This is a genomic window from Variovorax sp. CCNWLW186 (assembly GCF_037203865.1).
Classification (GTDB): Bacteria; Pseudomonadota; Gammaproteobacteria; order Burkholderiales; family Burkholderiaceae_C; genus Variovorax.
Window position 1 is genome coordinate 1 of sequence record NZ_JBBCBO010000018.1, and the last position, 55,570, is coordinate 55,570.

Annotated in this window: 53 protein-coding genes (1 of these 53 cut by a window edge); 31 read left to right on the forward strand and 22 right to left on the reverse strand. The window is 66.2% G+C overall.

From position 1 onward, the window contains the following. From V9K97_RS19685 to V9K97_RS19760, 16 genes are all read left to right on the forward strand, one after another. On the forward strand, positions 1-199 hold a 199-nt coding region (locus tag V9K97_RS19685; RefSeq protein ID WP_337320112.1), incomplete at its 5' end, for a hypothetical protein. Positions 200-212: 13 nt separating this feature from the next. After that, positions 213-992, forward strand: coding sequence for a type IV pili methyl-accepting chemotaxis transducer N-terminal domain-containing protein (locus tag V9K97_RS19690; RefSeq protein ID WP_337320113.1), 780 nt, complete (start codon positions 213-215; stop codon positions 990-992). A gap of 10 nt (positions 993-1,002) precedes the next feature. Next, a complete protein-coding gene (gene nirD / locus V9K97_RS19695) occupies positions 1,003-1,428 on the forward strand; it encodes a nitrite reductase small subunit NirD (protein ID WP_258508007.1) in 426 nt (141 codons plus the stop codon). 22 nt (positions 1,429-1,450) lie between these two features. Next, positions 1,451-4,246: a nitrate reductase gene (locus V9K97_RS19700; RefSeq protein WP_337320115.1), complete on the forward strand. Its 2,796-nt coding sequence runs from the start codon at positions 1,451-1,453 to the stop codon at positions 4,244-4,246. 67 nt (positions 4,247-4,313) lie between these two features. Next, positions 4,314-5,219, forward strand: a complete 906-nt coding sequence (gene ybiB / locus V9K97_RS19705) for a DNA-binding protein YbiB (RefSeq protein WP_337320117.1) — start codon at positions 4,314-4,316, stop codon at positions 5,217-5,219. Continuing rightward, positions 5,216-6,028 (forward strand): uroporphyrinogen-III C-methyltransferase, encoded by an 813-nt coding sequence (gene cobA, locus V9K97_RS19710; RefSeq protein WP_337320119.1) that lies wholly within the window; start codon positions 5,216-5,218, stop codon positions 6,026-6,028. The genes ybiB and cobA overlap by 4 nt, the downstream gene beginning before the upstream one ends. A 168-nt stretch (positions 6,029-6,196) precedes the next feature. Beyond that, entirely contained in the window at positions 6,197-7,222 is a 1,026-nt protein-coding gene (locus V9K97_RS19715) for an ABC transporter ATP-binding protein (protein WP_337320120.1), read from the forward strand. A 53-nt stretch (positions 7,223-7,275) separates the two neighbouring features. After that, positions 7,276-8,544, forward strand: a complete 1,269-nt coding sequence (locus V9K97_RS19720; RefSeq protein ID WP_337320122.1) for an ABC transporter substrate-binding protein — start codon at positions 7,276-7,278, stop codon at positions 8,542-8,544. Between the two features lie 124 nt (positions 8,545-8,668). Continuing rightward, complete coding sequence (locus V9K97_RS19725; RefSeq protein WP_337320123.1) at positions 8,669-9,586, forward strand: ABC transporter permease; 918 nt, start codon at positions 8,669-8,671, stop codon at positions 9,584-9,586. 1 nt (position 9,587) lies between these two features. Further along, on the forward strand, positions 9,588-10,460 hold the full coding sequence (locus V9K97_RS19730) for an ABC transporter permease (RefSeq protein WP_337320125.1): 873 nt from the start codon (positions 9,588-9,590) through the stop codon (positions 10,458-10,460). A 107-nt stretch (positions 10,461-10,567) separates the two neighbouring features. After that, positions 10,568-11,698, forward strand: coding sequence for a sterol desaturase family protein (locus V9K97_RS19735; RefSeq protein ID WP_157614771.1), 1,131 nt, complete (start codon positions 10,568-10,570; stop codon positions 11,696-11,698). Beyond that, positions 11,695-12,474, forward strand: coding sequence for a YaeF family permuted papain-like enzyme (locus tag V9K97_RS19740; RefSeq protein ID WP_258508026.1), 780 nt, complete (start codon positions 11,695-11,697; stop codon positions 12,472-12,474). The genes V9K97_RS19735 and V9K97_RS19740 overlap by 4 nt, the downstream gene beginning before the upstream one ends. A 17-nt stretch (positions 12,475-12,491) precedes the next feature. Further along, positions 12,492-13,724 (forward strand): NAD(P)/FAD-dependent oxidoreductase, encoded by a 1,233-nt coding sequence (locus V9K97_RS19745; protein ID WP_337320128.1) that lies wholly within the window; start codon positions 12,492-12,494, stop codon positions 13,722-13,724. A gap of 109 nt (positions 13,725-13,833) precedes the next feature. Further along, complete coding sequence (gene rpsU, locus V9K97_RS19750; protein WP_007833691.1) at positions 13,834-14,046, forward strand: 30S ribosomal protein S21; 213 nt, start codon at positions 13,834-13,836, stop codon at positions 14,044-14,046. 123 nt (positions 14,047-14,169) lie between these two features. After that, positions 14,170-14,619 (forward strand): GatB/YqeY domain-containing protein, encoded by a 450-nt coding sequence (locus V9K97_RS19755; protein ID WP_157614774.1) that lies wholly within the window; start codon positions 14,170-14,172, stop codon positions 14,617-14,619. Next, positions 14,619-15,086 carry an NUDIX domain-containing protein gene (locus tag V9K97_RS19760; RefSeq protein WP_337320129.1) on the forward strand — a complete coding sequence of 156 codons (468 nt, stop codon included), beginning with the start codon at positions 14,619-14,621 and terminating at the stop codon, positions 15,084-15,086. Before V9K97_RS19755 ends, V9K97_RS19760 begins: the two co-directional genes overlap by 1 nt. A gap of 35 nt (positions 15,087-15,121) precedes the next feature. On the opposite strand, the gene V9K97_RS19765 is transcribed toward V9K97_RS19760, so the two are convergent. Next, complete coding sequence (locus V9K97_RS19765) at positions 15,122-15,877, reverse strand: sulfite exporter TauE/SafE family protein (protein WP_337320131.1); 756 nt, start codon at positions 15,875-15,877, stop codon at positions 15,122-15,124. Between the two features lie 102 nt (positions 15,878-15,979). On the opposite strand from V9K97_RS19765, the gene V9K97_RS19770 reads away from it, so the two are divergent. Next, complete coding sequence (locus tag V9K97_RS19770) at positions 15,980-16,885, forward strand: LysR family transcriptional regulator (protein WP_258508043.1); 906 nt, start codon at positions 15,980-15,982, stop codon at positions 16,883-16,885. 45 nt (positions 16,886-16,930) lie between these two features. On the opposite strand, the gene V9K97_RS19775 is transcribed toward V9K97_RS19770, so the two are convergent. From V9K97_RS19775 to V9K97_RS19810, 8 genes are all read right to left on the reverse strand, one after another. After that, the gene (locus tag V9K97_RS19775; RefSeq protein ID WP_258508045.1) at positions 16,931-17,980 is read right to left on the reverse strand and encodes an NAD(P)-dependent alcohol dehydrogenase; all 1,050 of its coding nucleotides are present in this window, start codon (positions 17,978-17,980) and stop codon (positions 16,931-16,933) included. 33 nt (positions 17,981-18,013) lie between these two features. Continuing rightward, positions 18,014-19,117, reverse strand: coding sequence for an ABC transporter ATP-binding protein (locus V9K97_RS19780; protein WP_337320132.1), 1,104 nt, complete (start codon positions 19,115-19,117; stop codon positions 18,014-18,016). Positions 19,118-19,149: 32 nt separating this feature from the next. Then, complete coding sequence (locus V9K97_RS19785) at positions 19,150-20,001, reverse strand: carbohydrate ABC transporter permease (RefSeq protein WP_337320134.1); 852 nt, start codon at positions 19,999-20,001, stop codon at positions 19,150-19,152. Continuing rightward, entirely contained in the window at positions 19,983-20,861 is an 879-nt protein-coding gene (locus V9K97_RS19790) for a carbohydrate ABC transporter permease (protein ID WP_337320135.1), read from the reverse strand. Before V9K97_RS19790 ends, V9K97_RS19785 begins: the two co-directional genes overlap by 19 nt. After that, the gene (locus V9K97_RS19795) at positions 20,858-22,135 is read right to left on the reverse strand and encodes an ABC transporter substrate-binding protein (RefSeq protein WP_258501341.1); all 1,278 of its coding nucleotides are present in this window, start codon (positions 22,133-22,135) and stop codon (positions 20,858-20,860) included. Before V9K97_RS19795 ends, V9K97_RS19790 begins: the two co-directional genes overlap by 4 nt. A gap of 175 nt (positions 22,136-22,310) precedes the next feature. Beyond that, on the reverse strand, positions 22,311-22,841 hold the full coding sequence (locus V9K97_RS19800) for a nucleoside 2-deoxyribosyltransferase (protein ID WP_258508051.1): 531 nt from the start codon (positions 22,839-22,841) through the stop codon (positions 22,311-22,313). Between the two features lie 13 nt (positions 22,842-22,854). After that, positions 22,855-23,805: an AraC family transcriptional regulator gene (locus V9K97_RS19805; RefSeq protein WP_337298765.1), complete on the reverse strand. Its 951-nt coding sequence runs from the start codon at positions 23,803-23,805 to the stop codon at positions 22,855-22,857. Beyond that, the gene (locus V9K97_RS19810) at positions 23,802-24,725 is read right to left on the reverse strand and encodes a helix-turn-helix transcriptional regulator (RefSeq protein ID WP_337320217.1); all 924 of its coding nucleotides are present in this window, start codon (positions 24,723-24,725) and stop codon (positions 23,802-23,804) included. Before V9K97_RS19810 ends, V9K97_RS19805 begins: the two co-directional genes overlap by 4 nt. Positions 24,726-24,930: 205 nt before the next feature. Between V9K97_RS19810 and V9K97_RS19815 the strand changes: the two genes are divergently transcribed. Then, positions 24,931-25,722, forward strand: coding sequence for a fumarylacetoacetate hydrolase family protein (locus V9K97_RS19815; protein WP_258501347.1), 792 nt, complete (start codon positions 24,931-24,933; stop codon positions 25,720-25,722). A gap of 13 nt (positions 25,723-25,735) precedes the next feature. Here the strand turns inward: V9K97_RS19815 and pmbA are convergent, their stop codons facing one another. After that, positions 25,736-27,106, reverse strand: a complete 1,371-nt coding sequence (gene pmbA, locus V9K97_RS19820) for a metalloprotease PmbA (RefSeq protein ID WP_337320137.1) — start codon at positions 27,104-27,106, stop codon at positions 25,736-25,738. A 103-nt stretch (positions 27,107-27,209) separates the two neighbouring features. Between pmbA and yjgA the strand changes: the two genes are divergently transcribed. Together yjgA and mog are read left to right on the forward strand one after the other, a co-directional pair. Continuing rightward, the gene (gene yjgA / locus V9K97_RS19825; protein WP_258508052.1) at positions 27,210-27,866 is read left to right on the forward strand and encodes a ribosome biogenesis factor YjgA; all 657 of its coding nucleotides are present in this window, start codon (positions 27,210-27,212) and stop codon (positions 27,864-27,866) included. Between the two features lie 120 nt (positions 27,867-27,986). Beyond that, positions 27,987-28,571, forward strand: a complete 585-nt coding sequence (gene mog, locus V9K97_RS19830) for a molybdopterin adenylyltransferase (protein WP_337320139.1) — start codon at positions 27,987-27,989, stop codon at positions 28,569-28,571. Here mog and V9K97_RS19835 read toward each other — a convergent pair. From V9K97_RS19835 to V9K97_RS19850, 4 genes are all read right to left on the reverse strand, one after another. Beyond that, on the reverse strand, positions 28,561-31,740 hold the full coding sequence (locus V9K97_RS19835) for an efflux RND transporter permease subunit (RefSeq protein WP_337320141.1): 3,180 nt from the start codon (positions 31,738-31,740) through the stop codon (positions 28,561-28,563). The two genes, mog and V9K97_RS19835, sit on opposite strands and share 11 nt — an antisense overlap. A 9-nt stretch (positions 31,741-31,749) precedes the next feature. Continuing rightward, positions 31,750-33,108: an efflux RND transporter periplasmic adaptor subunit gene (locus V9K97_RS19840; protein WP_337320142.1), complete on the reverse strand. Its 1,359-nt coding sequence runs from the start codon at positions 33,106-33,108 to the stop codon at positions 31,750-31,752. Positions 33,109-33,123: 15 nt separating this feature from the next. Further along, on the reverse strand, positions 33,124-34,452 hold the full coding sequence (locus V9K97_RS19845; protein ID WP_337320144.1) for a TolC family protein: 1,329 nt from the start codon (positions 34,450-34,452) through the stop codon (positions 33,124-33,126). 94 nt (positions 34,453-34,546) lie between these two features. Further along, positions 34,547-34,924 (reverse strand): hypothetical protein, encoded by a 378-nt coding sequence (locus tag V9K97_RS19850; protein ID WP_258501355.1) that lies wholly within the window; start codon positions 34,922-34,924, stop codon positions 34,547-34,549. 162 nt (positions 34,925-35,086) lie between these two features. On the opposite strand from V9K97_RS19850, the gene V9K97_RS19855 reads away from it, so the two are divergent. Continuing rightward, on the forward strand, positions 35,087-35,764 hold the full coding sequence (locus tag V9K97_RS19855; protein ID WP_337320146.1) for a winged helix-turn-helix domain-containing protein: 678 nt from the start codon (positions 35,087-35,089) through the stop codon (positions 35,762-35,764). A 30-nt stretch (positions 35,765-35,794) separates the two neighbouring features. Here V9K97_RS19855 and V9K97_RS19860 read toward each other — a convergent pair whose 3' ends face one another. Beyond that, positions 35,795-37,057 (reverse strand): cation:proton antiporter, encoded by a 1,263-nt coding sequence (locus V9K97_RS19860; protein WP_337320148.1) that lies wholly within the window; start codon positions 37,055-37,057, stop codon positions 35,795-35,797. A gap of 34 nt (positions 37,058-37,091) precedes the next feature. Next, complete coding sequence (locus V9K97_RS19865) at positions 37,092-37,430, reverse strand: winged helix-turn-helix transcriptional regulator (RefSeq protein WP_337320149.1); 339 nt, start codon at positions 37,428-37,430, stop codon at positions 37,092-37,094. Between the two features lie 123 nt (positions 37,431-37,553). Between V9K97_RS19865 and V9K97_RS19870 the strand changes: the two genes are divergently transcribed. Continuing rightward, on the forward strand, positions 37,554-38,132 hold the full coding sequence (locus tag V9K97_RS19870; RefSeq protein WP_337298756.1) for a carboxymuconolactone decarboxylase family protein: 579 nt from the start codon (positions 37,554-37,556) through the stop codon (positions 38,130-38,132). A 34-nt stretch (positions 38,133-38,166) separates the two neighbouring features. On the opposite strand, the gene V9K97_RS19875 is transcribed toward V9K97_RS19870, so the two are convergent. Then, positions 38,167-40,446 carry a heavy metal translocating P-type ATPase gene (locus tag V9K97_RS19875; protein WP_337320151.1) on the reverse strand — a complete coding sequence of 760 codons (2,280 nt, stop codon included), beginning with the start codon at positions 40,444-40,446 and terminating at the stop codon, positions 38,167-38,169. Positions 40,447-40,517: 71 nt separating this feature from the next. Between V9K97_RS19875 and cadR the strand changes: the two genes are divergently transcribed. Continuing rightward, positions 40,518-40,994 (forward strand): Cd(II)/Pb(II)-responsive transcriptional regulator, encoded by a 477-nt coding sequence (gene cadR, locus V9K97_RS19880; protein ID WP_258508061.1) that lies wholly within the window; start codon positions 40,518-40,520, stop codon positions 40,992-40,994. A gap of 43 nt (positions 40,995-41,037) precedes the next feature. Here the strand turns inward: cadR and V9K97_RS19885 are convergent, their stop codons facing one another. The 3 genes from V9K97_RS19885 to V9K97_RS19895 are packed head-to-tail and all read right to left on the reverse strand — an operon-like array spanning position 41,038 to position 43,170. Beyond that, positions 41,038-41,574: a DUF4256 domain-containing protein gene (locus V9K97_RS19885; protein WP_337320152.1), complete on the reverse strand. Its 537-nt coding sequence runs from the start codon at positions 41,572-41,574 to the stop codon at positions 41,038-41,040. A 14-nt stretch (positions 41,575-41,588) separates the two neighbouring features. Further along, the gene (cysE, locus tag V9K97_RS19890; RefSeq protein WP_258501334.1) at positions 41,589-42,380 is read right to left on the reverse strand and encodes a serine O-acetyltransferase; all 792 of its coding nucleotides are present in this window, start codon (positions 42,378-42,380) and stop codon (positions 41,589-41,591) included. A gap of 58 nt (positions 42,381-42,438) precedes the next feature. Continuing rightward, positions 42,439-43,170, reverse strand: coding sequence for an RNA methyltransferase (locus V9K97_RS19895; RefSeq protein WP_337320154.1), 732 nt, complete (start codon positions 43,168-43,170; stop codon positions 42,439-42,441). Between the two features lie 121 nt (positions 43,171-43,291). On the opposite strand from V9K97_RS19895, the gene V9K97_RS19900 reads away from it, so the two are divergent. Genes V9K97_RS19900 through V9K97_RS19910 form a run of 3 tightly spaced genes read left to right on the forward strand, consistent with a single transcriptional unit; the run spans position 43,292 to position 47,681 of the window. Next, positions 43,292-44,353, forward strand: coding sequence for an inositol monophosphatase family protein (locus tag V9K97_RS19900; protein ID WP_258501358.1), 1,062 nt, complete (start codon positions 43,292-43,294; stop codon positions 44,351-44,353). Beyond that, entirely contained in the window at positions 44,353-46,587 is a 2,235-nt protein-coding gene (locus tag V9K97_RS19905) for an FUSC family protein (RefSeq protein WP_337320156.1), read from the forward strand. The genes V9K97_RS19900 and V9K97_RS19905 overlap by 1 nt, the downstream gene beginning before the upstream one ends. Continuing rightward, positions 46,584-47,681, forward strand: a complete 1,098-nt coding sequence (locus V9K97_RS19910; RefSeq protein WP_337320158.1) for a mechanosensitive ion channel family protein — start codon at positions 46,584-46,586, stop codon at positions 47,679-47,681. The genes V9K97_RS19905 and V9K97_RS19910 overlap by 4 nt, the downstream gene beginning before the upstream one ends. Here the strand turns inward: V9K97_RS19910 and V9K97_RS19915 are convergent. Then, positions 47,657-48,886 (reverse strand): DUF418 domain-containing protein, encoded by a 1,230-nt coding sequence (locus tag V9K97_RS19915; RefSeq protein ID WP_337320160.1) that lies wholly within the window; start codon positions 48,884-48,886, stop codon positions 47,657-47,659. The two genes, V9K97_RS19910 and V9K97_RS19915, sit on opposite strands and share 25 nt — an antisense overlap. Then, positions 48,883-49,413, reverse strand: coding sequence for a MarR family winged helix-turn-helix transcriptional regulator (locus V9K97_RS19920; protein ID WP_337320162.1), 531 nt, complete (start codon positions 49,411-49,413; stop codon positions 48,883-48,885). Before V9K97_RS19920 ends, V9K97_RS19915 begins: the two co-directional genes overlap by 4 nt. Positions 49,414-49,535: 122 nt before the next feature. On the opposite strand from V9K97_RS19920, the gene V9K97_RS19925 reads away from it, so the two are divergent. From V9K97_RS19925 to V9K97_RS19945, 5 genes are all read left to right on the forward strand, one after another. Next, positions 49,536-50,528, forward strand: a complete 993-nt coding sequence (locus V9K97_RS19925; RefSeq protein WP_337320164.1) for a Bug family tripartite tricarboxylate transporter substrate binding protein — start codon at positions 49,536-49,538, stop codon at positions 50,526-50,528. Between the two features lie 55 nt (positions 50,529-50,583). Beyond that, positions 50,584-51,588 carry a Bug family tripartite tricarboxylate transporter substrate binding protein gene (locus tag V9K97_RS19930; protein WP_443303773.1) on the forward strand — a complete coding sequence of 335 codons (1,005 nt, stop codon included), beginning with the start codon at positions 50,584-50,586 and terminating at the stop codon, positions 51,586-51,588. 17 nt (positions 51,589-51,605) lie between these two features. After that, positions 51,606-52,940, forward strand: a complete 1,335-nt coding sequence (locus tag V9K97_RS19935) for a sulfatase family protein (RefSeq protein ID WP_337320165.1) — start codon at positions 51,606-51,608, stop codon at positions 52,938-52,940. Between the two features lie 488 nt (positions 52,941-53,428). Then, entirely contained in the window at positions 53,429-55,177 is a 1,749-nt protein-coding gene (locus tag V9K97_RS19940) for a hypothetical protein (RefSeq protein WP_337320167.1), read from the forward strand. After that, a protein-coding gene (locus tag V9K97_RS19945) for a hypothetical protein (RefSeq protein ID WP_337320168.1) crosses the window boundary here: on the forward strand, positions 55,174-55,570 show its 5' end (the start). It continues 1,343 nt past the right edge of the window; 397 of the gene's 1,740 nt are visible here — the first part of the coding sequence; it begins with the start codon at positions 55,174-55,176; its stop codon lies off the right edge, out of view. Before V9K97_RS19940 ends, V9K97_RS19945 begins: the two co-directional genes overlap by 4 nt.

Genomic DNA, 55,570 nt, shown 5'->3' on the forward strand with positions numbered 1-55,570 from the left:
CTGGTACCTGGAGCGCACGGTGCACTACATCGGGCGGGTGGGGCTGGACTATGTGAAGAAGAAGATCCTGGAAGACGCCGAAGGCCGCAAGGCGCTGTGGGAGCGGCTGCAGTTCGCGCTGGACGGGGAGCCGGATCCCTGGTTCGAGTCGAGCCAAGCGCAGGTGGATGTGCGGCAGTTCACGCCGCTCACGGTGTAGGCGGGGAAGCTACTTGAAAAGACGACTCTTCATCGCTTCTTCCGCGCTTGCCGCGGTGGGTGCCCACGCGCAGGTGGCCGACCTCAACGACGCCATCAACAAGGCGGGCCGCCAGCGCATGCTGTCGCAGCGCGCGAGCAAGGCTTATCTCGCGCTGGCGCAGAAAGTGGAAACGCGCAGCGCGCAGCAAGTGCTCGACAAATCGATTGCACTGTTCGAAAGACAGCTGACCGAGCTCAAGGCCTTCGCACCGAGCCCCGCTATCCGCGGCACCTATGACGCGCTCGACGGCGCATGGAGCGAATTCAGGCGCGAGCTCACCGGCCCTTCGCTCGGCAAGGAAGAGGCCGCCCGCATCGTCAAGCTCGATGCCGCCGTGCTCGCGCTTGCAAACCAGGGCACCACGCAGTACGAAACCGCCTCGGGCAAGCCGGTGGGCCGGCTGGTCAATATCGCCGGCCGGCAGCGCATGCTGTCCCAGCGCATGGCCAAGTTCTACCTGGCCGGCGCGATGCAGATCGACGCCACTGGCAGCACGGCAGAAATTGCAAAGGCGCGCGGCGAATTCCTTGCCGCGCTCGAAACCCTGCGCAACGCGCCTGAAGCCACCGCGCAGATCCGCCAGGAACTGGTGCTGGCCGACGCGCAGTGGATGTTCTTCAACCGCGGCCTCCAGCGCCTCGAAGGCGCGGCAACCTCACCCGCCCTGATGTCCGACGTGTTCGTGGCCAGCGAGAACCTGCTGGCCATCATGGACCGCGTGACCGGCCTGTATTCCGACCTCAAAACCTAGAGACCCCACCATGAGCGAATGGAAAGCCATCTGCCGTATCGACGACATCCCCGTGCTGGGCGCCCGCCGCGTGGCGCGCCCCGTGGGTGTGGCCGTCGCCGTGTTCCGCAATTCAGAAGACCAGGTGTTCGCGCTGCTCGACCGTTGCCCGCACAAGGGCGGCCCATTGAGCCAGGGCATCGTGTTCGGTACCAGCGTGGCCTGCCCCCTGCACAACTGGGCCATCGGGCTGGACGACGGCTGCGCCAAGTCGCCTGACGAAGGATGCACGCCCAAGTTCGCGGTGAAGGTCGCCGAGGGCGTGGTGCATCTGGATGCGGAAGAACTCAAGACGCATGCGATCGACTTGGCACCGCCCCGCGCCGGCCCCGGCGCCGCAACGGCCGGCAAGCTGGGCGACGAGACCTTCGACGTGCAGGCGCCGCACGGCAGCTAGGCGCACAACCAAGGCACGACCCATGGAAGAAACTCGCTCCACCTGCCCCTACTGCGGCGTGGGCTGCGGTGTGATCATCGAGTCCGACGGCGCGCAGATCACCGGCGCGCGCGGGGACCCCGACCACCCGGCCAACTTCGGGCGCCTTTGCACCAAGGGCTCCACGCTGCACCTCACGGCAACGGCCACGGTCACGCGCCAGACCCGGTTGCTGCACCCGATGCAGCGTGCCGCGCGCGGCGCCGAGCCAGCACCCGTGGCGTGGAACACCGCGCTCGACGGCGCGGTCGACAAGTTCGCGCAGGTGATTCGCGACCACGGGCCCGACGCCGTGGGCTTCTATGTGTCGGGCCAACTGCTCACCGAGGACTACTACGTCTTCAACAAGCTCGCCAAGGGTTTGATCGGCACCAACAACATCGACACCAACTCACGCCTGTGCATGAGCAGCGCGGTGGCCGGCTACAAGCAGACGCTGGGCGCCGATGCGCCGCCCGCCTGCTATGACGACCTGAAGCATGCCGAGTGCCTTTTCATCGTGGGCAGCAACGCCGCTTGGGCGCACCCGATTCTTTTTCGCCGCATCGAGGACGCGAAGGCCGCCAACCCGGGCATGAAGATCATCGTGGCCGATCCGCGCCGCACCGACACGGTGGAAATTGCCGACCTGTTCCTGCCCATCCAGCCCGGCACCGATGTCATGCTGTTCAACGGCATGCTGCACCTGATGCTGTGGGAAGGCTGGACCGACAACCGCTACATCGCGGCCCACACCACCGGCTTCGATGCATTGAAGGCCACGGTGCGCGAATGCACGCCCGACAAGGTGGCGCAGATCTGCGGCATCTCCAAGGACGACCTGCTTGCCGCTGCGCGCATGTTCGCGACCTCGCCCGCCACGCTGAGCCTGTATTGCCAGGGCCTGAACCAATCGTCGAGCGGCACCGCCAAAAATGCGGCGCTGATCAACTTGCACCTGGCCACCGGCCAGATCGGCAAGCCCGGCGCCGGCCCGTTCTCGCTCACCGGCCAGCCCAACGCCATGGGCGGGCGCGAAGTGGGCGGCCTGGCCAACCTGCTGAGCGCCCACCGCGACCTGGCCAACCCCGCGCACCGCGCGGAAGTGGCGGCGCTGTGGAACCTGCCCTCCGTGCCCGAGAAGCCCGGCAAGACCGCGGTCGAGATGTTCCAGGCCGCCGCCGACGGAGAGATCCGCGCGCTGTGGATTGCCTGCACCAACCCCGCCCAATCGATGCCCGACCAAGCCACGGTGCGCCGCGCCCTCGAGCGCGCCGAATTCGTCGTGGTGCAGGAAGCTTTTTCGACCACATCGACCTGCGCCTTCGCCGACCTGCTGCTGCCCGCCACCACCTGGGGCGAGAAGGAAGGCACCGTGACCAACAGCGAACGCCGCATCTCGCGCGTGCGCCCCGCGGTGGCTGCGCCCGGCGAGGCACGCCACGACTGGTCGATTGCCGTCGACTTTGCACGCCGCCTCGAACAGCGGCTCGGCCGCACGGACACGCTGTTCCCCTACCGCTCGGCCGAGCAGGTGTGGAACGAGCATCGCGAATCCACCCGCGGGCGCGACCTCGACATCACCGGCCTGAGCTACGCCATGCTCGAAACGGCCGGCCCCCAGCAATGGCCGCTGAAGGAAGGCGAGACCACCGGCCGCGCCCGGCTCTACGAAGACGGCGTTTTTCCGACGCCGGATGGCCGCGCACGCTTCGTCGATACCGTCTACAAACCCGTGGCCGAGGCGCGCGAGGCGCGCTACCCGTTCTCGCTCAACACGGGCCGCTTGCGCGACCAGTGGCACGGCATGAGCCGCACCGGCACGGTCGGCCGCCTGTTCGGCCACGTGGCCGAGCCTGTGGTGCAGATGAACGCGCAGGACATGGCGCGCCGCCTCTTGAAAGACGGCGACCTGGTGCACCTGACCTCCAAGCGCGGCTCCATCCTGCTGCCCGCGCGCGCCAGCGCCGAGATCGGCCTGAGCCAGGCTTTCGTTGCCATGCATTGGGGCGAGGAATACCTGAGCGGCTGCTCTTCGACCGGCACGCCGCTGGCCGGCATCAACGCGCTGACCACGCCGGCCTACTGCCCCACTTCGAAACAGCCCGAGCTCAAGCACACGCCGGTCAAGATCCTCAAGGCCGAGCTGCCGTGGTCGCTGCTCGCCATGGCCTGGCTGCCGCCCGACGCCGCCTTTGCCGCGCAGCAGGCACTCAAGCCGCTGATGGCGATGTTTCCGTTTGCCACCTGCGTGCCGTTCTCGGGCAACACGCCGGGCGAAGAGCGCAGCGGCATCCTCTTTCGCGCGGCCGCGCACGACACGCCGGACGACAGCCTCATCGACCGCATAGAGGGCCTGCTCGGCCTTGGCGCAAGCGATGCCCTGCGCTACGCCGACCGCCGCCGCGGCCAGCGCCGTGTGGCACGGCTGGTGCGCCGCGCCGACGGCAACGCCGGGCTCGAAGCTTTCCTGCTGGGCGGCGACACCACCGCCGAGGCCTGGATCGGCACCCTGCTGCGCGAGGAAATTCCGGCCCAAACCTACGGCCGGCTGCTGCTGTCGCCGGGCGCCCGCGCGCCGGTGGCGGTGCAGTCCCGCGGGCAAACGGTCTGCACCTGCTTCAACGTGACCGACCTGGCCATCCAGGGTGAACTGGGTCGCTGCAGCGGCACGCCCGAGGAGCGGCTGGCCTCGCTGCAGGGCGCGCTCAAATGCGGCACCAACTGCGGCTCCTGCCTGCCCGAACTCAAGCGCATGGTGCGGGCAACGCCGGTGGAGGTTCTCGCGGAGGGTGCATAAAGGTCGCATGGAGGGCATAAGCCGCCTTGCTTTCCGGCATAAGCATTGCGGGACAATCGGGGCACCCATGGGAATCAGCCAATACATCAAGGAAATCGGCCGCGGCGCGCGAGGCGCCAAGCCGCTCACGCGCGAACAGGCCACGGACCTGTTCGGCCAGGTGCTGGACGGCACCGTGACCGACCTGGAAATCGGCGGCTTTTGCCTGGCCATGCGCATCAAGGGCGAAACGCCTGAAGAGATGGCCGGTTTTCTCGATGCGACGCATGCGCGGCTCAACCACGTTCCGGCCGCCGACCGCCCCCTCATCGTGCTGCCGAGCTACAACGGCGCGCGCAAGCTGCCGGTGCTCACGCCGCTGCTCGCCCTGCTGCTTGCCCGCGAAGGCCTGCCGGTGCTGGTGCACGGCAGCGCGACCGAAACATCGCGCGTGCTGGCATCGAACGTGCTGGAGGCATTGGACATCCCCATGCTCACCGCCATCCGAAGAATTGCATCCGGCGAGGTCGGCTTTGCGCCGACCGAACTGCTCAACCCCGCGCTCAAGCGGCTGCTCGACGTGCGCCGCGTGGTGGGCCTGCGCAACCCTGGCCACAGCGTGGTCAAGCTGATGCAGCCGACCACCGGCCCCTGCGTGGTCGTGGCAAGCTACACCCATCCGGAATACGCGCGCACCATGGCAGAGACTTTCCAGCTCATGGGCATGACCGCCCTGCTCTCGCGCGGGCTCGAAGGCGAAGTGGTCTCCGACCCGCGCCGCACCGCGCAGATCGACGGCTTTGTGCGCGGCGTGCGCAGCGAGCTGCAGGCCCAGGCCGCCGGCACGTCGAACGAAGTGCCGGGCCTGCCGAAAGAGATCGACGTCGCGACCACGGCCGACTACACGCGCCGCGTGTTGAATGGCGAGCTTCCCGTGCCGGAAGCCATTGCCACCCAGGTCAGGCACATCACGCAACTGGCAGCCCACGCATGAACGCACCCACATCCCCATTCACCGCCGGAAGCTGCACGCTGGTGGGCGCCGGCCCCGGCGACCCCGAGCTGCTGACCATCAAGGCCGTGAAGGTGATCCAGGCCGCCACCGTGCTGCTGGTGGACGACCTCGTGAGCGAGAGCATCCTGGCCTCGTATGCGCGGCCCGATGCTCGCATCGTGCACGTGGGCAAGCGCGGCGGCTGCAAGAGCACGCCGCAGGCGTTCATCGAGCGGCTCATGATCACCGCGGTGCGCGAAGGCGAAACCGTGGTGCGCCTCAAGGGCGGCGATCCGTTCATCTTTGGCCGCGGTGGCGAAGAGGTCGAGCACCTGCGCGAAGCCGGCATCGAATGCACGGTCATCAACGGCATCACCGCCGGCCTTGCCGCCGTCACCTCCCTGGGCGTGCCGCTCACGCACCGCGACCACGCACAGGGCGTGGTGTTCGTCACCGGCCACGCCAAGACCGGTGCCAGCGCGTATGAAGACGCCACTGACTGGCGTGCGCTGGCCGCCACCGCGCACAGCGCGCGGCTCACGCTGGTGATCTACATGGGCGTGGCGGGCGCGGGCCACATTGAACGCGAACTGCTTCAGGGACTGCCCGGCAACACGCCAGTCGCAGTCATCCAGCACGCGAGCCTGCCGCAGCAGCGCCACATCACGGCCACGCTCGACCGGCTGCAGGCCTGCATCACCGAAGGCGGGCTGGCGAGCCCCGCGGTCATTGTGGTGGGCGATGTGCTGCGCGGGCTCGCTGCTGCGGCGCTGCCGGCGGGCTCCGACGCCGGCCGGTTCGGCACCTGAGCCGACGGAAGAGAAAGCTCGGAAGCCCGGGCTGTTCTCCAAGCAACGCCTGCTGAGCACCAGTCGTTGCACTCGCCCGCAAGGGCGCTTTGGCACCCAGGTGGCATGGAGCGTGCTTAACGCCAGCATGCTCGTTTCTCGATCGTTTTCCGTGTGCGGCGCCGGCCAATGACTGTCGTCGCCACGCCTCCGCCCGCCGCCGTTGAAATTGTTGCCCTGAGCAAGCGCTACGCCGCCGGCACACCGCCCGCGGTCGACCAGATCGACCTGCGCATTGCGAGCGGCAGCTACTGCTGCCTGCTGGGCCCGTCAGGTTGCGGCAAGAGCACCACGCTGCGGATGATCGCGGGGCATGAGTCCGTCACCAGCGGCGACATCCTGCTGGACAACCGCAACATCACCAACCTGCCCGCCGCCGCGCGCGGCACGGCGATGATGTTCCAGAGCTTTGCGCTGTTCCCGCACCTCTCGGCGGTGGACAACGTGGCCTTCAGCCTCAAGATGAAAGGCACAGGCAAGGCCGAACGGCAGAAGCGCGCGCGCGACCTGCTGGAGCGGGTGGCGATGGGCCACCTGGCCGACCGCAAGCCCGGTGCACTCTCCGGCGGCCAGCAGCAGCGCGTGGCACTGGCGCGCGCGCTCATTACCGAACCGCGCGTGCTGCTGCTCGACGAGCCACTGTCGGCGCTCGATCCGTTCTTGCGCATCCAGATGCGCGCCGAACTGCGTCGCTGGCAGAAGGAGCTGGGGCTGACTTTCGTTCATGTGACGCACTCGCAGGAAGAAGCGATGGCGCTGGCCGACACCATGGTGGTGATGAACCACGGTGTGATCGAACAGGTCGGCTCGCCCCACCAGATCTACAACCATCCCGCCAACGAATTCGTGGCGCGTTTCATGGGCGGCCACAACGTGTTCGACACGCCCGCCGGCCCGATTGCCGTGCGCAACGACCACATGCGGATCGCCCCGGCGTCCGGCGATGAAGGCATTGCCGCGGCCATCACCGACGTCGAGTACCAAGGCACCTACGTGCTGCTCGGCCTTGCACTCGAAGCCGCTGCGCCCGGGCGCCAGAACGTGTCGGTGCTGCTGGGCGAAGCCGCCTTTCTGGCAAGCCCCTATGCGCCGGGCGATGTGGTGCGCCTTGCATGGGCCGAGGCCGATGCGCGCGCACTCGCCGTTGCAGCGTAGTCCTCCCTTTCCGTTTCGTTCATCCGCCACTTTTTTTCCACGGAGACTCTTCCATGACCGACCCCATCGACTCGTCCGCCGGCCTCCAGCGTCGCACCCTGCTGCAAGGCACCGCCGGCATCCTTGCCACGGGCATTGCGCCCTTCGTGCATGCGCAGGAAAAAATCGTGCTGCGCTACCTGGGCACGGCAGTGAACCAGGACAAGGCGATTGCCGAGAAGTTCAAGGCCGACACGGGCATCGAAATCCAGTACGTGGCCGTGACCACCGACGACGTGACCAAGCGCGCCGTGACCGCGCCCAACAGCTTCGACCTGATCGACACCGAGTTCTTCTCGCTCAAGAAGATCGTGCCCACCGGCAACCTGAAGGGCATCGACACCAAGAAGATCAAGAACGCCGACAAGATCACCACGCTCTTCACCAAGGGCGAGGTCGCAGGCAAGGCCGTGGGCGACCAGGGCACCGCGCCCAAGAAGGTGATCTATCTCGAAGGCGAAAAGTCGAAGAAGTTCGCGACCGCGCCTACGCAGTTCATGTCGCTCATCCCCACGGTCTACAACGCCGACACGCTCGGTATTCGCCCCGACCTGATCAAGCGGCCCATCGGTTCGTGGGCCGAGCTGCTGAACCCCGAGTTCAAGGGCAAGGCCGCGATTCTGAACATTCCGTCGATCGGCATCATGGACGCGGCGATGGTGGTGGAGGCCAAGGGCATCCACAAGTACAAGGACAAGGGCAACATGACCAAGGCCGAGATCGACCTGACGATCAAGACCCTGATCGAAGCCAAGAAGGCCGGGCAGTTCCGCGCGCTGTGGAAGGACTTCAACGAGTCGGTCAACCTGATGGCCTCGGGCGAGGTGGTGATCCAGTCGATGTGGTCGCCGGCCGTGACGGCCGTGCGCACCAAAGGCATTGCCTGCAACTTCCAGCCGCTCAAGGAAGGCTACCGCGCCTGGGCCGCCGGCTTCGGTCTGCCGGCCACGCTGTCGGGCAAGAAGCTCGACGGCGCGTATGAATTCATCAACTGGTTCCTCGACGGCTGGGCCGGTGCCTACCTGAACCGCCAGGGCTACTACAGCGCCGTGCTCGACACGGCCAAGGCCAAGATGGAGGCCTATGAGTGGGCCTACTGGATGGAAGGCAAGGCCGCCACGCAAGACATCAAGGGCCCGAACGGCGACCTGCTGGCCAAGGCCGGCGCGGTGCGCGACGGCGGCAGCTACGAGCAGCGCATGGGCGGCATCGCGTGCTGGAACGCGGTGATGGACGAGAACGAGTACATGGTTCGCAAGTGGAACGAGTTCGTCGCGGCTTGAACATGTCCCACCCCCGTCCCTCGCTCACTTCGTGTAGCTCGACTCCCCCCTCAAGGGGGCGCCACCAGCGGCCCGGCAAAGCCGGTTCCGCGGTGGCCCACGCACAGGCCTCGTTTCACTCGCCATGAGTTCGCCGGTCGCCAGCGCGCACGCGCCCAGCCCGTCCATCCATGCCGTGAAGGCATGGTGGCAGGCGGCGCCGTTCGCGCTGGTGTTCTTGCTGTTCTTCTTGATTCCGCTGGCGCTCATCGCCATGGTGAGCCTGTGGAACTTCAACGAGTACGAACTGATTCCGGCGATAACGCTGCGCAACTACGCAAGCCTGTTCGAGGGCTGCTCCCAGCTCACCGACAACGGCGACCTGTGCGTCACGCTCAACACCTACCTGAGCACTTTCAAGTTCTGCCTGCTGGTGTGGGGCATCACGCTGCTCATCGGTTTTTCGGTCGCGTATTTCCTGGCTTTCCATGTGCGCTCGTCGACGATGCAGACGGTGCTGTTCGTGTTGTGCACCGTGCCGTTCTGGACCTCCAACGTGATCCGCATGATTTCGTGGGTGCCGCTCTTGGGCCGCAACGGTCTGGTCAACCAGATGCTGACCGGGCTCGGTGTGGTCGAACAGCCGGTCGAGTGGCTTCTGTTCTCCGATTTTTCAGTGGTGCTCGCCTTCGTGCACCTCTACACGATGTTCATGATCGTGCCGATCTTCAACAGCATGATGCGCATCGACCGTTCGCTGCTCGAAGCCGCCAGCGACGCGGGCGCCTCGGGCTGGCAGACGCTGTGGAACGTGGTGGTGCCGCTGTCGCGCACCGGCATCCTGATCGGCTCGATCTTCGTCATCACCATCGTGATGGGCGACTTCGTGACCATCGGCGTCATGGGCGGCCAGCAGATCGCATCGATCGGCAAGATCATCCAGGTGCAGACCTCGTACCTGCAATTTCCGCTGGCTGCGGCCAACGCGATGATTCTGTTGGCGGTGGTGCTGATGATCATCTGGGGTCTCACCCGGCTGGTCGATATTCGCAAGGAACTCTGAGATGGAACGTCGCCCAGGCTTCTGGCCCCTTGCGATCGTGTTCGCCCTCTTCGTGCTGTTCCTCTACGGCCCGATGATCACGATCTTCATCCTGAGCTTCCAGGGCCCCGAAGGCGGCCTCACCTTTCCGCTGCGCGGCGTCTCGCTGCACTGGTTCTACAAACTGGCCGAAGGCCTGGGCACCGTCGATATCGGCGCCGCATTCAGGCGCTCGCTCGCGCTGGGTGCTGTGGTGATGGCGTTCACCGTGGTGCTCTCGGTGCTGGCCGGCCTCGCATTCCGCAAGAAGCTCGCGGGCAGCAACGCCCTCTTCTTCGTGACGGTCGCGAGCCTCATCATGCCGTCCATCATCATTTCGCTCGGCATCGGCCTGCAGTTCCGGCTCATCGACACCGGCGTCAAGAGCCTGCTCGAGGCCATGGACGCCACCACCCTGCTCGAAGGCTACGGCACCGCGCTCGGCCTGTTCAGTTCAGCGCTCGGGGCCCATCTGACCTGGACCCTGCCCTTCGGCCTGCTCATCATGTTCGCGGTGTTCAACCGCTTCAACCCCGCCTACGAAGAAGCCGCGCGCGATCTGGGTGCCACGCCCTGGCAGACCTTCCGCCACGTGGTGCTTCCGCTGATCGGCCCTTCCATCGTCGGCATCGGCATGTTCGGCTTCACCCTGTCGTGGGACGAGATTGCCCGCACTTCGCAGGCCATCGGCGACGTCAACACGCTGCCGCTCGAGTTGCAGGGCCTCACCTCGACCGTGACCACGCCGTCGATCTATGCGCTGGGCACGGTGACCACCGTCGTGTCTCTGCTGGTGATGGCCGTGGCCCTGGGCGCGGCTGCGCTGCTGCGCCGGCGTGCCGTTCGGCCGCGGTAGCGCCGAAGACCGGCGCCGCGTCTAGACCTTTTGGCGGACGTGGGCGTTTTCCTACGGCCGCCTAAAATCGCGCTCCAACAAAAGCGCAAACAATGAGAGAGGCGGGAATGCTCGACATCGACAAACTCAACGAATTCACCCAGAACCATGGCGAGCTGCAGCGCGGCCGTGGCCTGGTGACAGGAACCATCGCGCTGAGCCTGGGCATCCTGTGCTTTCTGGGTGTGCTGGCATTCCACTTTCCGCAGTACCTCACAACGCCGGAGTTGCGCCGCAGCTACAACGTCGACGTGATGCGTTTCATCCTGCTGGCGGCCATGGTCATCTCGGGCGGGCTGGCGCTGGTCAACATCATCTTCAACCGCTCGCGCTGGCTCTCTTCGGCCGCGTTTTTGCTGGTGGCCGCGGCCGCGCTGCTCGGCGGGCACAAGGTGCCGGTGAACGACTTTGCCGACAACACGCCGTACATCGGCCTCGACTGGTTCATTCTCGACCTGCTGGGCTCCTCGCTGATCTTCATCTTCATTGAGAAGCTGTTCGCGCTGCGCAAGGACCAGCCGGTTTTTCGCGCCGAGTGGCAAACCGACTTTCACCACTTTGTGGTCAACCACATGATCGTGGGCTTCGTGCTGCTGGCCACGAACCTGATGGTGCACAAGTTCTTCGGCTGGGCGGCCAACGACGGCATTCGCGGCTGGGTGGGCAACCTGCCGTTCTGGGCCGGGCTGCTGCTGATCATCCTGGTGGCCGACCTGGTGCAGTACTGGACCCACCGCGCCTACCACGAGGTGCCGGTGCTCTGGCGCCTTCATGCGGTGCACCACAGCGTGAAAAGCATGGACTGGATGGCCGGCTCGCGCCAGCACATTCTCGAGCTGCTGATCACGCGCACGCTGGTGCTCGCGCCGATCTACGTGTTCGGCTTTTCGAAGGAAGTGATCGACGCGTACATCGTGGTGGTGGGGTTCCAGGCGGTGTTCAACCACTGCAACGTGAGCGTTCGGCTCGGCCCGCTGCGCTACATCATCGTGACGCCCAACTTCCACCACTGGCACCACAGCCAAGACGTCGAGGCGCTCGACAAGAACTATTCGGCGCACTACGCCTTTCTTGACTACATCTTCGGCACCGCGGTGAAGAGCACCAAGCTCTGGCCCGAAAAATACGGCGTGCTCGGCGACTACGTGCCCAACGGCTTCTTCAAGCAACTGAAGTTCCCGTTCGTCTGGAAGGGATGATGCGTACCGCCCTTCTCATGGCCGCGGCCACCGCCGCGCTGCTGCTTACGGCGTGCGCCACGCGAGTGGACCTGCCCTCCAAGGACACAGGGTTGCGCCTGCGCGTGCAAAGCTCGGTCATTGCGCCCGGCAACGGGGGCGAGCTCATCGCCGCCGATGCGCTGCAGCCGGGCGACATCCTGCTGACCTCGATCGCCACGGTCAATTCCTTCGGCATTCGCCTTGGCACCTTCTCGCCGGTGAGCCATGCGGTGCTGTATCTGGGCGACGGACTGATTGCCGAAGCCGTGGGCACCGGTGTGCGCGCACGGCGGGTGGCTGATGTGGTGGACGAAGAACAGATGGTCGTCGCCTTTCGCGTGCCCGGGCTCGATGCCGCGGGGGTCGAAAAGCTACGCGCCTGGGCCAACTCGCAGGTCGGCACCCGCTACAACACCACCGGCGTGCTGCTGAACGCGCCTTTCGTGCTGAACCGGCGCCTGTGCGAGCTGCCGCTGATACCTTCGGCCGTGAGCCACTATTGCATCAGCGGCATGGCCATGGTGCAGTTGGGCGCGAGCCGCGACGACCAGTTCTTCTGCTCGCAGTTCGTGCTCGAAGCCTATCGCCAGGCCGGCATGCCGATTACCGACGCCGACCCCCGCTGGGTGAGCCCGGCCGACCTGCTGCACATGCGCGAGGGCGACGTGCCCTCGATTGCCGCCACGCAGCCGCTGCGCTATGTCGGGCACCTGAAGTACAACGCGCCGCCGCTTCTTGCGGCCGATGGCCCCTGAATTCCCTCGTTACCGGTTTGAGCGCTCCTTTCCAGTTCGATGTCGTCGTGGTCGGCGCCGGTGCGGCCGGGCTGTTCTGCGCCGGGCTGGCGGGCCAGCGCGGGCTCAAGGTGCTGCTGGTCGACCACAGCGAGAAGGTCGGCGAGAAGATCCGCATCTCGGGCGGCGGCCGCGCCAACTTCACCAACCGCGATCTCGACGTGCGCGCCCCGCAGCGCCACTTTATCGGCGACAACCCGAATTTTTGCCGCTCGGCCCTCTCGCGCTACGCCCCGCAGCAGTTCATCGAGCTGGTGCAGAAGCACGGCATCGCCTTTCACGAAAAGCACAAGGGGCAGCTGTTCTGCGACGGCTCTTCGCAGCAGATCGTCGACATGCTCCTGGCCGAGTGCGAGGCGGGCAACGTCACGCGCTGGCAGCCTTGCAAGCTTGGGAAGATCGCGTTTTCGGCACCTGAAGCCGGCGCGGCGGGCGCGGGATGCTACCAAATCGATAGCAGCAAAGGCCTGATCGAAACGCCCAAGCTGGTGGTCGCCACCGGCGGCCTCTCGATTCCGCAGATCGGTGCCAGCGATTTCGGCTACCGCTTGGCGGAGCAGTTCCGCCTGCGCGTGGTCACGCCCCGCCCGGCACTGGTGCCGCTGACCTTCGGCGGCGAAGCCTGGGCGCCGTATGCCGAACTGGCCGGCCTGGCGCTGCCGGTGCGCATCGAGACCGGCGCCAAGAAAGAAAAGATGGCCTTCCTCGAAGACCTGCTGTTCACGCACCGCGGCCTCTCAGGCCCGGCCGTGCTGCAGATTTCAAGCTACTGGAAGCCCGGGACCCCGCTGACGCTGGACTTTGCGCCGGGCGTGAACGTGGCCGAAGCGCTGGGCGAAGCCAAGCTCCGCTCGAAAAAACGCATTGCCAACGAACTGGCCACGCTGGTGCCCTCCCGGCTGGCCGACGCCTGGGTTGGACAAGACCCGGCCCTGCAGCGGCCGGTCAACGAGGCGGCCGACAAGGCCCTGGCGGCCCTGGCCGAGCGCATTGCCCGCTGGCAGATCACCCCCAGCGGCACCGAGGGCTACAAGAAGGCCGAGGTCACCGCGGGCGGGGTCGACACCCGCGATTTGTCGTCCCAGACGATGGAATCCAAGCAGCCGGGCCTTTATTTCATCGGCGAAGTGGTCGATGTGACCGGATGGTTGGGCGGATACAACTTTCAATGGGCTTGGGCGAGCGCACATGCGTGTGCAACCGCGCTATAATCGCGGGCTAACTTTGGCCTTCCCTCAACGGCCGCAAAAATTTTCAGTTGAGGAACCCCGGCTTGGGGCCTCGATCTCCCCGAGCCAAATTCAGTTCAACGATTCATCAATGACCACCATCCGCGTTAAAGAAAACGAGCCTTTCGACGTCGCCCTGCGCCGCTTCAAGCGCACCATCGAAAAGCTCGGCCTGCTGACCGACCTGCGTGCCCGCGAGTTCTACGAAAAGCCGACCGCCGAGCGCAAGCGCAAGAAGGCAGCCGCCGTCAAGCGCCACTACAAGCGCGTGCGCAGCATGCAGCTCCCCAAGAAGCTGTACTGATGCCCGTTGGCAACAGGGTCGCCGGCCTTTGACGCAAGTCGGCCCAGCGACCCGATTGCTGCCTCAGCCGCGCCAGGGAAACCTGCCGCGGCTTTTGTTTTTTCCGAACCAGGAGCCCCGAGCATGAGCCTCAAGGAACAGATCACCGAAGACATGAAGACTGCGATGCGCGCCAAGGACTCGGAGCGCCTTGGCACCATCCGCCTGCTGATGGCCGCCCTGAAGCAGAAGGAAGTGGACGAGCGCGTGGAACTCGACGACGCCATGATCGTTGCCATCGTCGACAAGATGGTCAAGCAGCGCAAGGACTCGATCGCCGCCTTCACCACCGGCGGCCGCGCCGACCTGGCCGACAAGGAATCGGCCGAGATCAAGGTGCTCGAGGTGTACCTGCCGCAGCGCATGAGCGCCGACGAAGTGGCCACCGAGGTGAAAGCCATCGTGGCCGAACTGGGTGCCAAGGGCCCGGGCGACATGGGCAAGGTGATGGGCGCGGTCAAGACCCGCCTCGCCGGCAAGGCCGACATGGGCCAGGTGAGCGCGGCGGTCAAGGCTGCCCTCGCAGGCGCCTGATGAACGACGGCGGCTGCGCCACCACCATACTGAAAGCCTGCGCCTGCCTCGTCGACGCACGGGGCCGGCTGCTGGTGTTCCGCCATCCGGGCGACGGGAACATGCAGTTGCCCAAGGGCACCATCGAGCCCGGCGAATCGCCCGAGGTGGCGGTGCGCCGCGAACTGCTCGAGGAATCGGGCATCGACCACGTCGGCGAGCTGCAATCGCTCGGCACGCTGCACCGCGACTGCGAGGCCGGCACCGAGGGCAACACACTGCGCCATCCGCAGCTTTGGCACCTGTTCCTGATGCGCGCCGAAGCGCCTCTGCCCGAAAGCTTCGACCACGTGGCCATGGGCAGCCCGGAAGAAGACGGCCTGGTGTTCTCGTTCAGCTGGCTGGCGCAGGGCGACGACGTCGAGAACTTCACCCTGCCCTACCGGCAAGCCATCGAGCGCGTTCGCGAAGCCTTGCTCGCAGCCTGAGGCTCCACTGCCGGCGGCGCCGGGCGGTAAGAGCCTCACCCCAGCACGCGCACCACCATATAAAGCCCCAGCAGCGCCAGCCCAGCCAGGAAGCAGCGCCGGAACACCGCCACGGGCAACCGCTTGCGCAGCCACGTACCCAGCGCCATGCCGCCGATGGCCGGCAGCAACATCGCGATGGAGCCGCCGAGCGCCGACACCGGATATCCCCCGTTGCCCGCCAGCCCGATGGCGAGCACCACGGTCGACGTGGTGAATGAAATGCCCATCGCCTGGATGAGCGCATCGCGCTGGAACCCCAAGGCTTGCATATAAGGCACGGCCGGCATTGCGAACACGCCAGTGACCGCGGTGACCAGGCCCGTCGCCGCACCCACGACAGGGCCGAGCCAGCGCTCACGCCCCGGCGGCACATGCAGTTGCCGGCCCGTGAGCCCCCAGAGCGCATAGGCCACCAGTGCCACCCCGAGCGCCACCGACGCCCATGCACCCCCAGGCACGCCGAGCCACAACGCGCCGCCCAGCGTGCCCGCCACAATGCCGGCCTGCATGCCGCCGATGCGGCGCAGCACCGGCTTGAAAGTCGCGCGCGGGCCGGTCTGCCAGAGGTTGGTGATCAGCGACGGCACGATCAGCAAGGCGGCCGCCTGGGCCGGCGGCATCCAGAGTGCGAGCAGCGCCATTGCCACCGTCGGCAGGCCGAGCCCGATCACCCCCTTGACCGTGCCGGCCAGCAGAAACACAGCGGCGGCAGCGAGCCAGTGGCCGGACAGTTGATTCGATATGTCCATTGATGCCCAGTCTGCCGGCCGGGCTTGCGCCTGCAAATGCGGCTTTGGCGCAGCCGGCCTCAGGCACAGACTGAGGCTCCCGTGCTACCTTGTGGGCTCACCATGCGATTCGACCTCACAGACCTTCGGCTGTTTCTTCACGTTGTGGAAGCCGGCAGCCTCACCGCCGGCGCACAGCGTTCGCACATGACGCTCGCCTCGGCGAGCCAGCGCGTGCGCGGCATGGAAGACGCGCTCGGCAGCCCGCTGCTCACACGGCACGCGCAGGGCGTGCGCCCCACCGAGGCGGGCCGCACGCTGCTGCACCATGCCCGCGTCGTGCTGCAGCAGATGGAGCGCATGCGCGGCGAGCTTGGCGAGTACGGTCAGGGCCTCAAGGGTCACGTGCGGTTCATGTGCGGCACCTCGGCGCTGAACGAACACCTGCCCGAGGTGTTGAGCCGCTTTCTCGCGCAGCACCCGCGCATCTCGGTCGACCTGGAAGAGCGGCCGAGCCCCGATTCTGTGGAGGCGCTGCGCGCGGGCCTGTGCGACATCGGCATCGTCTCCGACGCGGTCAGCACCGAGGGCCTCGAGTGCCATCCCTTCCGCCGCGACGACCTCGTGCTCGTGATGCCGCGCGGGCATGCATTGGCCGGGCGGCGCCGCGTACACCTGGCCGAGGTGGCCGACAGCGAATTCGTCGGCCTGACCGAGGACAGCGCGCTGCAGCGGCTGGTCACGCAGCATGCCCGCGCCATGGGCAAGCAGCTGGCCTATCGCGTGCGCGTGCGCAACTTCGAGGCGGTGTGCGGCATGGTCGAGCACGGCATCGGCGTGGGCATCGTGCCGCAGACCGCGGCCGTGCGCTGCGCCCGTTCGATGAAAATCGCGCGCGCCGGGCTGAGCGATGCATGGGCCGAGCGCACGCTGATGGCCTGCGTGCGTTCGTCGGAAGACCTGCCGCTCAACGCGCGCCGCATGCTGGAGCATTTGCTGACGCCGCCGGAGAAGGTTGCGGCGAAGTAGCCGGGCCGCCACCGCATTGGCGCCTCCGTTGCGGCCGCCGCAGGCTCAGGCCGCTGCCGGCTCGGGAAACTCGATCTGGATCTTCACGTCGGTCGCCTTGCCCGCCGCCGCCTCTTCGAAGGCCTTGATGCCGTCTTCGAAAGCGAAGGTGCGCGAGATGAACGGCTTCACGTTCACCTGCCCCGAGGCGATCAGCGCGAGCGCGCGCGGAAAGATGTTGGCGTAGCGAAAAACGGATTCGATGCGCACTTCCTTCGCCTGGATCGCGACGATGTCGAAGGCCACCTTGGCGGGCGGAATGCCCACCAGCACCAGGCACCCGCCGGGGCACAGCAGGTCGAAGATGCCGTCGAAGGCGCGCGTGCTGCCGCTGGCCTCGAACACCACGTTGGCGCCCCAGCCGTCGGTGAGCGTCTTCACGGTTTCCGCAAGGTTGGTGTCACGCACGTTGACCGTGGTCACCGCGGGATTGCCGGCGAACAGCGCCAGCTTTTCAGCAACCAGGTCGGCAAGAATCACGCGCGCCGCACCGCCCGCGAGCGCGGCCAGCGCCGTCATGGCGCCGATGGTGCCGGCACCGACGACAACCGCCACGTCGCCAGGCTTGAGCGCCGCCTTCTTAGCGGCCTGCAGACCGATGGCCAGCGGCTCGACGATGGCGCCTTCGCCAAAGCTCACGTTGTCCGGCAGGCGAAAGGTGAATGCGGCCGGATGCACGACGAAAGGCGTGAGGCAACCGTGGATGGGCGGCGTGGCCCAGAAGCGCACGGCCGGATCGAGGTTGTAGATGCCTTCGCGCGTCGCGCGCGAATCCATCTGCGGAATGCCGGGCTCCATGCACACCCGGTCGCCGGGCTTCAGGTGCGTGACCTCGGCCCCGACTTCGGCCACCACGCCGGAAGCTTCGTGGCCGAGGATCATCGGCTCGTCGACCGTGTAGGGGCCGATGCCGCCATGCTGGTAATAGTGAACATCGCTGCCGCAAACGCCCACCGTGTGCATGCGGATCTTCACGTCGCGGGGCCCCACGTGCAGGGGAACCTCGACGTCGCGCAGTGTGAGTTCGTGCGCCTTTTCCAGAACAAGTGCTCTCATGTCGATCTTTCGCTAAGGGTGTGCTTGAGGGTTTCAGTGCAAGGGCGTGTCGGCGCGCAGCAGCGAGGCGCCGGTTTCAACGTCGAACAGGTGCATCCGCAGCGGGTCGGGCACGAAGCTGACGCGCTCGCGCAGCCGCGGCCCTTGCGCCGAGGGCATCAGCGCGGAAATTTCGCTGCCGTCCGCACCAAAGCTCACCAGCACTTCGTTGCCGAGATATTCGATGAGCTGCACCTCGCCCGAGAAGCCGCCGTTGCGCCCATCGTTCGTGTCGACCTGCAGGTGCGCGGGGCGCACGCCCAGGGTCACGCGCTCGCGCCCTTCGAGCGCGAACCGGCGCGCGTCCACCTGCACGCTGCCGCCCCGGCCGCTCAGCTCGCAGCGCCCGCCAAGGTCCCTGACCGCCATCTCGACGAGGTTCATCGGCGGTGTGCCGATGAAGCCGGCCACAAAGGCCGAGCGCGGCCGTTCGAAGATCTCCTTGGGCGAGCCCACCTGCTCGATGCTTCCGTCGCGCAGCAGCACGATGCGGTCGGCCAGCGTCATCGCCTCGTGCTGGTCATGCGTCACGTACACGGTGGTGGTCTTCAGTGCCTGGTGCAGCCGGGCGATCTCGATGCGCATGTGATTGCGCAGCTTGGCATCGAGGTTGGACAGCGGCTCGTCGAACAGGAAGACCTTGGGCGTCTTGATCATGGCGCGCGCAATCGCCACGCGTTGCTGCTGGCCGCCCGAAAGTTCCGCCGGCTTGCGCTGCAGGTAGCGCTCCAGCCCGAGCGTGTCGGACACCTCCTTGATGCGGCTGTCGATCTCGGCCTTGGGCACCTTCAGGCGCTTGAGGCCGAAGGCAATGTTGTCGCGCACCGTCATGTGCGGATAAAGCGCGTAGTTCTGGAACACCATGGCAATGCCGCGCTCCTGCGGCGGCAGGTCGTTCACGCGCCGGCCGCCGATCAGCAGGTCGCCGTCGCTGATTTCTTCCAGTCCCGCCAGCATGCGCAGGATGGTCGACTTGCCGCAGCCCGAAGGCCCGAGAAACACGACGAACTCGTTGTCCGACACTTCCAGGTCGAACTGGTGCACGACCTGCGTGTCGCCGTAGCGTTTGATGATGTTGTTGCAGCTGATCGCGGACATGGTCTGCCTTCCGGAAAGTTGATCGGCCCGGCTCATGCGCCGTCCCTTTTGCGCTTGAACGCGGCGTTGAGAAAGCCGCTGAGCACCCCGACCATCAACAGCGGCGGCAGCGACAGCAGGATGACGGAGGCATTCAGAATGCCCCAGGGCACGTCGCGCCCCAGCTGGCTGAGCTCCGAGGCGACGATGGGCAGCGTCTTCGCGTCCGAGGTGGAGAGCATCAGCGCAATGAGAAACTCGTTCCACACCAGCACAAAGCCGAAGGCGATGGCGCCGATCAGCGAGCGAGCGGCAATCGGCAGCGACACGCGAAAGAAGATGGCGTAAGGCCCGTAGCCGTCGACCCGGCCGGCCTCCTCCACCTCTTTGGGCACCGCCTTGAAAGCCGGAATCGCCAGCCAGATCACGGTGGAGAGCGTGAGCAGCGTGTAGGTCACGATGAGCGCAATGCGGGTGTCGTAGAGCTCCAGTTGCAGCCAGATCACCATCAGCGGAATGGCGACGGCCACCGGCGGCAGGAACCGCATCGACAAGACGAAGAACTGGATGTCGTTGGCCCAGCGCAGCGGATAGCGCGCGAGCGCATAGGCGGCAGGCAGCCCCAGCACCGCGCCAATGACCACAGCCGAGCCGACCACCACCAGCGAGTTGATCAACCCGCTGGCCACGGAATCGCGGCCAAGCACGTAGAGGTAGTTTTCGAGTGTCGGCGTGAAGACGAACTTGGGCACCGCCGAGACGATGTCCACCCGGTTCTTGAACGAGTTGATGAACGTCCACAGCACCGGCACCAGCGCCGAGAGCCCCGCGCCCACCAGCACCAGGCGCGCGAGCAGCGTGCCAAGGGAGAACGGCTTCTTCTTGTTCACGAGGGTCGCGTCCATTTCCAGATGTAGGTGAATGCCACGGTCGAGGCGACCATCATCAGCACCGCCATGCTCGAGGCGTACGAAATGCGGCCCGACTCGATGAAGCCCTGCGAGAACGCGTACATGTCCAGCGTTTCTGTGGAAATGCCGGGCCCGCCGCGCGTCATCACGTAGATCAGGTCGAACGCGCGCAGCGACTCGACCATCTTCACGAAGGTCAGGCTGATGAGCGGCGCCTTCAGCATCGGCAACGCCACGTAGGCGTATACCTCCCACGTCTTCGCATGGTCCATGCGCGCGGCCTCGAAAGGTTGCGGCGGCAGCGTTTCGAGCAGCTTGAGCACGATGACGGCAAAGAACAGCCCCCACTGCCACACGTCCACGAAGGCCACGGTCAGCAGCGCCGTCACCGGGCTGGCAAGCAGGTCCAGCGGCTCGCCGGTAATCGCCTTGTACGGCCAGGTCAACAGGCCGAACAACGGATGGAAGGCAAACTTCCATACGAAGGCGGCCGACACGCGCGGCAGCAGCACCGGCACGATGAACAGCATCGACAGCACGTTGCGCCAGCGCGGTGTCGCGCCTTGGAAGAGCAGCACGCCCAGCAGCACGGCCAGGCCCATCGTGGCGCTGACGGTCAGCACTTCCCACGTCAGCGACACCCCCGCCGAGTTCAGGAAGCGCCGGTCCAAAAACAGCTGGACATAGTTCGACAACCACACCCAGCTCGAATCGGCCTGCCCCAGCTCACGGTCCTGCAGCGAGATGACGATGGCAAACAGCGTGGGCACCAGCGCCAGAACCGCCAGCACCAGCAGCCCCGGCCCGATGAAGACGGCCGGGAGCCTTGTCTTGTTGCGCCTTGTCTTCTTCACTTCTTGCGTCGCGCGATCAGCTGCCTGGCGTAGGCGTCGAGTTCGTCCAGCCCGCCCTTGATGTCGCTGCGGGAACCGGTGATCAGCTCTTCGAGAATGATTCCCCAGCGGTCGCCCAGGTCGGGCCAGGCCGCGTCCTGCCAGAAGTTCACCGCCGTGAGCTTGCCGGTGTCCGCCAGCGCCTTGCCCAGGTCGGCGCCGTAGCGCTTGGCGAACTCGGGGCTGCCGAGCACGCTGGTGCGGTTCAGTTCGCCGAACTGGCCTTCGGCAAGGCGACGCTGCTCGTTCTTCTTGGAGGTGGCCCAGGCGATGAACAGGCCCGCGCACTTCTTCGCCTCTTCCGTCTTGTTGGCCTTGGTGCCGATGGCCAGCCCGTGGCCGTAGCCGCCGCCCGTCAGCGGCGAAGGCGGCGGCAGGTAGGCCACCTTGCCGATCACGGTAGACATCTTCGGGTCGAGCGCGTTGCCCGCCAGCGGTGTCGATTCGATCAGCATCGCCACCTTGCCGGCCAGAAATGCGCCCGTGGACTCGTCCCATCCGCCGGTCTTCGTGCCCGGCGCCGAATACTTGAACAGTTCGAGATAAGTCTGCGTGGCCTTCACCGCCGCAGGCGAGTTGAACACCGGCTTGTCGCCGTCGAACCACTGGCCGCCGTTGCCGCGGAAGAACGGCATCCAGCGCCACACGTTCGCGCCCGAGCCGCGCTGGCCGCGCAAGGCCACGCCGTAGATCCCGTTGGCGGGGTCGTTGAGCTTCTTCGCGGCGGCGACAAATTCCTCCAGCGTGGCCGGTGGCTTGATGCCGGCCTTTTCGAGCAGGTCCTTGCGGTACACCAGCAGGTCGCCGCCGCCGGTGAGCGGCGCGAACCAGGCCTCGCCGCCGAAGGTGGCCACCTTCTGCCGGCCGGGGTCGAAGTCCGCGTAGTCGTAGTCGGCCGGGTAGTACTTCGCTAGCGGCGCAATCCATTTCGACTGCGCGAACAGCGGCACATTGGCCTCGTCGACGTAGTACACGTTGTACTTTCCGACAGTGGATGCGTCGGCGCGCGTCTTGGTGCGACGGTCGTTCTCGTTGAGGTTGTCGATGCTGAAGGAGGCGCCGCTCAGGCTCTTGAACTCGTCCTTGTACTTTTCGAGCAGGGTCAGGCCGTCGCGGGGCTGCGACAGCACGCGCACGTCTTCCTTGCAGACCTGGGCCTGCGCCTGACCCCAGGTGGCCAGCGCTGCCAGCAGCATGGTGCCGGCCGTGATGCGGCGTGTGGTTCGAGTCGACATCGTTCGTCTCCTAGTGGCTTGTTGTGGATTGCCGGCAACTTGCCGGCGCGTGGACGGCAGAAGCAGGAGGGACGAAGCGTATGCAGCCGATGCCCGGCGCCGCGTACACGCAGACCGGTTGACTGATATTTTTATGACCAGCCGGCTCGGGGTTTTGCCGGGGGTCAGGGTTGTATCAGGCGAGCAGTTCCGCCATCTTCGACAACGCCGCCTCGGGCGTCGGCGCAATGTGGATCGAGCAGGCCAGCATGAGGTTCAGCGGCTGTCCGAAGTCCTCGACCGCAATGCCGCTGCCGTTTTCGCGCAGCACGCCGGCCGGATCGACCGCGCATGGCAAGGCGGACCTGGCGCGGTCCGCATAGCTGCCTTCCGGAACGCCATAGGCCACGACCGGAATGCCGAGCGCCACCGCGGCGCCAACCTCGAACACCGTGCCCGAATCGGGCTCCAGTCCACGAAAGCACGCCAGATTGGCCACCACACCGTCGGCACCGCGAAGGCGCAGCATGTTGGCCTCGTAGATGCGCTTTTCGGGAGCTTCGGCGCTCAGCTCCTCGTTGCCGTCGGCCGGCAGCAGGGCCGCAAGCCCCAGCGCCTCGCAGGCCGCCGCAAGCCGCACGAAGTGGTCCCGCGCGTCGGGGCGAAAGACGTCGGGCCCCGCCAGGTAGATGCGCGGGCGTGACGGGGGTTGAGGGTCTTCTTTCATGGACTGGGCATTTTCAAGCCGCGGCAGCAACCGGCGTGTTCTGCGCCGTGCGAAGTCCGAACCGGTCTTGCGCCTGGTGCCGGTAAGCCGAGGGTGTCATGCCCTTGAGCTGAAGAAAACGCCGGTTGAAATTGGCGAGGTTCGAAAAGCCCACCTCATAGCAGATGTCGCTCACCAGCCGGTCGGAAACTTGCAGCATCTCGCAGGCTTTCGAAATGCGCAGACGGGTGACGAAGTCGGTGAACGTACTGCCCATGTGCTTGTGAAAGTAGCGCGAGAAGCTGCTTTCGGCCATGTTGGCCACCGCGCACACCGCCGGCAGCGAGAGGTCTTCGGTGAGGTGCTGGTCGAGGTAGTCGAGCACGCGGCGCATGCGCGAGTTGGCGCTCGGGTCTTCGCCCAGCGGGCCTGCGGCACTCGAAATCTGGCGATAGTCTTCCCAGTTGGCGAGCTCGTGCAGCAGGCCGATGAACTCCGACAGCCGGGCCAGGCCCTCCTGCGCCTGAACACGCGCAAAGCGCTCCCGCACGCGCTCGCCGATACCGAAGAACTCGACGCCGAGCTTCGCGCGGTCGAGCATCGGCAGCACCGCCTCCAGCTCGGGGAACAAGCCCACGCCCTTGCGCAGCGGTTCGTCGCGAAAATGAATGACCATGCTGCGATCGGCAATGCCCTCGGGCGGCACGCCGTCCGAGATCCAGGTGTGCGGCAGGCGCCCGCCCACAAGCGCAACGTAGCCGGGCTCGAAGCGTCCGATGTGGTTGCCGACATAGGCATCGCCGCTGCTGCGGTTGATGATCTGCAGTTCGTACTCGTCGTGGTAGTGCCAGCAGTCGAACGGCCAGGGCACGCCGTGCTGCAGGCAGCGCACGGAGCTCCCGCCCGCCGGCTCGAATCCGAGCCGCGGATCGCGCATCAGTTCATGTTCGAGTTCCGGCTTTCGCGCGGTGTGGTGTCTGCTCATGGCTTCTCTCGGGGGTGGCTTGCTTGCCTGTCAGGCCCTGTCGCCTTGCCAAGCCCGGCATCGGCCCGGCTGCGAAACTGCCGCGGCGTCACGCCGTTGCGCAACCTGAACCGGCGGCTGAAGTAAACCGCATCGCCAAAGCCGCACTGCCGCGCGATGTCGGCAATGCGCGCGTTCGACGTCAGCAGCAGTTCCTTCGCGCACTCCAGGCGGCGTTCGGTCACCAGTTCGGTGAAGGTGCGGTGGGTCTGCTTCTTGAGCAGGTGCGCAAGGTAGTTGGGCGACAGCATGGCGGCCGCGGCGGCATCGTTGAGCGACATCTCTTCGCCCAGGTGCTCGCGCACATAGCGCATCACGCGCTGGAGCGCATCGCGGCTCGAGCAGCGGCCGGTCCGCAGCGCGGCCTGCGCGAGCAGCTGCGCCTCGTGCCGGCTGCAGGCCAGGCCCATCAGCTGCAGCAGAATGCCGCGGATCGCGCCCACGCTGCCGAAGCGCCGCTCGCGGTTCAGCACGGCAAGCTCTTCGAGCCAGCCGAGGATGCGCGCGAAATCGGCGTCGCCGAAATGAAAGTCCATGTACTCCTGGAACAGGAAGGGCGCGAGCTCGGGCTGGCGCGACACGGGCACCTCTTCGAGGTCGAGCGCCTCGACCGGCAGCTCGGGCCAGAGAAACCCCTGGTCGAAGTTCACGATGGCATAGCGGGCGCCGGGGGGGTGCGGCACCACGTGCACGCGGTAGGGCAGCACAAAGCTCAGGTGCCCGGCAGTGAACGGGCGCACCGCCCCGCCCACCACCTGCTGCGAGCCGCCATGGATGCTGACCTGGATCTGGAAATACTCGTGCCGGTGCGGCCGCGCCAGCACGTCCCGCGCGCCTTCGAAGCGGATGTCGAAGTCGAGATGGTTCGCGCGCTCCTGCATGCCGTAGAGGCGAAGGCTGGATTGAAGGGCCGACATGGCGCGATGGTAAGCCTTTGCCCCGGGCCTGCCGAGCGGCGGCGGGTGTTGCTTGCGTCCTGTTTTTGCGTAGATGCGTGCGGTAGCGCCGCGCCAGCGCGCTCCAGAATGGCCCGGCTGGCCTCGGCCGGTTTTCATCGCCCAACAAAAGATTCAGGAGACAAAAATCATGTCCAGTTCACGACGCGGCCTGCTGGCCGGCTCTGCCGCCATGGCGGCCGGCGCAGTTGCCGGTTGCGCCCTGCCGGCCGGCGCATCGCGGGCGCCGCAAACGCCCTTCACGGTTGCGCAGACCACGGTTCCGATCGTCGGCAGCGAGCAGGCGTTTCCGGTGCGGCGCATCTACTGCATCGGCCGCAACTATGCGGCCCACGCGCGCGAAATGGGCTCCGACCCGACCCGCGAGCCGCCCTTCTTCTTCCAGAAGCCGGCGGATGCGATCCAGGTCGTGATGCCCGGCACCGTGGCCGACCATCCGTACCCGACGCTCACCAAGAACTATCACTACGAGGTGGAACTGGTCGTGGCCCTTGCCAAGGGCGGCCGCAACATCGCGCCCGCGGATGCGCTGGGCCTGGTCTATGGCTATTCGCTCGGCCTGGACATGACCCGCCGCGACCTGCAGCGCGAAATGGGCGACCAGAAAAAGCCCTGGGAAATCGGCAAGAGCTTCGACCATTCGGCGCCCATCGGCCCGATTCATCCGGTGGCGAAGGTCGGGCACTACACCGACGGGTCGATCTGGCTCAAGGTGAACGGCCAGACCAAGCAGAACGCCACGCTCAAGCACATGATCTGGTCGGTGGCCGAGCAGATCAGCCGCCTGTCGCAGGCGTTCGAGCTGATGCCCGGCGACATCATCTATTCGGGCACGCCGGAAAACGTGGGCCCTGTGGTGCGCGGCGACGTGATCGAGATCCACATCGACGGGCTGCCGAACCTTTCGGTCCGGATCGTCTGAGGAATTGGCCGGCTCAGCTGCCGGCCACCTTCATGCGGTTGACCAGCACCGAGCCCGTGGTCTTGGCGCCGAAGGTGTAGGCATCGGCGCCAATGGCCTCGATGCCCATCAGCATGTCCTTCAGGTTGCCGGCGATGGTGATCTCCTGCACCGGAAAGGCGATGCGCCCTTTCTCGACCCAGAAGCCGCTGGCACCGCGCGAATAGTCGCCGGTCACGTAGTTCACGCCCTGCCCCATCAGCTCGATCACGAAGAGGCCCGTGCCCAGCTTGGCGAGCATGGCGTCCAGGTCGTCGCCGGCCTTGGTGAGGCGGGAGCTCAGCGTGAGGTTGTGCGAGCCGCCGGCATTGCCGGTGGTCTTCATGCCGAGCTTGCGCGCCGAATAGGTCGACAGGAAGTAGCCTTCGAGCCGGCCGGCATCCACCACCTTGCGCGCGCGGGTTTTCACGCCTTCGTCGTCGAACGGCGAGCTGCCCTTGCCGCGCGGGATGTGCGGGTCTTCGGCCACGTCCACGTGCTTGGGCAGCACCGGTTTACCGAGCGAATCGAGCAGGAAGGTGCTCTTGCGGTAGAGCGCCCCGCCGCTCACGGCCTGCACCAGCCCGCCCAACAGGCCCACGGCCAGCGGCGACTCGAACAGCACCGGGCATTCGGTGGTCTTGATCTTGCGCGACTTCAGCCGGCTCAGCGCCCGCTCGGCGGCGTAACGGCCCACGGCTTGCGGGCTGGCCAGCTCGTCGGCCGAGCGCATGGAGCTGTACCAGGAGTCGCGCTGCATGTCGTCGCCCTTGCCGGCGATGGGCGCAACCGAAATCGAATGCCGCGAACTGGCGTAGCCGCCGCGGAAGCCGTGCGTGTGGGCGCTGAAAAAGTGGCTCTGCTGGGCCGAAACGCCCGCGCCTTCGCTGTTGGTGATGCGCTTGTCGGTCGAAAGCGCCGCGGCTTCGCATTCCAGCGCCAGCTTGGCGGCCTGCTCGCTCGTCACGTCCCAGGGATGGAACAGGTCGAGCTCCGGGTGGTCCTTGGCAATGTCTTCCTCGTCGGGAAGGCCGCTCACCGGGTCTTCGGCCGTGAAGCGGGCAATGTCGTAGGCCGCTTGCACGGTCTGGGCAATGGCCGCCTCCGAAAAGTCGGAGGTGCTGGCGTTGCCGCGGCGATGGCCCACGTAGACCGTGATGCCCAGCGACTTGTCGCGGTTGCGCTCCACGTTCTCAAGCTCGCCCTTGCGGACCGAGACACTGAGGCCGCAGCCCTCGGAGGCCTCGGCGCCGGCATCGGTGGCACCGAGCTTTTTGGCGTGGGCCAAGGCCGTGTCGACCAGGTTTTCGAAGAAGGAGCGGCTGTAGGCGAAGCCGGAATCGGCGCGCGAGGAAGATGTCGTCATGTGGTGGCTATGATACTTGCGCCCCCTATTTTCCGTTTCCCCGGCTCGCCCCTTTGCATTGCACGCGTTGCAACGCTGCACGTGGCGGCCCAGAATCCACCCCATGTCCCGCAAACCCAAAAAAGGCTATTTCGTCCGTGGCCAGTTCGTTGCCGAAGGCAGCGAGCTCGACCTGGAGCTCAAGCGCGAGCTCAAGGGAACCGACGAAGCCAGCCGCACCGACCTGAAGCGCGAAAGCGACGAACTGCAAAAGCTGGGCACCGAACTTCTCGGCCTGCGCGCCGGCCTGTTCGACGCGCTGCCGCTGGACGAAAAACTGATCGACGCCGTGGCCGAGGCCAAGCGCATCACCAATTTCGAGGGCAAGCGCCGCCAGATGCAGTTCATCGGCAAGCTGATGCGCAAGCTCGAACCCGAAGTGCTGGAGGCCGTGAAGCAGGCTCTGGCCGAGCAAAACACCGTGCCCGCGGCCGAAGCCGCCGCCCTGCACGAGGCCGAACGCTGGCGCGACCGGCTGATTGCCGACGACGACGCGCTGGGCGGTTGGATCGAAACCCACCCCGGCACCGATTCGCAACAACTGCGCGCCCTGGTGCGCCAGGCCCGCAAGGACCTGAAGGCCGGCCCGCCCGGAGAAGCGCCGCGCCAGGGCAAGGCTTACCGCGAGATCTTTCAGCTGGTGCGTGCGCAGCTGGCGGTGCATGGTGGGGCGGACCACGCTGCGGCGGCCGCCGCGCAGGACCGGGAAGAGGACGCATGAGCCACTTGCCTTTCTCCCTCCCTTCCCGGGCGAGGGCCGGGGTGGGGGCAAGCGGCGCATCCATCAGGCACCCTGGCTGCCCCATCCCAACCTTCCCCCGGAAGGGGAAGGAGCAACACCATGAGCACACCTGACTCCATCCGCATCGGCATCGTCTCCATCAGCGACCGCGCCTCCAGCGGCACCTACGAAGACAAGGGCCTGCCTTCGCTGAAAGAATGGCTCGGCCGCGCGCTGAAGAACCCGATCGATTTCGAAGCGCGGCTCATTCCCGACGAGGCGGCGCTCATCAGCGCCACACTCATCGAGCTGGTGGACGCCGGCTGCTCGCTGGTGCTGACCACCGGCGGCACCGGCCCCGCCCTGCGCGACGTCACGCCCGAAGCCACGCTGGCCGTCGCCCACAAGGAAATGCCCGGCTTCGGCGAGCAGATGCGGCAGATCAGCCTGCGCTTCGTGCCCACGGCCATCCTGTCGCGCCAGGTGGCGGTCATCCGCGACAAGAGCCTGATCATCAACCTGCCGGGGCAGCCGAAGTCGATTGCGGAAACGCTTGAAGGGCTGAAGGATGCCGACGGCAAGCAGGTCGTGCCGGGCATCTTCGCAGCGGTGCCGTACTGCATCGACCTGATTGGCGGCCCGTACCTCGAGACCGACGATTCGGTCTGCAAGGCCTTCAGGCCCAAGTCGGCGATCAGGAACTGAGAAGCCGGGCTTCGCGCCCGTCCTCCTCTTCGCGCCGGTGCGCCATGCGGTACAGCAGCGGCAGCACCAGCAACGTCAGAGCAGTCGACGACAGGATGCCGCCGATCACCACCGTCGCCAGCGGCCGCTGCACCTCGGCGCCGGTGCCGGTGGCAATCGCCATCGGCACGAAGCCCAGCGAAGCCACCAGCGCCGTCATCAGCACCGGCCGCAACCGCGTGAGCGCGCCTTCGCGGATCGCGGCATCGAGCGGCAGCCCACCCTCGCGCAGGTTGCGAATGAAAGAGATCATCACCAGCCCGTTGAGCACCGCCACGCCTGAGAGCGCGATAAAGCCCACCGCCGCCGAGATCGACAGCGGAATGCCGCGCAGCCACAGCGCCACGATGCCGCCCGTGAGTGCGAACGGAATGCCGGTGAACACCAGCAGGCCGTCCTTCAGGTTGCCGAACATCGCGAACAGCAGCGTGAACACCAGCAGCAGCGACACCGGCACCACCACCTGCAACCGCTCGGTGGCCGAGGCCAGGTTTTCGTATTGGCCGCCCCATGCGGTCCAGTAGCCCGGCGGAATGCTCACCTTGCGCATGGCTTCTTCGGCCTCGGCCACGAAGGACCCGAGGTCGCGGCCGCGCACGTTGGCGCTCACCACGATGCGTCGCTTGCCGTCTTCGCGGCTGACCTGGTTCGGGCCCGGCGCAAGCTCCAGCGTGGCCACTTCGCCCAGCGGGATGAAGCTGGTGCGCTGCTGAACCTCGGCGCCAGCGCCCCTGGGCAGTGCGATCGGCAAGCGCTTGATCGCCTCCAGGTCGGTGCGCAGGTTCTCGGGCAGGCGCACGAGGATGTCGAAGCGCCGGTCGCCCTCGAACAGCGTGCCCGCCTCGCGGCCGCCCACCGCAATGGAAATCGCGTCCTGCAGGTCGCCCACGTTGAGGCCGTAGCGCGCGGTCTTGTCGCGGTCGATGTTCACGGTGAGCATTGGCAGGCCGGTGGTCTGCTCGACCTTCACTTCTGCGGCACCTGAGATCTTGCTCAACGTTTCCGACACCTCGGCCGCCGTCTTGTCCAGCACCGCCATGTCGTCTCCGAAGATCTTCACGGCCACGTCGCTGCGCACACCCGAGATCAGTTCGTTGAAGCGCAACTGGATCGGCTGTGAGAACTCGTAGTTGTTGCCCGGCAGCTTTTCAACCTCTTCCTGCACGGCGGCGAGCAACTCGGCGCGCGTGCGGCGAGATGCACCTTGGGGCGCGGGCCACTCGCTCTCGGGCTTGAGCATGATGTAGCCGTCGGAGATGTTCGGCGGCATGGGGTCCGACGCAATCTCGGCCGTGCCGGTGCGCGCGAACACGCGCTCGATCTCCGGAAACTTTTCTTTCAGCGTGCGTTCGATCTGCTTTTGCATTTCGACCGACTGCGTGAGGCTGGTGCCCGGTATACGCAGCGCCTGCACCGCAAAGTCGCCCTCGCCCAGGCTCGGCACAAACTCCGTGCCCAGCCGCGTGGCCAGCAGGCCCGAAAGCACCACCGCGACACAAGCCATGGTGATGACCAGCGGTTTGGCCGTCATCACGCGCGCCAGCAGCGGCTCGTAGCCGCGCCTGGCCCACTGCATCAGGCGGTTTTCCTTCTCGCTCACCCTGTTGCCGATGAAGAGCGCCACGGCTGCCGGAATGAAAGTGATCGACAGGATCATCGCGCCCAGCAGTGCAATCACCACCGTGAAAGCCATCGGGTGGAACAGCTTGCCCTCCACGCCCGTGAGCGCAAAGATCGGCAGGTACACGATCATGATGATCAGCTGGCCGAACAACAGCGGGCGGCGCGCCTCCTGAGAGGCCGCGAACACTTCATGGAAGCGCTCGCTGCGTGTGAGCGGCCGCCCGAGCTTTGCCTGCGCATGCGCGAGGCGCCGCACGCAGTTCTCCACGATCACCACCGCTCCGTCGATGATGATGCCGAAGTCCAGCGCGCCCAGGCTCATGAGGTTGGCGCTGACCTTCTGGTTCACCATGCCGGTGAAGGTGAACAGCATCGACAGCGGAATGACCAGCGCCGTGATGAGCGCCGCGCGGATGTTGCCGAGAAAGAGAAACAGCACCGCGATGACCAGCACCGCGCCTTCGAAGAGGTTCTTCTTCACCGTGGCAATGGCCTTGTCGACCAGCACGGTGCGGTCGTACACCGTCACGGCCTTCACGCCCGCGGGCAAGGTGCGGTTGATCTCCTGCATCTTTTTATCGACCGCCTGCGACACGGTACGGCTGTTCTCGCCGATCAGCATGAACACCGTGCCCAGCACCACCTCGCGGCCGTTGTCGGTGGCCGCGCCGGTGCGCAGCTCCTGGCCGATGCCCACTTCGGCCACGTCCCGCACGCGCAGCGGAATTCCGTTGGCGTTGCCCAGGATCACGTTGCCGATGTCTTCGGCCGACTTGACCTGCCCCGGCGCACGAATGAGGTATTGCTCGCCGCGCTTCTCGATGTAGCCCGCGCCCACGTTGGCGTTGTTGCGCTCCAGCGCGGTGACCAGCTCGGTCATGGTGAGGCCGTGCGCCAGCAGCTTGGCCGGATCGGGCGCAACCTGAAACTCCTTGGCGTAGCCGCCGATGGAGTTGATCTCTGTCACGCCCTTCACGTTGCGCAGTTGCGGCTTGATGATCCAGTCCTGGATCTCGCGCAGGTCGGTCGGCGTGTAGGGCGTGCCGTCGGCCTTCTTTGCGCCCTCGTCTGCCTCCACCGTCCAGAGATAGATCTCGCCGAGGCCGGTCGAAATGGGCCCGATCACCGGCGAGATGCCGGCCGGCATGCTCTCGCGCGCCGACTGGATGCGCTCGTTCACCAACTGCCGCGCAAAGTAGATGTCGGTACCGTCCTCGAAGATCACCGTCACCTGCGAAAGGCCGTAGCGCGAGAGCGAGCGGGTCTGCTGCAGGCCGGGCAGGCCGGCCATCACCGTCTCGATGGGGTAGGTCACGCGCTGCTCCGCCTCGAGCGGCGAATAGCCGGGCGCGGCGGTGTTGATCTGCACCTGCACGTTGGTGATGTCGGGCACCGCGTCGATGGGCAGCTTCTGGTAGCTGAAGATGCCGAGCGCGGCCATGCCGAGCACGGCCAGCAAGACCAGCCAGCGCTGCTCGATGGAAAACCGGATGACTCGTTCGAACATGCGGCGTCCTCAGTGGGTGTGCGTGGCAGAGCTCTTGCCCTGCTGCGACTTGACGACGAAGCTGCCGCTGCCCGCATGGGCTGCGCCGGGCGCAAGGCCGTCCACGATCTCGATGCGCTGGCCGTCGCTGCGGCCGGTCTGCACATGCTGCGGCACAAAGCCGCCCGGCACGCGCAGGAACACGGTCGGTTTGTCTTCCACCGTTTGCACGGCTTCGGCCGACACCGCCACTGGGGCGTTCGCTTCGGACGAAACCAGTTCCACGTTCACGAACAGCCCCGGCCGCCACATTCGCTGCGGGTTGGTCAAGGTGACGCGAGCCGTGGCCGTGCGCGTTTGAGCGCCGATGAGCGAGCCCACGTACGACACCGTGCCGCTGGCCGCCTGCTCGAAGGCGCTCGAACGAATGGTCACCGGCTCGCCGATGCGCACCAGGTTCAGGTGGTTGGCGGCCACGCTGATCTCGGCCCACACGGTCGAAAGATCGGAAATGGTGAACACGCTGGCGTCTTCCTTCACCGCTTCGCCGAGCGAGATGTGCTTTTCGACCACCATGCCGTCGAACGGTGCGCGCAGCTCGTAGCGGCCGAGGGCCGACGAGGCCGGCGTGGCGCCCAGCGCCAGCAGCTTCTGGTTGGCGTTGGCCACGGCAATCTGCGCCTCCTGCATGGCCTGCTCCGCCTGCAGGTAGTCCTGCTGGGCGGAAATCTTTTCTTCCCACAGCTTCTTCTCGCGCTGGTAGGTGGTGCGGGCCAGCTCGAGCCGGCGCTGCGCCGTCTGCAGCTCGCTGCGCTGCTCCGACAGCGCCGGGCTGGAGAGCACCGCCAGCACCTGGCCGCGCTTCACTTCCTGCCCAAGGTTGGCCGATACGCTTTCGACCACGCCGCCCACGCGCGGCACCACATGGGCGGTTCGGTCCTCGTTGAACTTGATCTCGCCCGGCAGTTGCAGCAACGACTTGATGCGCGCGGGGCCGGCGCTCTCCACAGCCACGCCCGCGGCCTTGATCTGCTCGTCGGTGAAGGCGATCTTTCTCTCCTGCTCCTTGCGCTCTTCGTTGTGCCCTTCCTTGTGCCCTTCTGGGTGCTCGCCCTTCTTCTCGTCCTTGCCGGCCTCGCCGGAGGCGTGGCCATGCCCGTGGTCATGGTCATGGTCATGGCCCTTCTCTTCTCCCTTGCCTTCTTCCTCATGGTGCTCGCCTTCGGCATGCTCGGCCGCTTCCGAATGCCCCGAGCCTTCAGGCTTGGCCGGCGCGGTGCGCAAGATCAGCGCGCCTGCGGCGATGCCGGCGACCAGCACGGCCACGATCGCCATCCATTGCTTCTTGCCGATGCGCCTCGCGGGCGTGTTTCGCTCTTCCGTATTCATGATGTGGTTTCCTTGTCAGCGTGCGGCATCCGCCGTACGCGGGGTTTCGTCGGCCTCGGTGCCCAGCAGCCGGTCTAGCTCGCTGGCCGCGCGATGCGCGTCGGCCACGGCCATCAGGTACTGGTTACGCACCTGGAAGTGCGTGCGTTGCGCGTCGAGCGCTTCGAGAAAGCTGAACTTGCCGAGCTCGAAGCCCTTGGCGGCAGCCTTGTAGGCGGCCTCGGCGCCGGGCAGTGCATCGCGCTGCAGCGTCTCGGCGGCGGCGCGCGCCGAACGCAGGCGCTCGGTGGCTTGCGCCACATCGGCACCCAGCTGCAGCTCGGCCGTGGCAAGGTCGTCCCGCGCCTTCTCTTCGCGGCTCAGCGCCTCGGCCACGTTGCCGCGGTTGGTGTCGAAGATTGGCAGCGGTACCGACACGCCCACCACCACCTGGTTGCGGCCGTTGCTGCTGCCCATGCCTTCGTCGGCCGGCACACGCTTGGCGCCGAGCGACACGGTGACGTCGGGCACGCGCCGCGCCTGCTCCAGTTGCGAAAGCGCCTGGCGCCGCTCGACCTCGAGCCGTGCCTGGCGCAACATGGGCGCCGCGGCAAGCCGCCTCTCCACGTCCTGCGCCAGTGCAAGCGGTGGCAGCCGATCGACCGCACCCTGCGCCTGCGTGAAGCGCGGATCGGGGTTGCCCCACAGTGCGGCGAGCTGACGGCGCGCCGAGCGCAATGCGCCTTCGGCCTGCTGCAGTTCGACCCGGATGCCGGCCTCGGCCACGCGCGAGCGCGTCTCTTCGAGCGGCGGAACCTTGCCCGCCGCCACGCGGTTGGCGGCTGCGCGGGTGGCCGCTTGCGCAAGGCCCAACGAATCCTGCATCAGCCGCAGGCGCTCCTGCGCAGCCAGCACGTCGAAGAACAGCGTGATGGTCGATGCACGCAGCTCCGAACGCCGTGCAAGCAACGCCGATGCGGCCTGGTCGCGCGCACGTTCGGCCGCCGCCACGCGGGCTGCGCGCTTGCCGCCCAGCTCGACGGGCTGGCTCAGCAGCAGCGTGGTGGTGCGGTTGCCCCCGCGCAGGTCTTCCACCTGCGCCTCGAGCACGGGGTTGGGCCATGCGCCCGCCTGCAGCACGGCGGCATCGCTGGCCTCCTGCTCACGCGCGGCGGACGAAAGCCCGGGGTTGGCCCGCTGTGCGAGCGCGATGGCGCTGCGCAGGTCCAGCGGGCCCGCAGGCTCCACTGTTCTTGCAGCAGCCTGCCGCAGCAGCGGCGAAGGATTGGAACCGGCATCGGTTTGTGAAAATGCCGGGGGCGCCGCCAAGGCCATGACGGCCAGCGGCACGAAGAGCGTGCGCATCGAATTCTCCTGGGTTGCAAAACAACGGGCGAGGGAATTCGGCGAGAGCTCAGCTGATGCGGGGTATCAGGGGTAAGGGTTGTCTCTCGCCGAATCAAGCGGCGAGAGGTCTTGCAGGGCGCACAGGCACTTCGGAGATATGCGAGACAAAGTGCTCCGCTCGCATGACACGCAATGCCCGCGCGAGCGCAGGCAGGCCTTGCCCCTGCTCTGCCGCTGACGGCAGATGCTGCGCATGGCCCAGGTGGCAGGCCGCGCAGTCTCCCAGCACGGCATTCGGTTGCGTGCCCGGGCTCTTCTGCGTGTCGTCGGCACGGGTACCGCCGTGGCTGCCCGCCTCGGACGGGTGCTCGTGGTGGCCCCAATGGCGGGGCTGCACATCGCGCTCGTGCTGGCAATACGCCGCAGATGCCGCCCAGCTGAACTGGAACGGCAGCAGGAACAGCAAGAAGATCTGGAGCCAGCGGCGCATGGTTCCAAAAGTATATCGGCGGCACGTGGCACGGCTCCTGCATTGCCCCTTCGAGTCGCAGGCCCGCGGCGCAATGTATGACACGGGGCCGGCGCCCAGTCCGTCGTTCGAAACGACAGGTTCGCACCCGCCTTCCACCCACCCCCCAACTAACATCCGTCGATGCGAATTCTGGTCATTGAGGGCGAGCCCCAGCTCGGCGATGAGCTGAAGAAGGGCCTGGAGGAAAACGGGTACGCAGCCGACATTGCGCGCGATGGCGCCAAGGGCCGCTACCTTTCCGCGCAGCACGACTACGCGTTGATCCTTCTCGACGCGGTGCTTCCCGGTGCCGACGGCTTTGCGCTGCTGCGCGCGCTGCGGCGGACCAGCACCGTGCCCGTGCTGGTGCTCACGGCGCGGGACAAGGTCGAAGACCGCGTGAACGGCCTGCGGCTGGGCGCAGACGATTACCTGGTGAAGCCCTTCGCCTTGCCGGAACTGCTGGCGCGCGTACGCACCCTGGTTCAACGCGGCAAGCCGAACGAGCCGACCACCTTCCGGCTGGCCGACCTGGAACTCGACCTTGCAAGCGGCAAGTGCGTTCGCAACCATCAGCGCATCGAACTTACGGCAAAGGAGTCCGCGCTGCTGGCGGTGCTACTGCGCAACAGGGGGCACATCGTCTCGCGCAGCACGCTCGCCGAAGAGGTGTGGGACAGCACACTCGACAGCGACACCAATGTGCTCGAAGTCGCCATTCGCAGGCTGCGCGCCAAGATCGACGATCCTTTCGACCTGAAGCTGCTGCACACCGTGCGCGGCAGCGGCTACGTGCTCGAAGACCGTTCCTGGCCTTGAACACGCATGCTGGGCCGTACCCGCTGTTGACTAGGGCTCTGCGCGGGCCGGCGTTTCGTCTGCGGCGGCGGGCGCCTTGGTGCGGCCCATCACCAGGTTGATCAGCGGCCCCGTCATCGCGGTAGTCACCAGCGCCATCACCAGCAGCATGGTGAAGAGCTCGGGCCCGATCAAGCCGGCGTCCAGGCCGATCTTCATCACGATGAGCTCCATCAGCCCGCGCGCATTCATGAGCGAACCGGTGGCAAGGCTGTCGCGCCATCCGTAGCCCGCCATGCGCGCGCCGATGGCCCCACCGGCCAGCTTGCCGATGGTGGCCACGCCGACGATCAGCAGCATTGCGCCCACGCTCGCGCCCGTAAAGGCATTGGCGGTGGTTCCCAGCCCCGCCAGCGCGAAGAACAGCGGCATCAGCACCACGATGGAAATCGGCTCAATGCGCTCGGTGAGCGAGTTCAGCAAACGGTCGTCGCGCGGCAGGCAGGCGCCGAACAGGAACGCGCCGAACACGGCATGCAGGTGCAGCCATTCGGTTGCCAGTGCGCACACCAGGAGGCCGATCATCAGCGAAGCCATCATGGTGGTCGAAGGCTCGCCGTTGGGTGCGCGCGTGCGCAGCAGCCATGCGAAGGCCGGCTTCATGCCGAAGAACAGCACGGCCAGCAGCACCACCACGCCGGCGGTGGTCTTGAGCAGGCCGGTATAGCCCTCCCCCGCGCCCGCGAGGGCCACCACCAGCGCCAGCAAGATCCACGCGAACACGTCGACCACCGCCGCCGCGCTCAGCGAAAGCTGGCCGAACGGCGTGCGCGTGAGCCCGCGGTCTTTCAGGATGCGCGCCATGACAGGAAACGCGGTTATCGAAAGCGCCGCCGCCATGAACAGCGCAAACGGCCAGAAGCCCACCCCCGCCGGCGCCAGCGACGGATGCAAGGCCGGCGAGATCGCAATGCCCAGCACCATCGGCACGGCAACGCTGAGCGTCCCCACGTAGCCGGCCGCTTTCAGCTGCGCGCGCACGCCCTGCGCGGCCCGCAGTTCGAGCCCCACCACGAACATGAAGAGCACCAGGCCCACCGTCGAAAGCGACGACAGCCCCTCGAGGTGGCTCTTGGAGAAAAGCTGCGCATGCAGCGAAGGAAACAGCGCCCCCATGACCACCGGCCCGAGCATGAGGCCGGCCGCCATTTCGCCGACCACGCTCGGCTGGCCCACATGGCGAAGCACCCAGCCGCAGATGCGCGCGGTGCTCAGGATGACGATGAGTTGCAGCAGGAGAGAGGTGGCGGACATGGACCAGAGCGCGGGTGAAGGGGAATACGCGATGTTAGTTTTGTTCAGGCGCTTCGAACCAACGATCGGCCCATTGATTGAGCGGCTTGAGCCGCTTGACGAGTTCACCGCCCGATTCGGTCAGCACGTAGCCCGCGTCGGCCAGCGCAACGATGCCGCCCGCGCGCAGTTCCTTGAGCCGGTCGTTCAACACCGAGGGCGACATGTCACCCGTGCTCACACGCAAGGCCCTGAAGCTTTGCGGCATGCCATCGCGCAGTTCCCACAAGATGCGCAGCGTGCCCTTGCGGCCCAGTTGCTCGAGCAGCCGCATCACCGGTCGGCGCGATGCAGCAGGGGCCATTGGTTCATGCGGGGCTTCGGCTTTGCTCATGAGGCGAGTTTCAAAAAATCAGGTCCCGGGCTTCTCTTGCGCTACGCATTTCGTAGCGATAGACTGCAAACGTCGCTACGCTTTTCGTAGCGATTTGAACCGCATTCTACGAAGGATTCGACCATGACGACCCTCGCGGCAACAGACAACAGCGCGCCCCGCATCCGGCCGCTCGAAGCGCCTTACCCCGAACCGATTGCCGACCTGCTGGCGCGAATGAACCCGCCCGGAAGAGCAGAAGTTCTAGCGCTGTTCCGCGTGCTGGCCATCAACCCCGAACTGGCCGAGCGCACGCTGGGGCTCGGCCGCTATCTTCTCGGCCGCAAAGCCGCAATCGACCTGCGCGACCGCGAGGTGGTGATCACGCGCGTGTGCGCGCGCTGCGGCGCGGAGTACGAATGGGGTGTGCACATCGCGGCCTTTGGCGATGCAGCCGGTTTCAGCGCCACCGACAGGCGCGTGATGGCCTCGGTCACCGAAGACCTCGAACTGCTCGCACCCCGGGACCGCCTGCTGGTCCAGCTGGTCGATCAGCTGCACGACACCAGCCATGTGGACGATGCACTCTGGGAGGCACTGACCGCCCACTGGAGCCCACCGCAGCTCATCGAGCTGATGATGCTTGCGGGCTGGTACCACGCCGTGAGCTACGTGTGCAACGCGGCGCGCGTGCCGCTTGAAAAATGGGCCGCACGCTGGTGAGGCCAGGCTTTCGATCGCCTGCTCCCCGGTAGCCTCAGCCGCCGTCACTCGCCTTCGGCATGCGCATCAACCGCAGTCCGTTGGCCACCACCAGCAGGCTCGCCCCCATGTCCGCGAACACCGCCATCCACATGGTCGCGCTGCCGAACACCGCAAGCACGAAGAACACGCCCTTGATGCCCAGCGCCAGGGTGATGTTCTGCCACAGCACCGAGTGCGCCCGGCGCGACAGGCGAATGGTCTCGGGCAGGCGGCGCAGGTCGTCGTTCATGATGACCACGTCCGCCGCCTCCATGGCCGTGTCGGTGCCGGCGCCGCCCATTGCAAAGCCGATGTCCGCCTGGGCGAGCGCGGGCGCATCGTTGATGCCGTCGCCCACCATGCCGGCAACGCCGTGGCGCTGCTGGAGCGCCTTGACGGCGTCGAGTTTTTCTTCGGGCAGCAGGTTGCCGCGCACGTCGTCGATGCCCGCATGCGCGCCGATGGCCCGGGCCGTGGCGGCGTTGTCGCCGGTCAGCATCACGGGCGTGACGCCGAGCGCGCGAAGCTCGGCCATGGCGGCCTGCGATGACGGCTTGATGGTGTCGGCCACCGCAAACAGCGCAAGCACCTCCTGGCCGGAGGCCAGCAGCGTGACGGTGCGCCCGGCTTCTTCATGGCGCTTCAGCTCGGCTTCGAGCGCCGGGGTGCACAGCCCCCGCTCCTCGATCAACCGATGGTTGCCGAGCACATAGGCTTGGCCCCCGTGCGTGGCCTGTACGCCGCGCCCCGGCAGGGCCGTGAAGTCTCCGACCTCCAGCGCTTCGATCTCCAGGCCTTCGGCAATGGCCTTGGACACGGGGTGATCAGAACGGCTTGCGATGCTTGCCGCAACCGCAAAGACCGCATCCTTGTCAGCCGCAGCCCCGATCAGGCTCGATTCGACCAGCCGCGGCTTGCCTTCGGTGATGGTGCCCGTCTTGTCGAGCGCCACCGCCTTCAGCTTGCGCGCCTCTTCGAGGTAGGTGCCGCCCTTGATCAGAATGCCGCGCCGCGCGGCCGAGGCCAGCGCGCTCACCACGGTGACGGGCGTCGAGATGACCAGCGCGCAAGGGCACGCGATGACCAGCAGCACCAGCGCCTTGTAGATGGCCTGCAGCCAGGTCCACCCCATGAGCCAGGGCGTGAGCACCGCCACGGCAATGGCCAGCACGAAGACAGCAGGCGTATAGACCGACGCGAACTTGTCGACAAAGCGCTGCGTGGGCGCGCGCGATCCTTGCGCCTCTTCGACCGCATGGATGATGCGGGCCAGCGTGGTGTTGGCTGCCACCGCCGTCACGCGGAATTCAAGCGCGGCCGTCTGGTTGATGGTGCCCGCGAACACCGCATCGCCTGCCGACTTGTCGACCGGAATGCTCTCGCCGGTGACGGGTGCCTGGTCGATGGCGCTGGTGCCTTGGGTGACGACGCCGTCCAGCGGCACGCGCTCGCCGGGGCGGATGCGCACAACGGCGCCCAGCGCCACGGTGTCGGCCTTCGCCGTCTTCCAGCTGCCGTCGGGCTGTCGCACCTCGGCCTGCTCGGGCGCCAGCGCCAGCAGCCCCTGGATGGCATTGCGCGCGCGATCGACGGCGCGTGCCTCGATCATTTCGGCAATGGCATAGAGCGCCATCACCATCGCGGCCTCTGGCCATTGGCCTATCAGGAAGGCACCCGTCACGGCCACGGCCATCAGTGCATTGATGTTCAGCCGCCCGCGCACCAGTGCCGCAAAGCCCTTCTTGTAGGTATCGAGCCCGGCCAGGCCGATGGCGGCAAGCGCAAGCGCCATCTCCATCGCGGTGAAGCCGGCCCCCTCGGGCGCGAGAAAGGAAATCGTCTCGGCCGCGATGGCCAGCACCAGCGCGGCAACCAGCCGCATGAGTTCCGGCGTCATGAAGCCGGTGGCGCGCGCCGTTCCGTCGGCGGCAGGCTGCCCGCCCGCCACCTCGTTCAGCGGCTCGGGCTTGAACCCCGCCTTGCGAATGGCTGCCAGCGCATCGGGCAACGTGGCCTCATCGGCCGTAATGGCCATGGTGCGTTCGCCCAGCCGGAAGCGCAGCCCGCTGATGCCGCGAACGGGCTCGAGCGCGCGCCGGATTTCGGACTCTTCCACTGCGCAGTCCATCGTGGGAATACGAAAGAGCAAGGCGCCCTTCGGAACATCGGCGGTGTCGACAGCGGCAATGGGGGCGGTGGTCGTTGATCCACACGCGGAGTTGCCGCAGCAGGCCGTTTCGGCAGGCGCGTGGGCGTGCGGCGCCAAGGGTTTCAGGGCATTCTGGTTCGTCATGAAGACAATTGGAAACCCTGAAGCAGGTGTAGAGTCAAACGACAAATTCCTTCACTTCGTCTTGCCGCATCATGAAAATCGGAGAACTGGCCAAGGTCGCGAACACGCCGGTCGAAACCATCCGCTATTACGAGCGCGAGCAGCTGCTGCCCGAACCGGCGCGCACCGAAGGCAACTACCGCATCTACGACGACGAGCACGCGCAACGGCTGGGCTTTATCCGCCGCTGCCGTTCGCTGGACATGACGCTCGATGAAATCCGCAGCCTGCTGCGGTTCCGCGATGCGCCGGGCGAAGACTGCGGCCAGGTCAACCAGCTGCTGGACGACCACATCGGCCACGTGGCCGCCCGCATCTCGGAACTGAAACTGCTGGAAAAGCAGCTGAAGGCGCTCCGCCAGCAATGCTGCGGGGCCGAGTCGGCGCAGAACTGCGGCATCCTGCAAGAGTTGGACACCGCCACGCTCGCCACGGAACCCTTCGGGCAGCACGCGGGGCATGTGCACGGCTCGCTGCACAGCAGCACATCCGCCAAACGCTCGTCTTGATATGCCCTGACGTGATCAGGGCGCGATCACACCGACCGCGTGCTCACACGCGAAGCAACCCGCGAAAGCCTCTTGCCGCGTAGTAAGACTGGGCACCGTTGTGATACACGAACACCTTGCCATAGCGGTAGTCGCCGAAGAGCGCTCCGCCAAGTGAGCGAACGTCAGGCGGCGTCTCGATCCAGCTGGAAGTCTTCGCGTCGAACTTGCCGAGCTTCTGCAGCTCCCGGTACTGCTCTTCCGTCAACAGCTCGATGCCCATGGCGGCCGCCATGCCAAGAGCGCTGTCCTGCGGCTTGTTTTCCTTGCGCGCGTCGAGCGCTTCACGGTCATAGCAGAGGCTCCGGCGGCCTGTCGGGCTCTCGGGGGCGCAGTCGCAGAACATGATTTGCCCGGTTTTCTTGTCCTGGCCGATCACATCCGGCTCGCCGCCGGTTTCTTCCATGGCGCCAATCGACTTCAGCGCACTGGGGTTGCTTTCGAGCCTTGCCTGAACGTCGGCCCATGCGACGCCCTTGTGGCGTTGCATGTGCTTCTCGAAGCGGGCTTGCAATGTCTGGAGCAGTTCTTGCGTCTTCATGGTTCTTGGTTCTGCTACTTGCCTATGAGCTGGGTGAGCTTCTCCGCCTCGAAGCTCTCGTCGCGCGCCGCGTCGCAGGGCACGCAGTCCTTGGTGCCGGGGTGCGCGGACAGCTTCTCGATGGCCTGCCAAAGCAGCGCGATCTGGTGCTCCTGCCCCGCGGCACTGTCGATCAACCCGCGCATGGCCTGGCTGAGCGGGTCGTCCTCCTGCGTGATGCCGTAGGCCGAGAACTTCTGCGGCGCAGCGACATCGGCGCTCTCGCCCGCCTTCGACGGAATGATGCGCGCGGGAATGCCCACCGCCGTTGCCCCCGCGGGCACCGGCTTGATGACCACCGCGTTGCTGCCGATCTTGGCGCCGTCGCCAACCTCGAAGCCGCCCAGCACCTTGGCGCCCGCGCTCACCACCACGTTGCGCCCGAGCGTCGGGTGGCGCTTGGCGCCCTTGTAGAGCGAGGTGCCGCCCAGCGTCACGCCCTGGTAGATGGTGCAGCCGTCGCCGATTTCGGCGGTTTCGCCCACCACCACGCCCATGGCATGGTCGAAGAACACCCGCTCGCCGATCTTGGCGGCCGGGTGAATCTCGATGCCCGTGAGCCAGCGCGCCACATGCGCGATAAAGCGGGCCGGCCACTTGAACCCGTGCGTCCAACAAGCGTGCGCCCAGCGATGCAGCACCACGGCATGAAAGCCGGGGTAGACCGTGATCACTTCCCAGGCGCTGCGCGCGGCCGGGTCGCGTTCGAGGATGCACCGGATGTCGGCGCGCAAACGAGAGAACATCGCTGCCTTTGTTGTCGTTATATCGATAGGGGCCGCGCAGTCTAAAGCCGGCGGTCTTTCGCGCACGCGCGATGGGGTTTTAGCCCTTGCGCGGGCCGTTTGCGGCGTCGGCCATGGCCTTGGCGATGCCCCGCAGGATGTGAATCTCTTCGGGCGTGGGCTGGGCGCGGTTGAAAAGCTGCTGCAGCCGGGGCATCAGCTTCTTCGGCGCCTGGGGGTCCAGAAAGCCGATGTCCACCAATGAGCGCTCCCAGTGCTCGAGCATGCCCGCCACCGCCTTCGCATCGGCCGCCTGCACCGGCGCCGTGGCGTCGCGCACCGCGTAGCCGCCCAGCGCAAGGCGCCATTCATAGGCAATCACCTGGATGGCCGCTCCCAGGTTGAGAGAGCCGAACTTCGGGTCGGTCGGAATGCTCAAGGCCACGTTGCAGCGGTAGACGTCTTCATTGCGCATGCCAAAACGCTCGGAACCGAAGAGAAAAGCCACATGCTGGTCGCCCTGCTGTGCCAGCGGCTCCAGGTGTTCCCGCGGGGTGCGCGTGGGCGGGCCGAAGTCTCGCGGCACCATGGCGGTGGCGCACAGGTGGGTCACGCCGTCGAGCGCCTCGTCCAGCGTTTCGACGATGCGGGCGTTGTTCAGCACGTCGAGCGCGCCGCTGGCCCGCTGGATGGTTTCTTCCCGCCGCAGCACGTTGGCCCACCGGGGCGTTACCAGCACCAGGTCGTCGAAACCCATGGTCTTCATGGCGCGGGCGGCGGCGCCCACATTGCCTGCGTGGCTGGTCTGGATCAGGATAAAACGGGTGCGCATGGAGGGTTTGGAGGCACGAAACTGGCGGAGCCGGTAAAATGACCGATTCTCGCCGCCCGCATCGCCGGGCCGCAGGGTCGCCTCCAGGGGACCTCCTCCACCGTTCTTCTCACAATCCAGAATGTCGTCCCCCAACCTGCATCCCATGCTCAATGTGGCCGTCAAGGCCGCACGCGCCGCCGGCGCCATCATCAATCGCGCCGCCCTCGACGTCGAGGCCGTGCGCATTTCGCAAAAGCAGGTCAACGACTTCGTCACCGAAGTCGACCACGCCAGCGAGCAAGCCATTATTGAAACGCTGCTTGGCGCATACCCGGGGCACGGCATCCTGGCCGAAGAATCGGGTACCCAGCACGGTGCAAAAGATTCCGACTACGTCTGGATCATCGATCCGCTCGACGGCACCACCAATTTCATCCACGGCTTTCCGGTCTACTGCGTTTCCATTGCGCTGTCGGTGCGCGGCAAGATCGAGCAGGCGGTCATCTACGACCCGAGCCGCAACGACCTGTTTACCGCCACCAAGGGCCGCGGCGCCTACATGAACGAGCGCCGCATCCGCGTCTCGAAGCGCACCAAGCTCAGCGAATGCCTGGTTTCGACCGGCTTTCCGTTTCGCACGGGCGACAACTTCAAGCAGTACCTGGCCATCATGGCCGACATGATGCCCCGCATGGCGGGCCTGCGCCGCCCTGGCGCAGCCGCTCTCGACCTGGCCTACGTGGCCGCCGGCTTTACCGACGGCTTCTTCGAAACCGGCCTCAACCCCTGGGACGTGGCCGCGGGTTCGCTGCTGGTCACCGAGGCCGGCGGCCTGATCGGCAATTTCACGGGCGAGCCCGACTTCCTGGAACAGCGCGAATGCCTGGCCGGCGCCCCGCGCATCTACGGCCAGCTGGTGCCGCTGCTCGCCAAGTATTCCAAGTTTGCCGGCATCGACGACAAGATGCGCGCCAGCGACCGCGTGCGCGCCGTCTCTGCCGCAGCGCGGCCCAACGCCGACGAATCGGTCGACCTGTATGCGCGCAGCACGGTGCCTGACCTGCCCGCCGCATCGCTCGACGGCGAAGCGCCTGCTCCCGCGGCCGCACCGGCAGCACCGGTGTCGCGCAAGCTCACGCGCATTCGCCGCGACGCGCCTGCCGACGGCAGCCCCTCCGAAGGCGACGCTTCCGCCAAGTGATGCAGGGGCCCGGTGCCGCCCTTCGCTTTCGTGCGGCGCTGCGTGTTGCGCTGAGCCAGTACGTCGCCAACGGCTTCAGCGTTGCGCTCGGCCTGCTGGTCATCTCGGCCGGCGCGCATTTCTGGCTCGGCACCATTGCCGCTTCCGCAGCCGCGGTGGGCGTGATCGTCACCGCCCCGCCCGACCTGCCCGGCCCGCGCCGCGGCAAGTTCTTCCAGATGCTGCCGGCCCCGCTGATCGGCCTGCCGCTCTTCTTTCTGGTGCAGCTGCTGCACACCGCGCCCATTCGCCTTGGGCTGGTGCTGGTGCCCGCCACTTTCGTCGCCTTTTTGGCCATGGCGTGGGGCAAGCGCGGTATTCCCATTGCCATTGCGGTGATGTTCTCGATGGTTTTCTCGATGGCCACGCCCGCGCCGAACGGCATGGCCGAGGCGTTGGAGCGCACCTGGCACTTTGGCCTGGGCGCCGGCCTCTACGTGATCTGGGCCAACCTGGCCAACCATGCGCTCAATGCGCGTTACCGCGTGCAGTCGGTGTCAGACGTGCTGTATTCGCTGGCCGCACTGATGCGCACCGAGGCCACGCAGTTCACGCCGCGCGACGACACCAGCGACATCCGCGAAACCCCAGCCCCCTTGCTCGGCCGCCTGTTGCGTGAACAGGCCGCGCTGGCCGACCAGCTGCAGGCCACGCGCGACATCGTGCTCGAGTCGCCGCGCACGCCGCGCCGGCAGCGGCTGGCCGCCATGCTGGTGATCGTGCTCGAAATGCGCGACCAGCTGCTTGCAAGCGAGCTCGACCTAGACGCGCTCAAGAGCCACCCCGCGCATGCGGAGGCGCTCATTGAAATGCGCCGCGTGCTCGAAGAGCTGGCCGACGAAACCACCGCGCTCGGCGACTCATTGCTCATGGGCCGCCACCCCGAGGCGGTGGCCGACCGCCGGCCGCGCCTGGCATCCATCCACCTGCCCGCTGAAGAACACGTGGCAAGCCACGGCATGCTGGGCCCCAACGCCGCCATGCTCGCGCGCGGCCTGGCAAGCCGCATCGGCCACATCAACGACGAGGTGCTGCGCCTTTCGGCCATGGCGCGCGGCGATGCCGAGCCCAACCTGGCCGTGGTGCGGGCCAACTGGCAGATGTTCGTGAGCCCGACCGACTGGTCGCTGCGGCCCTTTCTCACGCTGTGGAGCTGGGACGCGCCGCCGCTGCGGCATGCCATTCGCGCCGCGCTGGCCATTGCGGCCGGTTACGCCATTGCGGTGTCGCTGCCCTGGGGTTCGCATGACTACTGGATCTTGCTGACCATTGTGGTGGTGCTGCGCGGCAGCCTTTCGCAAACGCTGGAGCGGCGCAACAGCCGCGTGGCCGGCACGCTGCTGGGCTGCGTGCTGGCGGTGGGGCTGCTCTCCGCGCATCCGTCGCCGCTGTTGCTGCTGGCCTTTGTTACCGTGTCGCAGGCCATTGCGCACAGCTTTGCGGTGCGCCGCTACCTGATTACCGCGGTGGCGGCCACGGTGCTGGGCCTGCTGCAGGCGCACATGCTCAACACCGGCGCCGCGCCCATCTTTGCGCTGTTCGAGCGCATTGCCGACACGCTCATCGGCGCCGCGCTGGCATGGGGCTTCTGCTATGTGCTGCCGTCATGGGAACGCGGGCAGATTCCGGCGCTGGTGGCGCGCACGCTCACCGCCCAGGCGCGCCATGCACGCCTGGCACTGGGCCTGGGCCAGTTGCAGGCGGTCGACAGCAGCCCCGAGCTCGAATGGCGGCTTGCGCGCCGCGAGGCCTACGACAGCCTCTCGGCGCTGGTGCAGGCCACGCAGCGTTCGCTTTCTGAGCCGCGTGCGGTGCAGCCGCCGCTCGAGCCGCTGGAGCACCTGCAGGCGCACAGCTACCAGTTGCTCGCGCAACTCAGCGCCGTAAAATCGATGCTCGTGCTGCGGCGCGACCGGCTCACCCCGGGCGAAATCGAAGGCCCGCTCGCGCGCACTGCACAGCGCATCGAGGCGGCCATCGGCACCGCGCCCACCACCGGTCCCACGCTGCCCGAAAGCCCCGGCTCCACCACCGTGGGCGGCCCGATTCCCCTGCCAGACCCCTTCGACAACGACATCAGCCCCTGGCTGCTGCGCCGCCTCGATCTGGCCACGGCACTCGCTACGCAGCTGCGCGACGACGCGGCGCGCATTCTTCAACCCCTGGAGACACAAGCCACGACCACCGCTCAATGACCGAAGAGATGCTTGCCCACCCCTGGTTCGGCACCTGGCTCGCAGCCGTGATTGCCGTTCCGCTCGCGCTGCTTGTTCACCGTCTCGGCGGCCTTGTGCTGATGCGAATCACCCGTCCGGCGCCCGCGCTGCATTCGATGGTGATCAACTGCAAACCCGTGGCCCGGGTGGTGCTGCCGCTTCTGGCGCTGCTGCTGGTGTTCCAGGCCGCGCCGAGCGATCTTCGCTTCATAGGCAGTGTGCGGCATTTCAACGGCCTGCTGCTGATTGCCGCCACCACGTGGCTGGCGGTAAAGGCCATCAGCGGCTTTGCGGACGGCGTGCTCGCGCAGCACCCCTACGACGTGGAAGACAACCTGCACGCGCGCCGCGTGCTCACCCAAACCCGCGTGCTTGCGCGCACCGCCATGTCGATGGTGCTGGTGGCCGGCGGCGCGATGATGCTGATGACTTTTCCGGGCGCGCGGCAGGTGGGTGCGAGCCTGCTGGCCTCTGCGGGCGTGATCGGCATCGTGGCCGGCCTGGCGGCCAAGCCGGTGTTCAGCAACCTGATTGCCGGGCTGCAGATTGCGCTGGCCCAGCCCATTCGCATCGACGACGTGCTGGTGGTCGAGGGCGAGTGGGGCCGGGTCGAAGAGATTACCGGCACCTTTGTGGTGGTGAAGATCTGGGACGACCGGCGCTTGATCCTGCCGCTGAGCTACTTCATTGAAAAACCTTTTCAGAACTGGACGCGAAGTTCGTCGCAGCTGCTGGGCGCGGTTTTCGTCTATGCCGACTACGGCATGCCGCTGCAGCCGCTGCGCGCGGAGGTCGAGCGCATCGTGAAGTCGGCGCCCGAGTGGGACGGCCGGTTTTTCAACCTGCAGGTAACCGACGCCACCGAGCGCACCATGCAGATTCGCGTGCTTTGCACCGCCGGCAATTCGAGCCTTGCCTTCGATTTGCGCTGCAAGGTGCGCGAAGGGCTTATCGACTTCATGCAGCGGGAGTACCCGCAGTTCCTGCCCCGGATGCGCATCGAAAGCGACGGCAAGCCGGGCCGGCAAGACACTCAAGACATGCAGCTTCAGCCCGTGCCGTCGCCGCGCTGACCCGCGGCATGGCTGCGGCGGCGCAGCGGTGGCAGCTGCAGGTTGGTGAACGCCCGCAGCAGCCACTCCGCGGGGCCATACGCAAAGTTTTGCATCCACCAGCGGCTCAGAACCAGGTTGCCCGCAAAGATGGCCAGCGCCACTGCAAACGTTGCAAGCGGCCCGATGGTGCCGATCCACCGCAGCCCATAGGCCAGAAAAATCCACGCGCAGACCAGCGACTGCAGCAGGTAGTTTGAAAGCGCCATGCGGCCCGCCGGCGCCAGCCATTGCGCCAGCACGCGGCCAGGCCCGGTCTGGAACACCAGCAGCATGCCGGCTGCATAAGCGGCAGCCAGGAACGGTGCCGTCAGCAGCGTGGCCGCCAGGCCTTGGATCTGTCGCGACAGATCATTCAGCCGCATGGCAGGCAAGGCATAGGCCAGCGCACCCGGCACGCCGACGAGCAAGCCCCAGAACAACACCCGCCGCAGCAGCTTGCCATGCGCCTCTGCATGCGCGAGCAGCCCGTGCTTGCCGGCAATGAACCCCGCGAAGAACATCGCCAGAGCCTCCGGTGCCTGCACCAGCGCGGTGATCCACCAGACCTGCGACAGGTCGCGCAGGTGCTGCACCATCACCATGGCCGGCGAGGCACGGTAGGCGGCCAGCGCCCTGGCCGCGTCGGCGTAGGCGGCTTCGTTGGCCAGCCGCATGTCCGCATGCGTGACCAGATAGCCAACGGCGGCCCATGCCAGCGACACAAGCAGCACCAGCCCGATGGCCGCGCACGCCATGAACACATCGCCCCGTCGCCGCAGCAACAGCAGCACCGCGCCCAGAACCGCATATGTGGTGAGGATGTCGCCGTAATAGAGCACCACGGCATGCAGCACGCCGATGACCCACAGGCCCACCAGCCGCCGCACCATGCGCGGCGCAAAGCGCTTGCCGTCGCGCTCCGCCGCACGCATCTGCAGTGTGAAGCTGTAGCCGAACAAAAACGAGAACAGCAGGTAGAACTTGGTCTCGAACACGAAGGCCCGCACGAACGAGGCGCTGCGGTCGGCCAGCGAAACAGCCAGCGGATCGGGAATGCCCAGGCCGTAGTAGGTGGATGCGAAGCTTGCGATGTTGACCACCAAAATGCCCAGCAGCGCAAAGCCGCGCAGCGCATCGACCAGGTGCTGGCGTTCGTTCGTCGTTTCTTTCAGGGCGGGCGTCATTCAGGTTTTCTTGGCTTCAGGGGTGGATTGGCACCACCCGCGCCGCGGCGGCCGCGGTCTGCCTTGGGCAGCACCGCCTCTTCGACCATGCGTTCCGCCCGGGCGTGCAGGCGGTGCAGCGACTCGTCGAGCCGCGCCGCGTCGTCGTCGCTCAACGCGCCCAGCAGCTCGGTGTTGATTTGCGTGACCAGCGGAAACAGCTCTTCATACAGCGCCTGCCCGCTTTCGGTGAGCCCCAGCCGCACCTGCCGCCGGTCGCCCGGCCGCACCACGCGCGACACCAGTTGCTTGGCAACCAGCGAACCGACCGCCTTGGAGGTGCGGGCCCGGTCCAGCTGCGCATGCTCGGCCAGCTCGGAAGAACTGAGCTCGCCCCGGCTTGCGAGCACCGCAACCAGCCGCCATTCGCGCCGGGTAATGCCAAAGCGCCCCTCGCACAGCCGGATGACCATGCTGCCCGCCACCGACAGCAGGCGCGACAGCCGGTACAGCAGCAAATCGTCCAGCGGGCGGCGCGGCGCGGTCATTTGGGGGTTAGTCCGGGGGATGGTTGATTAGATCAATCGAATGTAGCGTCTCTAAAGTCGTTCGCAGCCGCGCCGGCACATGAGCCGACCGGCGCCACCGAACGAGAACCGGAGACATCGACATGCCCTGCCCTGATTTCGACCGCCGCCAGATCGTTGCCGCCCTCGGCGGCCTTGCGCTGGCTCCGCTTGCAACCTTGGCCAACGCGCAGGCGTTCACGCCGGGCCAGCCCATCAAGGTGCTGATTGGCGTGCCCGCCGGCGGCACGCAAGACGTGCTGACGCGCGCCATTGCAGAGCAGGTGCGCGACACGCTGGGCCCGCTCATCGTGGACAACCGGTCGGGCGCGGCGGGCCGCATTGCGGTGGAAGCGGTAAAAACCGCGGCGCCCGACGGCCGCACCCTGCTGTTGGGCACCGCCAGCATGATGACCATGTTTCCAAGCGCCTACCGCCAGCTTTCGTACGACCCGATCAAGGACTTTGTGCCCATCATCAACGCAGCACGCTTCGAGCTGGCGCTGGTCGTGCACAAGGACGTGCCGGCCAACACGCTGGCCGAGTTCATCGCCTGGGCCAAGGCGCAGGGCGACAAGCTGAGCTTTGCTTCTTACGGCGCCGGAACGCCTTCGCACTTCTTGGGTGAAATGCTCAACCGCGCGGCCGGGCTCAAGATGGTTCATGTGCCGTACCGCGGCTCTACGCCGGCGCGGCAAGACGTGATGGGCGGCTCGGTGCCGGCTTACTTCGACACCATTGGCGGCGCGCAGCAGCTGCTGCCTTCGGGCCGCGTGAAGGTGCTGGCCACCAGTGGCGACAAGCGTTCTCCGCTGATGCCCAACCTGCCCTGCTTTGTGGAGGGCGGCTACAAGGACGTGGTGGCCACCGCCTGGTTTGCCTACTACGCGCCTCTTAAAACGCCGCAGCCCATCGTCGAGAAACTGCGCGCCGAATTCACCCGCGCCATCAATTCGCGCGAAGTGCGCCAGCAACTGCTGCAGAACGGCATGTACCCCGTGGGCGACAACAGCGAGGCGCTTTTGAAGACCATGCGCGAAGACACGGCACGCTGGGCAGGCATCATGAAGGCCGTGAACTTTCAGGCCAACGATTGACTGAACGACTGAACAACCAAACGACACTGATCGACTGAACGAGGAGGAACCCGACATGCTGAACAACACCCCCACCCACACGCCCATTACCCGACGCCTAGCCGCGCTGCTTGCCGCAGCCGGCCTCATGGCCTCCATGGCCGCCGTAGCCCCCCAGGCGAGCGCGCAAGCGCTCGACAGCCCGCTGCACATCGTGGTCGGCTACGCACCGGGCGGCGCCACAGACCGCGTGGCGCGCATCGTCGGCGACAAGCTGGCAGCCCGCCTGGGCGTGCCGGTGGTGGTCGACAACAAGCCCGGCGCCGGCGGCCGCCTTGCGGCCCAGCAGGTCAAGAACACCCCCGCCAGCCAGAACGTGCTGATGCTTGCCAACCCCGCGGTGATGGTGGTGGCGCCCCTCGTCTTCAAGGACAACAACTACGACCCCGACCGCGACTTCGTGCCCGTGTCGCACGTCAACGCCTACGACTTTGCGCTGTCTGTGTCGCCCCACCTGCCCGTGCGCGAACTGAACCACCTGCTCGCCTGGATGCGCGCCAACCCCAACCAGGCCAACGTGGGCGTGCCCGCCACCGGCAGCCTGCCGCACTTCTTCGGCCTGATGGTGGGCGAAAAGGCCAAGGTGCAGACGCAGATCATCGGCTACCGCGGCTCGGCCCCGCTGCTGAACGACCTGATCGGCGGCCAGGTGCCGATTTCCATCGACACCGAAGACGTGGTGCTGCCGCAGCACAACGCGGGCAAGCTGCGCATCCTCGCCCTCTCCGGTGCCAAGCGCTCGCCCTTTGCGCCGAACATTCCAACCTTCAAGGAAGCCGGCCTCGACCTGGCCGCCACCGGCTGGAACACCTTCTTCGCGCCCGCCAGCATGCCCAAGGACAAGGTCGAACGCCTGTCGAACATGATTCGCGAGGTGATGCAAGACCCGGACACGCAGCGCAAGTTCAAGGACGCCGGCATGACCCCGGTGGTGAGCACGCAGGCGCAGACCGCCGCAATGCTCAAGGCCTACCGCGCGCAGTGGGCGCCCGTCGTGCAGAAGTCCGGCTACCAGCCCTGAAGCTTTCCAGACGACACATGACCAGACCCAACATCATCTTCATCGTGGCCGACGACCTCGGCTATGCCGACCTTGGCTGCTACGGCGGGCGCGATGCCGCGTTCGGCCCCGTGTCGCCCGTGCTCGACGGCCTGGCCGCCAACGGCCTGAAGCTCACGCAGGGCTACTCGAACTCGCCCGTGTGCTCGCCCACCCGCTTTGCGATGATTACCGCGCGGTATCAGTACCGCCTGCGCGGCGCGGCCGAAGAGCCCATCAGGAGCAGCAGCCGCGGCAGCACCACGCTCGGCCTGCCCACCGACCACCCCACCCTGCCGTCATTGCTGAAGGCCGGCGGCTACCAGACCGCGCTCATCGGTAAATGGCACCTGGGCTACCCGCCCCACTTCGGGCCGCTGCGCTCGGGGTACGACGAATTCTTCGGGCCCATGTCGGGCGGCGTCGACTACTTCACCCATTGCGACTCCACCGGCCAGCACGACCTGTGGTTTGGCGAAGAGGACAAGAAGGAAGACGGCTACCTGACCGACATTCTTTCCAAACGCGCCGTGGACTACGTGGAACGCATGGCCGTCAAACAGAAGCAAGAAAAAGAAGAAGCCCCCTTCTTCCTGAGCCTGCACTACACCGCCCCGCACTGGCCCTGGGAAACCCGCGACGACGCCGAGAAGGCGCCCACCGTCAAAGACAACCTGTTCGACCTGGCCGGCGGCAACATTCATGTGTACCGCCGCATGATCCATCACATGGACGAAGGCATCGGCTGGATCATGGCCGCGCTAGAAAAGCACGGCATGGCCGACAACACCCTGGTGGTGTTTACCAGCGACAACGGAGGCGAACGCTTCTCGGACAACTGGCCCCTGGTCGGCGGCAAGATGGACCTGACCGAAGGCGGCATCCGCGTGCCATGGATCGCGCACTGGCCCGCAGTGATCGCCAAGGGCAGCGAGAGCAAGCAACTCTGCATGACGATGGACTGGTCCGCCACCATGCTCGACGCGGCCGGCGTGAAGGCCGATGCAGCCTACCCGCTCGATGGCGTCTCGCTGATGCCTGTGCTGAAGGACGCGAAGCACAGCTTCCGCCGGCCGCTGCACTGGCGCATGAACCACCGCGGGCAGGAAGCGATGCGCGACGGGGATTGGAAGTACCTGAAGGTGGACGGGAACGAGTACCTGTTCAACATTCCGGCGGATGAGCGCGAGCGGGCGAATCTGGGGAAGAAGGAGCCGGAGAGGCTGGCTGCGATGCGCAAGGACTGGGCGGCGTGGAATGCGACGATGCCTGGGATTCCGGAGGATGCGACTGTTAGTTTGGGGTATTCGGTGAGGGATATGCCGCAGAGGTGAGAGGTGCGCCCTGCATAGAGCTGCAACCGCTTGAGGCTGAACTCGAACACCCGGTGCCGGAGCTCGGATGACGGCGCCTTTGAACACTGTCAGTCGGACAGGAAGCACTTCAACGACCGCTGCCTATTGGCGCGTGTGCTCCCCCGGTACGTTGTTCTTCGTGGCACCGCAGTCCCTGTTTGCCGCAGAGCCCCTGTCGGCAAGCGTGCGCGAGCCTAGGATATGCAAGAAGGTCTATGCTCGCCGCTTTCCGATAGGGACTGTTTATGTCTGACTCCTCACCCGCCAGTACTACCTGCGGCCCGGAAGAGCCTGCTAGCGTTGGTCACTTAGCTTGCGCGCTACACAACAGGAACGGCCTAGACCTCGCAATCGAGATACCACCGGGCGCGCATCTGCAGCTCGCTGGAATCCAAGGCGCGTCCGTCTCCCAAGGCGAGCTACGCTTTGCGACGCTAGGTGACCGGAATCAGACGGTCGCCGCGCATGTGCTTGCCGAACTAGGTGAGCGCCGCAGCGATTCCGAAACCCTTTGGAACGCAGCGCGAGCCCTATGGCGCAAGGAAATCGGTCACGCCGATCTGGCCAGCGGACGGCTTCTGGCCGCAGCGCACGCTGACGAGGATCTGCTGCGCACTGCCGCATGTCGGATGACGAGCGCTTCAGAGGTGTTTGAGGTGCTACACCTAGTCAAGGCAGCGCTGCCTCACTTGGACGATCTCGATCTTGATGCCCTAATCAACCTTTGCGACGTTGAGCAGCCTTTGACGCAAGACGATATGGCTGCCGGCATTTTCTACGGCGACCTACAGCGATGGCTTGCACCGCGCCCCGCGACGGCACATGCGCTCGTTAAAAAGATCCTAGATACGCCGGCACAGACGCGAGGAAACTTGCTAGGCGCCGCTTGGATGGCTTGGTTCGGCATCGACCCTCAAGCCGCTGCCAGCGAATTGCTCGCCGCTTGTACTCGCGTGGAGGCGCCGTTGCCCAGCCTCACCTGCTGGATCGCCGGGCGGATGCTTGCCGAGTTGCCCAACGAGCCTGTGCACGCGACTCGCCTAGAGGATTTGATCTTGCGCAGAATCTCGAGCGCGGACGCACAGGAGCACCGTGCGGGTTTGGCGGCCGCGACCTCTTTGCTCCATCTTCGTAGGCGGTTTGACGGTGCTCTGCGCAAGCAAATTGACAGCGGTGATGCCGAAGCACGTGCCTATGTCGTGCGGGCGCTTTCCCGCGAGGCCGAAGCTTTTCTCGTCGCTGATGTGTTCTTCGAATGGCTGCAACGATGTGTGGCGCTGGACGAGACGTACGCAGGTGTACTGAGCGAACTCGACTACACGCTGTCTACCTTGTTGCGGCCGGGCTCGCAGCTCATAGACGGCGTATTTGGCTTTTTCGAAAGTTGGGTCGCGGCGCAACCTCAAGCCAAGGGCGGGCGCGACGGACGGTTCGCTGAACAATTCGACCAATGCGCCAACAAGATCCTGGAGCAACCTCATTTGAGCGCTCGCATGGTCACCCAGTGGATGCTCAAGGACGGCTTGGCCTTCCCCTCCGCCATCGCGGGCGTGATTTCCAGGGTGGACCATCGTCGGGGCGGCTCGAGCCTTCGATTCGACCCAGCTTTGCTGGTCACTGCAACTGAATCTGATTTTCGGTTCCTTGGCAAGCGCGTGCTCGGCTTTTTGATCGAAGTCGATCACATGCTCTCACTCGCCCTCTCTTTGCTCGATGTGACCGATGCGAAGAATCGAGTTCACCCAATGATGAGATGGCTCCTGCTGCAAGAGATTGGCTACGACTACCCCTCCACTACGGCTAAGCAGCTACGCATTCACGTTGGGAGCACCGTCGATCCCGAAACCACGACGCTTCTGCTAGACATTGCAGCCGAGCTTGACGCTCACCTCGCCGATCTTGACGACTTACCACGCCTGCGCGAATTGGCGCTGCCGCGCGCCGTGCGACGTGAATTTCAAAAGGCGCGCGCCAAGCAGATGGAAAATTCGATGCGCGAAGGACGCAAAAATTCGGCGCTGACGCAACTGATGTCCACCGTGCACGTCAAGGCGGGAGAAAGCTCTTTTCAATACGTGCAAAACGAGTTCTCGCAACCGATGCACTTCACATCTCACTCAATTTCCGTCGAGTTCCCTCGCCGGGAGAGCTTGGACTCAGTAGGCAATGCGTACCGGATGCACACGCTGCGTGTGGCGAAGCGAGGTGATGCATGAGCGCAGGCAACCCGATGCGCCTTGCACTGTCGCATTACCTGCGCACCCTGCGCGAACGCGACGAGTTCGATCGCCTTTTACCCGAGCTCCTAACGGAGATGGGCTACATCGCACTCGTGAAGCCGAAAGCAGGCGTCCGCCAGTTCGGCGTGGACTTTCCCGCAGCCGGGAAGTCGCCTGCAGACGGAATAGACGAACTGTTGCTGTTCGTCATCAAGCAAGGCGACATCGGTCGGCGAACATGGGACGGAGACCACAACGCTGTGCGACCAAGCATGGACGAAATCATTGATGTGTACCTCGCCAGTCACGTGCCACTTGGTTACGAGAATCACCGTAAGGTCGTCATCGTTGCGACCACCGGCGATCTCGGACAGGAGGTCCAAGCGAACT

What these genes read in the sequence shown, in the direction of transcription:
- V9K97_RS19835 (WP_337320141.1), bottom strand. Translation starts at nt 31,740, where the DNA reads ATGTTCGAACGAGTCATCCGGTTTTCCATCGAGCAGCGCTGGCTGGTC.
- V9K97_RS19720 (WP_337320122.1), top strand. Translation starts at nt 7,276, where the DNA reads ATGACCGACCCCATCGACTCGTCCGCCGGCCTCCAGCGTCGCACCCTG.
- V9K97_RS19810 (WP_337320217.1), bottom strand. Translation starts at nt 24,725, where the DNA reads ATGCAGGAGCGCGCGAACCATCTCGACTTCGACATCCGCTTCGAAGGC.
- V9K97_RS19755 (WP_157614774.1), top strand. Translation starts at nt 14,170, where the DNA reads ATGAGCCTCAAGGAACAGATCACCGAAGACATGAAGACTGCGATGCGC.
- V9K97_RS19910 (WP_337320158.1), top strand. Translation starts at nt 46,584, where the DNA reads ATGACCGAAGAGATGCTTGCCCACCCCTGGTTCGGCACCTGGCTCGCA.
- V9K97_RS19775 (WP_258508045.1), bottom strand. Translation starts at nt 17,980, where the DNA reads ATGAGAGCACTTGTTCTGGAAAAGGCGCACGAACTCACACTGCGCGAC.
- V9K97_RS19900 (WP_258501358.1), top strand. Translation starts at nt 43,292, where the DNA reads ATGTCGTCCCCCAACCTGCATCCCATGCTCAATGTGGCCGTCAAGGCC.
- V9K97_RS19700 (WP_337320115.1), top strand. Translation starts at nt 1,451, where the DNA reads ATGGAAGAAACTCGCTCCACCTGCCCCTACTGCGGCGTGGGCTGCGGT.
- V9K97_RS19845 (WP_337320144.1), bottom strand. Translation starts at nt 34,452, where the DNA reads ATGCGCACGCTCTTCGTGCCGCTGGCCGTCATGGCCTTGGCGGCGCCC.
- V9K97_RS19855 (WP_337320146.1), top strand. Translation starts at nt 35,087, where the DNA reads ATGCGAATTCTGGTCATTGAGGGCGAGCCCCAGCTCGGCGATGAGCTG.
- V9K97_RS19770 (WP_258508043.1), top strand. Translation starts at nt 15,980, where the DNA reads ATGCGATTCGACCTCACAGACCTTCGGCTGTTTCTTCACGTTGTGGAA.
- mog (WP_337320139.1), top strand. Translation starts at nt 27,987, where the DNA reads ATGAGCACACCTGACTCCATCCGCATCGGCATCGTCTCCATCAGCGAC.
- V9K97_RS19850 (WP_258501355.1), bottom strand. Translation starts at nt 34,924, where the DNA reads ATGCGCCGCTGGCTCCAGATCTTCTTGCTGTTCCTGCTGCCGTTCCAG.
- V9K97_RS19920 (WP_337320162.1), bottom strand. Translation starts at nt 49,413, where the DNA reads ATGACCGCGCCGCGCCGCCCGCTGGACGATTTGCTGCTGTACCGGCTG.
- V9K97_RS19715 (WP_337320120.1), top strand. Translation starts at nt 6,197, where the DNA reads ATGACTGTCGTCGCCACGCCTCCGCCCGCCGCCGTTGAAATTGTTGCC.
- V9K97_RS19725 (WP_337320123.1), top strand. Translation starts at nt 8,669, where the DNA reads ATGAGTTCGCCGGTCGCCAGCGCGCACGCGCCCAGCCCGTCCATCCAT.
- V9K97_RS19735 (WP_157614771.1), top strand. Translation starts at nt 10,568, where the DNA reads ATGCTCGACATCGACAAACTCAACGAATTCACCCAGAACCATGGCGAG.
- V9K97_RS19840 (WP_337320142.1), bottom strand. Translation starts at nt 33,108, where the DNA reads ATGAATACGGAAGAGCGAAACACGCCCGCGAGGCGCATCGGCAAGAAG.
- V9K97_RS19935 (WP_337320165.1), top strand. Translation starts at nt 51,606, where the DNA reads ATGACCAGACCCAACATCATCTTCATCGTGGCCGACGACCTCGGCTAT.
- V9K97_RS19785 (WP_337320134.1), bottom strand. Translation starts at nt 20,001, where the DNA reads ATGGACGCGACCCTCGTGAACAAGAAGAAGCCGTTCTCCCTTGGCACG.
- ybiB (WP_337320117.1), top strand. Translation starts at nt 4,314, where the DNA reads ATGGGAATCAGCCAATACATCAAGGAAATCGGCCGCGGCGCGCGAGGC.
- cobA (WP_337320119.1), top strand. Translation starts at nt 5,216, where the DNA reads ATGAACGCACCCACATCCCCATTCACCGCCGGAAGCTGCACGCTGGTG.
- V9K97_RS19765 (WP_337320131.1), bottom strand. Translation starts at nt 15,877, where the DNA reads ATGGACATATCGAATCAACTGTCCGGCCACTGGCTCGCTGCCGCCGCT.
- V9K97_RS19800 (WP_258508051.1), bottom strand. Translation starts at nt 22,841, where the DNA reads ATGAAAGAAGACCCTCAACCCCCGTCACGCCCGCGCATCTACCTGGCG.
- V9K97_RS19730 (WP_337320125.1), top strand. Translation starts at nt 9,588, where the DNA reads ATGGAACGTCGCCCAGGCTTCTGGCCCCTTGCGATCGTGTTCGCCCTC.
- V9K97_RS19805 (WP_337298765.1), bottom strand. Translation starts at nt 23,805, where the DNA reads ATGAGCAGACACCACACCGCGCGAAAGCCGGAACTCGAACATGAACTG.
- yjgA (WP_258508052.1), top strand. Translation starts at nt 27,210, where the DNA reads ATGTCCCGCAAACCCAAAAAAGGCTATTTCGTCCGTGGCCAGTTCGTT.
- V9K97_RS19760 (WP_337320129.1), top strand. Translation starts at nt 14,619, where the DNA reads ATGAACGACGGCGGCTGCGCCACCACCATACTGAAAGCCTGCGCCTGC.
- V9K97_RS19925 (WP_337320164.1), top strand. Translation starts at nt 49,536, where the DNA reads ATGCCCTGCCCTGATTTCGACCGCCGCCAGATCGTTGCCGCCCTCGGC.
- V9K97_RS19865 (WP_337320149.1), bottom strand. Translation starts at nt 37,430, where the DNA reads ATGAGCAAAGCCGAAGCCCCGCATGAACCAATGGCCCCTGCTGCATCG.
- V9K97_RS19860 (WP_337320148.1), bottom strand. Translation starts at nt 37,057, where the DNA reads ATGTCCGCCACCTCTCTCCTGCTGCAACTCATCGTCATCCTGAGCACC.
- nirD (WP_258508007.1), top strand. Translation starts at nt 1,003, where the DNA reads ATGAGCGAATGGAAAGCCATCTGCCGTATCGACGACATCCCCGTGCTG.
- V9K97_RS19875 (WP_337320151.1), bottom strand. Translation starts at nt 40,446, where the DNA reads ATGACGAACCAGAATGCCCTGAAACCCTTGGCGCCGCACGCCCACGCG.
- V9K97_RS19895 (WP_337320154.1), bottom strand. Translation starts at nt 43,170, where the DNA reads ATGCGCACCCGTTTTATCCTGATCCAGACCAGCCACGCAGGCAATGTG.
- V9K97_RS19795 (WP_258501341.1), bottom strand. Translation starts at nt 22,135, where the DNA reads ATGTCGACTCGAACCACACGCCGCATCACGGCCGGCACCATGCTGCTG.
- V9K97_RS19885 (WP_337320152.1), bottom strand. Translation starts at nt 41,574, where the DNA reads ATGAAGACGCAAGAACTGCTCCAGACATTGCAAGCCCGCTTCGAGAAG.
- V9K97_RS19815 (WP_258501347.1), top strand. Translation starts at nt 24,931, where the DNA reads ATGTCCAGTTCACGACGCGGCCTGCTGGCCGGCTCTGCCGCCATGGCG.
- cadR (WP_258508061.1), top strand. Translation starts at nt 40,518, where the DNA reads ATGAAAATCGGAGAACTGGCCAAGGTCGCGAACACGCCGGTCGAAACC.
- V9K97_RS19915 (WP_337320160.1), bottom strand. Translation starts at nt 48,886, where the DNA reads ATGACGCCCGCCCTGAAAGAAACGACGAACGAACGCCAGCACCTGGTC.
- V9K97_RS19870 (WP_337298756.1), top strand. Translation starts at nt 37,554, where the DNA reads ATGACGACCCTCGCGGCAACAGACAACAGCGCGCCCCGCATCCGGCCG.
- pmbA (WP_337320137.1), bottom strand. Translation starts at nt 27,106, where the DNA reads ATGACGACATCTTCCTCGCGCGCCGATTCCGGCTTCGCCTACAGCCGC.
- rpsU (WP_007833691.1), top strand. Translation starts at nt 13,834, where the DNA reads ATGACCACCATCCGCGTTAAAGAAAACGAGCCTTTCGACGTCGCCCTG.
- V9K97_RS19780 (WP_337320132.1), bottom strand. Translation starts at nt 19,117, where the DNA reads ATGTCCGCGATCAGCTGCAACAACATCATCAAACGCTACGGCGACACG.
- V9K97_RS19930 (WP_443303773.1), top strand. Translation starts at nt 50,584, where the DNA reads ATGCTGAACAACACCCCCACCCACACGCCCATTACCCGACGCCTAGCC.
- V9K97_RS19905 (WP_337320156.1), top strand. Translation starts at nt 44,353, where the DNA reads ATGCAGGGGCCCGGTGCCGCCCTTCGCTTTCGTGCGGCGCTGCGTGTT.
- V9K97_RS19740 (WP_258508026.1), top strand. Translation starts at nt 11,695, where the DNA reads ATGATGCGTACCGCCCTTCTCATGGCCGCGGCCACCGCCGCGCTGCTG.